We start from the raw sequence: 48,333 nt of genomic DNA, 5'->3' as shown, positions 1-48,333 counted from the left end.
ACCGTGCCCGGCGCAGGGATCAAGCCTGACCGCCCGGAGCCGGGCACGGTCGCCCCCAGCCCCGACAGCAACCAGCCAACCAGCAACCAGCGAACAGCGAACAGCGAACGGCCACCGGCGTCCTCGCAGGTGGCGGTGCGCGTACAGTCGGCCGGGTGGACCGTACCGAATCGTTGCCGGCGCAGACCCGCCCGGCCGGCGTGGCGCCCGTCGACCCGGGGAGTGTGCTGCTGCCCGGGCACGACGTGCCGCTCGGCCGCTACACGACGGTGCGCCGACTGCTGCCGCAGCGCCGGCGCCGAATGGTCGGGGCGTGGTGCTTCGTGGACCACTTCGGCCCGGACGACGTCGCCGACCGGCCCGGGATGGAGGTCCCACCGCACCCGCACACGGGGCTGCAGACCGTCACGTGGTTGCTGGACGGGGAGATCGTGCACCGGGACAGCCTGGGCAACGTCCAGCCGATCCGCCCCGGCCAGCTCAACGTGATGACTTCCGGCCACGGCATCGCCCACTCCGAGCGGTCGCCCGCGGCGCACCCGCCGGTGATGCACGGCGTGCAGCTGTGGGTGGCCCTGCCGGACCCGGCGCGGGCCGGCGCGGCCGACTTCGCGCACCACGCCGACCTGCCCGTCTGGCGCGACGGCGACCTCGACGTCACGCTGCTGGCCGGCGAGGTCGCGGGGGAGCGGTCCCCGGCCGTGGTGCACACGCCGCTGGTCGGCGCGCAGCTCGTCGCCCGCGGCGCGGCGCCGGCCCGGCTGCCGTTGCGCCGCGACTTCGAGTACGGCCTGCTGGCGATGTCCGGTTCCGCCCAGGTGGGCGACGTGCCGGTGACGCCCGGTGCGCTGCTCTACCTCGCGGCCGGGCGGGAGAGCCTCACCCTGCACGCGGCCCCCGGCAGCCACCTGCTGCTGCTCGGCGGCGCGCCGTTCGAGGAGCCGCTGGTGATGTGGTGGAACTTCGTGGGCCGCTCGCATGAGGAGGTCGCGGCGGCCCGGGCGGACTGGATGGCCGGCCGCCGGTTCGGCGTGGTGGCTGACGACCCCGCCCCGCCGCTGCCGGCGCCCGAGCTGCCGACCACGCGACTCAAGGCGCGTACCCGGCACGGCGACGTCCTGGGCTGACCGCCGGGGACCTCCTGGGCTGACCGCCGGGGACGTCCTGGGCTGACCGTCGGCAGGACTGACGGGCGGCGCCGCGGGTAGTCGCGGGTATGCCGACCAGTGCGATCTCCAGCATCGAGGACAAGAAGCGCCTGGTACGCCGGCTCGCCGGCAGCGGGCGCGGCTTCGCCGAGCAGTACGGCTTCCCGGTCACCAACAACCCGTCGAGCCTGTTCCAGTTGCTCGTCCTGTCGGTCCTGCTGGCCCGGCGGGGCGACTTCCGGCGGGCGGTGGACGCCGCGGCGGCCCTGCGCGACGCCGGCTGGGACAGCGCCGCCCGGCTGGCCCGGTCGCTGCACGCCGACCGGGTGCGGGTGCTGCGCGGGGCCGGGCAGCGCGGCGACGTGGGGGCGCTCGCCGACACCCTCGGCGATCTGGCCCGGACCGTCGTGGACCGGTACCGGGGCGACCTGCGCCGGTTGCGCGGCTCCGGGCACTACGACCCGGCGGGCGAGCGGGCGCTGCTGGCGGAGCTGCCCGGGGTGAGTGCCGAGGCGACGGAGCTGTTCCTGCGCGAGGCGCAGGCGCTGTGGCGGGAGGTCGCCCCGGTGGCGGACCGCAAGGCCCTCGCCGCCGCACGCCGGCTGGGCCTCGGGCGCTCCGCGCGTGACCTGGCCGGCCTGGCCGGCACCGGGGAGTCCGAGCGGCTGGCCTGGCTGGTCGGCGCGCTCGCCCGGGTGGAGCTGGAGAAGCGGTACGCCGAGCTGACCGGATGATCGTGATCGCGCCCACAGTTGTCTGAAATTTGACCGTACGGCTGATGCGGACGATAGGATGATCACAGCAGTCGCGCCCCGCCCGGTTCGGGTGGGGCGACGACGGTCGGCGGTGCGACCCGGTTCGGGTCGCGATCACCGCCAGGGGACAGGCTCCTGTTGGCGCCCTGGTCGCGGTTCGCAGCCCGGGCGCCCGCCTGTCCCCGGCGTCCTGTCGCTGCCTGCCTGTTCCCGGCGTCCTGTCGCTGCCTGCCTGTTCCCGGCTCGGTCTCGGGCTCACCGGGCCAGGCCGGCCAGGGCTCACCGGGCCAGGCCGGCCAGCAGGTTCACGGTCGCCGCGATGATGATCGCCCCGAACAGGTACGACAGCAGCGAGTGCCGCAGCACGGTCGTCCGCATCTCGTTGTTGGTCAGGTCCGTGTCGGAGACCTGGAACGTCATCCCCACGGTGAACGCCAGGTACGCGAAGTCCGAGTAGCGGGGCTGCTCCTCCTGGTGGAACACCGCCCCGCCGTCGGCTCCGGTGTAGTAGACGCGCGCGTACCGGGCCGTGAAGACGGTGTGCACCACCAGCCAGGAGAGCAGCACGCTGACCACGCCCAGCACACCGTAGGCGGTCTGGAACAGCCCGGACGGGACTCGGGGCGCGGCGGACAGCACGACCGCGACCGCGACGAGGCTGGCCAGGCAGGCGCCCAACAGCAGTACGTCCCGGACGGCCCGGTTCGGGTCCTCGTACACGGCCAGCCGGGCGGTGCGTTGGGCGTCCAGCGGCCACAGCGCGCGCCAGACAAGCACCAGCCAGGCCAGCGCCGCCGCGTCCCAGCCGACCAGGGGGCCGAGGACCGGCGAGACGAGGACCGCGGACAGGCCGCCGGCCAGCGCGCCGACGAGCCCCATCCCCGTGAGTTGCACCGCCGCCGGGGTGTGCCCGTCCGGCCGGCGGGCAAGGAAGGGCCGCTTCTTGTCGCCCCCGGTATTGTCGCCCCCGGTAGAGGAGGGTTCCCCTCTCACCGACACTCGTCGACGTACCGGCGGCTCAGATGCGGCGCACGTGCTGCGACACGCGCGGGTGCCGGTCCCGGGCCTGCGCCGCGCGCTGCGCCCGGCCGACCTCGGGGGCCGCCTCGATGCCGGCGGACCGCGCCACCTCGTTGCCGTTGGCGTAGTCCACCGGCGGCAGGGCCCGCAACGCCTTCAGCACGTCCGGCGGGGCGCCCTCCCGCTCGGCCTCGCGGAGCACGTCGGCCTTTCCCGCGGGATAGTCCAGGCTGGACAGATACCGCAGGACCTCGTCGTAGCTCGCCATGGTGTGCGCTCCTCGCGGCTTCTCGCTCCGGTCACGACCGGCCGCGGTTACCCGCGCAGGGGCCGCTCACGCCCGGTCGCGGGCCGCGATCTCCGCCGGCCACCGGGGGCGTTTCCGCCCTTCCGGTACGGGTACGCGGGCCGTCCGAGGCAGCGGAAGGAGCGCCGCATGAACTACGACACCTTCATCGACCTGGTGGCCCGGCGGGCGCGGGTGGACTCCGAGCGGGCCGTCGAGCTGACCCGGGCCACGCTGGAGACCCTCGCCGAGCGGCTGACCGGCGGTGAGGTGCTCGACCTCGCGGCGCAGCTGCCCAAGCCGTTGCAGCTGGTGCTGCGGCCCAGCCCGGACATGGAGGCCGCGCACCGGTTCGGTGCGGCCGAGTTCGTCGCCCGGGTGGGCCAGCGGGCGGGCCTCGACGAGCGGTCCGCGCGGGGGGCGGTGCAGGCGGTGTTCGTCACCCTGCGCGAGGCGATCACGGGCGGCGAGTTCGACGACGTGGTGGTGCAGCTGCCGCGCGACTACCGGGACATGGTCGAGCCGGCGCTCGCGCCGGGCGCCGCCACCATGCGCCGCGCCTGACGCCCAGGGCCGGCGGGACCGGGGGAGGTCCCGGGGCCGCCGGGCGACCGACCCCTGCCCACCCGCCGGGCCACCGACCCCGGCCGGCCTGTCAGGCCACCGACCCCTCGGCGCGCAGGGCGGCGATCCGGTCGGCGGTGAGGCCCGCCTCGGCCAGCACCTCGTCGGTGTGCTCGCCGGGGTGCGGCGGCGGCCGGCGCAGCGCCGTCGGGGTGCCGGAGAACCGGGGCGCGGGGGCCGGCTGGGTCGTCCCGGCGTGCTCCACGAACACCCCCCGGGCCGCCAGGTGCGGGTGCCGCGGGGCCTCCGCCCAGTCCAGCACCGGCGCGACGCAGGCGTCCGAGGAGCCGAGCAGCGCCGTCCACTCGTCGCGGGTACGGGTGCGGAACAGCCGCCCCCACGCCTCGCGCAGCGCCGCCCAGTTCGCCGGGTCGTTGCGGTCGGGCGCCTCGTCGCCGGGCAGCGGGAAGCCCGTACGCCGCACCAGTTCGTCGTAGAAGCGGGGCTCCAGCGCGCCGACGGCGAGGTGCCGGCCGTCGGCGCACTCGTACGTGTCGTAGAACGGCGCGCCGCCGTCGAGCAGGTTCACCCCGCGCGGGTCCTGCCACATGCCGGTCCGGCGCAGCGTGTGGATCATCGTGGACAGCACGGCCACACCGTCCACGATGGCCGCGTCGACGACCTGGCCCCGGGCCCCGCCGGCGACGGCGTACAGGGCGGAGACGACGCCCAGGGCGAGCATCATCCCGCCGCCGCCGAAGTCGCCGAGCAGGTTCAGGGGCGGCACCGGGCGCTCCCCGGCGCGGCCGATGCCGTGCAACGCCCCGGTCAGCGCGATGTAGTCGATGTCGTGGCCGGCGTACGGGGCGTTCGGGCCGTCCTGCCCCCAGCCGGTCATCCGCCCGTACACCAGGCGGGGGTTGACCGCCAGGCAGTCGGCCGGGCCGAGGCCGAGCCGCTCGGTGACCCCGGGGCGGAAGCCCTCGACCAGCGCGTCCGCGCCGGCGACCAGGGCCAGCACCGCCTCCCGGCCGCCGGCCGACTTCAGGTCCACCGCCACCGAGCGGCGGCCCCGGTGCAGCAGGTCGGGGTGCGGCGTGCCGAACGCCGTCGGGTCCACGTCGGTTGCCCGGTCGACCCGCACCACGTCGGCGCCCAGGTCCGCCAGCATCATCGCCGCGAACGGGCCGGGCCCGATGCCGGCCAGCTCGACCACCCGTACGCCGGCGAGGGGCCCCACGCCGACGCCCGCCTGGATCTCGCTCTCGCTCATCGGTACACCGTAGGCGGCGCGTGTTTGCCTTGTAAGGCCCCGGGAATCCGCCCGCGACAGGGCGAGGCGAGGGGGTGGCGTGGCCGACGAACGCCCGATCCGGGTGGCCCTGCTGCACGGCCCCGGCCGGCCCGACGCCGACGGGGTCAGCGACTACGTGGCGCGGCTGGCCCGGGCCCTGGCCGAGGCGGGCGTCGACGCCACCGCCGTCGGCGTGTGCCCGGACGGCGGGACGTCGCCGGCCCGGTGGTGGGCGGCCTGCGGCCGGGCGGTCAGGCAGGTCCGCCGGCTGCGGCCCGACGTGGTGCACGTGCAGTTCGCCCCGTCGGCGTACCGGTTCTCCCGCGTGCCCGGCCTGCTGCCGCTGCGGCTGCCCCGGGGCGTCCCGCTGGTCACCACCCTGCACGAGTACGGCTCGTGGGCGGCCCCCGGCTGGCTGCCCGGCCCCCTGTGGTCGATCGTGGAACGCGGCGGCCGGTGGTGCCGGGAGACCGGTCGGCTCGTGCCGGCCAGCGGCGCGGTCGTCGTCACGAACCCGGCCCACGCCGCCGTGGTGCGCGCCCGCACCGGCCGGGAGCCGGTGCACGTGCCCATCGCCCCGAACGTCACCGACCTCCCCGGGGCGGCCACCGAGGGGCTGCGGCTGCGCGCCGAGCTGGGGCTGGGCGAGGGTACGCCGCTGCTGGCGTTCTTCGGCTTCGTCCATCCCGTGAAGGGGCTGCGGCACCTGATCGAGGCGCTGCCCGAGCTGCGCCGGACGCACCCCGACCTGCGCCTGCTGGTGGTCGGCGGGTTCACCTCCCAGGCGCTGCCCGAGGCGGAGGCGGCGGCGTACCGGGTCGAGCTGACCGGGCTCGCCCGGCGGTACGGGGTGGCCGACGCGGTGACCTTCACCGGGCACCTGCCGGCCGAGCGGGTCTCCGCCGCGCTGCACGCCGCCGACGTGGTGGTGCTGCCGTTCACCGCCGGGGTGGGCACGAAGAGCGGGGCGCTGCTGGCCGCGCTGGCCCACGGCGTCCCGACCGCGGTGACCGTGCCCGACGGGGACGACGAGCTGAGCGGCAGCGGCGCGGTGGCGGTGATCCGCGCCCGGCGGGACAGCGCGGAGATCGTCGCCACGCTGCGGCGGCTGCTGTCCGATCCGGTGCTGCGCCGGCGGCTGGCCGAGCGGGGGCGCGCGTTCGTCGCCGCGTACTCCTGGCCCCGGGTGGCCGCCGCGCATCGGGACCTGTACGCGGGGCTGCTGAGGGGGTGAGGAGGTGGCGGAGACGTACGGCGAGATCCTGGTCGTGGACCTGCTCGGCGGGATCGGCGACCTGGTGATGCTGCTGCCCGCGGTGCACGGCCTGGCCCGCCGCAACCCGCGTGCCCGGCTGCGGGTGCTCACCCACGAGCCCGGGGCGGAGCTGGTCCGCGCGGACCCGGCGGTGACGCACGTGCGTACGCCCCGGCACGGCCGGCCCGGCGCGGAGCGGGAGGCGGTCCTCGACGCCCTCACCGCCGCCCCGCCGGACCTGGCCGTCACCACCACCCGGTACGACGGCATCCCTGACCTGCTGGAGGCCAGCGGCGCGCGCTGCGTCACCGACCTGTGGCGCCGGCCGCCGCCCGACCAGCCGGTGGGGGAGCGTTACCTGGCGATCCTGCACGCCGAGGGGCTGCTCGACCGGGTGGACGTGACCACCCGGCCGCGCGTGCACCTGCCGGCGGCGGCGCGGGCGGCCGGGGAACGCGCCGTGGCCCGCCTGGTCGGCGAGCCGGCCGCGCCCCCGGTGGTGCTGGTCACCGACGCGGGGATGGCGGTGAAGCGCTGGCCGGCCGGGCGGTGGCGGGACTTGGCCGCCGCGTTGACCCGGCTCGGTCATCCCGTGCTGACCGTCGGAGCCGACCCGGTCGACCCGGTGGCGGTGCCGCTGCCCCGGGGCGGCCTGCCCGGCCTCGCCGGCCAGTTCGCGGCCGTCGCCCGGCGCGGCGGGGTGGTGGTGGGGCCGGACACCGGGCCGGTCCGGCTGGCCGCCGCGGCCGGGGCGCCGACGGTGGGCCTGTTCGGCCCGACCGACTCCCGCCGGTACGGCATGGCCGAAGCCCGGGTGGTGGCCGGGGCCGGCACGATGGCCGAAGCCCGCGTGTCGGCCGGGGCCGGCACGATGGCCGAACCCGGCGTGCCGACCCGGGTCGGCGGGACGGCCGTGAGCGTGGCCTCCGCCGGCGTCGACCTCCAGGGGCTGCCCGACTGTCCCCACCGGCTGCCCACGGCGATCACCGAGCAGCCCTGCTGGTGGCAGGCCCGCTGCCCGCTGGACCCGTCCGGCCCGGCGTGCCTGGCCGACCTCGACGTCGCCGACGTCCTCGCGGCGACCCGGGCGGCGGCCGGTGGCGGCGCGAGCACCGGGTGACGGCCGGGCCGTCGACGGTGACGGCCGGGACGTCGACGGTGACGGCCGGGACGTCGACGGTGACGGCCGGGAACCGGCGGTGACGGTCGGGAAGTCGGCTTGGCGACCCGGCGGAGGGTGCCCTAGCCTTGGCGCCACGAGGGGAGTACTTCCCACGAACCATTCCGGTCAGTACGGCGCGCCCGGGGCGTGCCCCGGGTGGTTGCCCACGGCTGCGTGGGTGAAGGAGACCTCGAACATGACACGGTGTTCGAGGGGGCTCCATGACCGAATTATCGTATTTGTCTGCCGCCGAGCTGGCGTCGGTGGGCACGCCCACGCTCTGGGCGGTGACCATCGCGGGCGTGCTCGCCCTGCTGGTCCTGGACTTCCTGGTGACCCGCCGCCCGCACGAGGTCTCGCTCAGGGAGGCCCTCGGCTGGTCGGCGTTCTACATCGCCCTGCCGCTGGCCTTCGGCGGCTGGGTCTGGTCCCGGTACGGCTCCGCGCAGGGCCTGGAGTACCTGACCGGTTACCTGGTGGAGAAGTCGCTCTCCGTCGACAACCTGTTCGTGTTCATGCTGCTGCTGGCCGCGTTCGCGGTGCCGGCCGTGCTCGCCCAGCGGGTGCTGCTCTACGGCATCGCCGGCGCGCTGGTGCTGCGGGCCGTCTTCATCGCCCTCGGCGCGGCGGCGCTCAAGACGCTGGACTTCGCGTTCCTGCTGTTCGGCCTCATCCTCGTCGCCACCGCGGTCAAGCTGCTCCGCGACGCCGTCTCCGGCCACGAGCAGGAGGTCGACATCAACCGGATGCGGTCGGTGCGGCTGCTGCGCCGGTTCATGCCGGTCGTCGACGAGTACCAGGGCACGAGGATGACCGTGCGGCAGGGCGGCCGGCGGGCGCTCACCCCGTTCGCCCTGGTGGTGGTCGCCGTGCTCGCCACCGACGTGGTCTTCGCCGTGGACTCGGTGCCGGCGGTCTACGGCATCACCGAGGACCCGTACCTGGTCTTCGCCACCAACGCGTTCGCCCTGCTGGGCCTGCGCGCCCTCTACTTCGTGCTGCACGCCGCGCTGAGCCGCCTCGTGCACCTCAGCTACGGCCTGGCGATCATCCTCGCCTTCATCGGCGTGAAGCTCGGGCTGCACTGGGCGCACGGCGTCTGGCCCGGCGTGCCGCAGATCCCGACGCTCGCCTCGCTCGCCGTCATCATCGGCGTGCTGGTCGTCGTCACCCTCACCAGCCTGCGCGCCACCCGGGAAGCCGCGTCGCCGGCCACCACCGAAGGCCACTGACGCGCGGTCCGGGCGAACCGGGCCGCCGCGCCCGCCCCGGGGTGGTACGACTGACGGGTGGGAATCGTCACGCCAGGCTTCCAGGGCCGGCCCCGTTCGGCGGAGCCGGCCCTGCCGCCGGGCCAGTACCTGACCGAGGACTTCCCGGTGCTCTCCGCCGGCCCGACGCCGAAGGTGCCGCTGGACACCTGGGAGTTCGTCATCACGACCGAGGCCGGTGACGAGCGCCGTTGGTCCTGGGCGGAGTTCACCGCCCTGCCCCAGGAGACGCCGACGCTCGACATCCACTGCGTCACCCGCTGGTCGAAGCGGCGGACGAACTGGCAGGGCGTCTCGCTGGACGTGCTGCTCGACGGCGTCGACACCGAGGCGACGTACGCCCTCGCGCACTCGTACGGCGGGTACACCACCAACCTGCCGCTGGCCGACCTGCGCGGCGGGCGGGCGTGGGTGGCCCACCGGTACTCCGGCCGGGACCTGCCGCCGGAGCACGGGGGGCCGGCCCGGCTGCTGGTGCCCCACCTGTACTTCTGGAAGTCCGCGAAGTGGGTGCGCGGCATCCGGCTGAAGACCATGGACGAGCCCGGCTTCTGGGAGACGGCCGGCTACCACGACTACGGTGACCCGTGGCGCGAGCAGCGGTACGCGGGCGACTGACCGGCGGCCGGCGCCGGGCGCGCAGCGCGCGGCGTGGGGCGGCGGCGGGGCGTGGGGCGGCCGGGTGAGCGCCCCGTTGACCTGGCGGGTGGCCCGGCTCGTCGAGCGTCGGGTGGAGACCCCCACCGCGCAGACGCTGCTCCTGGACGCGCCGGGCTGGCCGGGGCACCTGCCCGGCCAGCACCTGGACGTCCGGCTCACCGCCGAAGACGGCTACCAGGCCGCCCGGTCGTACTCCCTCGCCGGGCCCGCCGAGGGCGACCGGATCGCGCTGACCGTGCAGCGGGTGCCCGACGGCGAGGTGTCGCCGTACCTGATCGACGTGTACGCCCCCGGCGACCCGGTGGAGGTGCGCGGGCCGGTCGGCGGCTGGTTCGTCTGGCGGCCCGGGCAGGACGTCCCCGTGCTGCTGGCCGCCGGCGGATCCGGCGTGGTCCCCCTGATGGCGATGATCCGGGCGCGCCGCGCCGCCGGCAGCCGGGCGCCGTTCCGGCTGCTGTACTCGGTGCGCACCCCGGCCGACGTGTTCTACGCCGAGGAGCTGCGCCGCCGCGCCCGCGACGACGAGGGCCTGGACGTGGCGTACGTGTACACCCGCGACGCGCCGCAGGGGTGGCGCGGCGAGCCGCACCGCATCGGCCCGGCGGACGTGACCGCCAACGGCTGGCCGCCCGAGGACCAGCCGCTCTGCTACGTCTGCGGGCCGACCGGGTTCGTGGAGACGGTGGCGGACCTGCTGGTCGGCCTCGGCCACCAGCCCGCGCGCATCCGCACCGAACGGTTCGGCCCGACCGGATGAGGGAGACTCGATGACCGACATGTCCTACCTGGACGGGAACGTGCTGGACGGCCCCCTGCGGGAGTTGTTCGCCGTCGACCTGAGCGCCGCCACCGGGCGGTGTGAGTCCTGCGGCACCACCGGCCCGATGGCGGGGATGCGGGTCTACCCGCACGCCCCGGGGCTGGTGGCCCGCTGCCCGGCCTGCACGAACGTGATGCTGCGGCTCGTCCGCGCGCCCGAGCGCGCCTGGCTGGACCTGCGCGGCGCGACCTTCCTCCAGGTCCCGATGCCGGCGGACCAGCCGTACCCCCGCCCGCTCTAGCCGGCGCCCACCAGGGGCTCGCCTCAGCCCTTCAGCGACCGCGTCCTGACCCGGTCGTCGGACCAGTGGAAGCACCGGATCCCGCGGTCGCCGCGGGCCCACGCCTCCGGCGAGGGCAACCGGTACGTCGTGCCGGCGCCGCGTGCCAGCCCGGCGTTCGGGGTGCCCTTCGTGTACGCGGCGACCACCTCGCGGCAGTGCCGGTGGACCGTGTCCGAGGAGCGGTCGACCTCCTCGTACGTGCCGTACGGCGCCGTCCAGACCCCGACGTACTCGAAGCGGTGCGGCCGGGTGCAGGCGACCGGCTCCAGGTCCTCGTACTCGTCCTCGTTGAAGCAGCCGTGGGCCAGCGGCGACGGCCGGGTCAGGATCCCGCGCAGGCTCCCGTCACGCTCCACCGCCCGGTCGTCGGGGTGCTCGCGGGCGGTGTTCCCGTCGAGCGCCGGCAGGGTGAACAGGTCGCAGCGATACCAGCGGCTGCCGGCGGTCCAGTCCCGCGGCTCGGGAACGACCACCTGGACGGTCATCAGCCCGCCGCGCCAGTCGGCGCCGACGAACGCGGTCGCCCGGGCGTCGCAGTCCTTGAACGCGGTGCGCAGCTCGGCCGAGCCGGTCGGGGGCGGGGTGTCCCGGTCGGCGCCGGCACCCGTCAAGGTGCCGACGTGGACGGTCTCGGTGCGGTGGGTCCTGGCGCAGTCCACCGTCCGGTAGAGGGCGCGGTACCCGACCGTCTCCACCTCCGGGTGGCAGGCGCCGACCTCGGGGACGAACGGCGTCGCCGTGGGGGCGGGCGTCTTCCCGCCGGCCGACTCGCCGGCGGCGTCGGTTGCCGTGTCGCAGCCCCCCCGTCAGGGCGACCAACAGCAGCCCTACCGTGGCAAGTCGACGTCGCATGTTTCCCCCGTTCCGTGTGCCCGACAGCCGGTGCAGGCTACGGTATCGACCGGCTTCCACCGACCCGTTTCCGACCATGGGTTGGCGGCTCCTCCGCCGGGCTCACCGCCGAGGTCGAGCACGGGCGGAACCGGGTGGCCTTCCGGCTCCGACGGCGGGCCGGTCGTCATGACCGCCTATTGTCTCCCCGTGCACCGTCCACTTGCCGCAGCCGTGCTCGGCGCCGCCCTGCTTCTCGCCGGGTGCACCGACGACAAGCCGGCCGCCAGCCGGCCCAGCCCCGACGACGCCAGCCGCCGTGGTTGTAACGCCATGGCGTACCAGTTGACGCGGGAGAAGCCTCTCTTCTGGGCCGGGAACACCGGCGGTGCGTTCGTCCGGGCCGCGGGCTCGACCGACACGGACGTCCGCGCCGCCGCCCGGGAGCTGATCGAGGCCGCGGAGGAGGCCGGCGAGTTCTACGTGACCAGCCACGGCGAGGCGGACATGACACAGGCCGAGGCCCGGATCGCCGCCGCCCAGCAGAAGATGATGACGGCGTGCCGGGAGTTGCTGGGCGAGCCACCCTGGTCGTGACCGCGGCGGGCCCGCCGGCGACGCGGTGGGCCCGCCCCGGAAACGCCACTCAGCCTGCCGCGCGCGCCCGTTCCAGGTACGCCATCAGCCCGGCCATCCTCTCGGCCGGCCAGGGCAGCCGGGCGCTCAGCTCGTCGCGGTGGTCCTGCCACATGCGCCGCGCCGCGGCCTTGGTCTGCTCCCCGCCGACCCCCTCGGCGTGGAAGGCGTTGCCCAACTCGTCCCACTGCCGTACGAGGTCCCGCACCCGCGGATCGTCGACGGGGGTGCCGGCATCCGCGTGGGCCAGCAACTGCTCGACCAGGTCGGCGAAGCGGACTCGGGCTTCCTCGACCGCGTCGGCGCCCAGCTCGCTGCGGCGGCGGGCCAGCTCGTCGCGCTGTTCCGGTGTGAAGTACGTGTCCAGCATCGAGATCATCTCCAGGGTCGTCAGGAACTGGTCCGGATCGGGCATCGAGGCACCGTCGAGTTGGCTCAGCAGCCCGGTGACCTGCGCGATCAGCTGCTGGATCCGGTCCGCCTGAACCGTCAACTGCCGAAGCTGGGCCGCCAGCAGGCCACGCATCGCCGCCGGGTCCTCCGCCGGGGAGGACGCCAGCGCCTCCCTGATCTCGTCCAACGACATGCCCAGCGCCCGCAGCGCGCGTACCCGGTACAGGCGTCGCAGGTCGTCCGCCGTGTACCGGCGGTGCCCGGACGTGGTGCGCGCGCTGGCCCGCAGCACGCCGATCTCGTCGTAGTGGTGCAGCGTGCGCACGGTCACGCCGCTGGCCCGAGCCAGTTCGCCGATGCTCCACCGGTGCGCGCCGGTGTCGTTCCCGATCACACCGGCCACGCTATGACCTCACGCGGCGAGAGGTTCAAGTCTTACGACAGGGGGCGAGCAACCCCACCGGGATCAAACCCTGGACCGAGCCGCTGATCTGCACGGTGCCGGTGCCCGAACCGCCGCCGCTGCCGGTCCGCGCTGTTTCAGGGAAAGTATGGCTGAGACGGCTATATCTCCTGATGTCAGATAGAAGCGATGTTATGGAACATGATGTTTTAAGTCATGCGACACCGGTCGAGTGGATGACAAAAATGGACTTCATCAAGATTTAACCATCTTGAGAGAAATATCTCCTGCCGTACCCTTTGCTGCTCGTCATTGTTGTGGCGGCTTGCATAATCGTCGGCACGTTTTGAGCTTCCGGGCGTCCAGATCGCCCGGGATCAACATAGGGGCGCGGGCCAGCCCGCGCGCGTTCGCGCCGGAGGTGCGTCCCGCGTCCCGCGATACCACGGAGGGTCCATTGACCATGACCGTGTCCGCCGAGTCGACAGGTACGGCGGAAAAGACCACCACGCCGGGCGACGTGCCCGCGCAGCCGGACCGGCGACCGCGTGACATCGACTGGACCGTGCTCGGGATTGCCGCCGCGGTGTCCGTGCTGTTCGTCGTCTGGGGAATCGTGGCGACCGACAGCCTGACCGCGATCACCGGCGCGGCGCTGGACTGGGTTGTCAAAGCCTTCGGCTGGGTCTTCGTGCTGGCCAGCGCCGGCTTCGTGGTGCTGTCGGTCTGGCTGGCGATGAGCCGGTACGGCCGGACCAGGCTCGGCCGCGACGACGAGAAGCCCGAGTTCTCCACCGTCTCGTGGGTGGCGATGATGTTCAGCGCCGGCATGGGCATCGGCCTGATGTTCTGGGGCGCGGCCGAGCCGCTGTCCCATCTCGCCACTCCACCGCGCGGTCTCGCCGAACCGAACTCGCAGCAGGCGGCCCGGGAGGCGATGGAGTACTCGTTCTTCCACTGGTCGCTGCACCCGTGGGCGATCTACGGCGTGGCGGGCCTGACGATCGCCTACTTCACCTTCCGCAAGGGTCGGCACGGCCTCATCAGCAGCGCCTTCTTCCCGCTGATCGGCAGGCGCGCCGAGCGCGGCCCGGGCAAGGCCATCGACGTCTTCGCGATCTTCGCGACGCTGTTCGGATCGGCGGTGTCCCTCGGTCTCGGTGCCCTCCAGATCAACAGTGGCCTGACGAACCTCTGGAACGTGCCGAAGTCCAACGCGCTGGCGATCGGCATCATCGCGGTGCTCACCGTCGCGTTCGTGATCTCCGCCGTCACCGGCGTCAAGCGGGGCATCCAGTACCTGTCCAACACGAACATGGTGCTCGCCGTGGCGCTGTTGTTCTTCGTGTTCGTGGTGGGCCCCACCCTCTTCATCCTCAACAGCTTCACGGCGTCGGCCGGCGGATACCTCTACGACCTGATCCCCATGAGCTTCCGTACCGGGGCCTTCGGGGGCCAGGAGTGGATGTCGGCCTGGACCATCTTCTACTGGGCGTGGTGGATCTCCTGGACGCCGTTCGTCGGCTCCTTCATCGCCCGCATCTCCAGGGGCCGCACCATCCGCAGTTCGTCCTCGGTGTGGTGGCCCTCCCGAGCCTGGTCAGCTTCGTGTGGTTCTCCGTGTTCGGCGGCACCGCCATCGACCTGCAACTCGGGGGCACCGACCTGTCGTCCGCCGTGGCCGAGAGCCCCGAGGCGGCACTGTTCGCGGTCCTGCGGCAGTTCCCGTTCTTCACCGTCACCGCGATCCTGGTGATGGTGCTGGTCGGGCTGTTCTTCGTCAGCGGAGCCGACGCCGCCTCGGTGGTCATGGGCTCGCTCTCCTCGCGCGGCGCCATCGAGCCGAAGAGTTGGCTCGTCGCCATGTGGGGCGTCCTGACCGGCCTGGTGGCGGCGGTGCTCCTGCTCGCGGGCGGGCTGTCCGCCCTGCAGTCGCTGACCATCCTCGCCGCATTGCCGTTCCTGTTCGTGATGGTCGGCATGGTCGCCGGGCTGCTCCGCGAGCTGCGCCGGGAACCGCTCAGCGTGACGGCGGCTCCCGAGGTCCGCGCCCTGGTGGTCGCCGCCGGACTGCGGGGAGCGCGCAAGCGCGAGGCCTCCTGACCCGCCACGTCGACGCGGGCCGGTCCGAACGTGTGGGCCGGCCCGCGTCGCCGTTCGCGGGAGGTGTTTCACGATCACCGTTCGGCTGGACAGGGGCGCACCGCCACGGTCAGAGTGGCCCCGTGAGATACCTGCGTACGGCCGGTGCGGCGGCCATCCGTCGGCCCCGGCCCGCCGACGAGGCCGAGTTCGTCGCCGCCGCCCGGCGCAGCCACGACCTGCACCACCCGTGGCTGGCCGCCCCGGACACCGTCGAGGCGTACGCCGCGTACCTGCGCAAGATCCGTCGCCGGGACCACGCCGGCTACCTGATCTGCGACCGGGCCACGGGGGCGATCGCCGGGTACGCCAACATCAGCGGCATCCTGCTCGGCGCGCTGCGCGGCGGGTACCTCGGCTATGCCGCGTTCCTGCCGTACGGCGGCACGGGACACGCCTCGGCCGGCATCGGCCTGGTGGTCGAGCACGCGTTCACCGCCCTGGGCCTGCACCGGCTGGAGGCGAACATCCAGCCGGGCAACGAGCCGTCGCGGCGGGTGGCCCGCAAGCTTGGCTTCCGGCTGGAGGGCTACTCGCCGGACTACCTGTTCATCGACGGGGCGTGGCGGGACCACGAGCGTTGGGCGATCACCGCTCCGGCGTAGCTACGTGTGTAGGTGGGCGCGGCCCCGGTGCCGCTGGTTGCCGCCGGCGGCCCCGCGGCCCCGACATACGATCGGTGAACAGCGCGTGAAACAGCAGCAGCGCGCCGATCAGTGCGGCCAACCACATCCGCCGTCTCGCCGGATCGGCAGGCGGTGTCATGATCGGCTCGTAGCGGGGATGAACTGAGCCCACGCGATGAGGATGCCCTGTCAGGCACGTGCTTCGTCATGACCCTCATCGCGGCCAGGCGCCTCGCGATCCAAACGGACGGGCACCTGGGTGCTGTTCGCCGGGTTCTGGCTGGTCGGTGTTCTTTCCCTCGGTGGCGCGTCGGGTGCTTTTCCCGGCGTGTAACGGGTTCGCATCCGTGACAGTCCGCTTAGGGCGCCACTACTGTCGGAACGCGCGCGCGTGTCCGTGCAGGTCGGAAGGGCGGACGAGCGCTCCTGGAAGTCTCGCCGGCACGATCGAGCAGGAATTGGGGAAGTGATGGGGACCGCCAGCGACTACGTACTCAACGAGCTTCGGCTGCTCCGGGCGTCGCTCGGGTCGAGTCAGGAGGAGTTCGGCCGGACCATCGGGTACTCCGGCTCCCACGTCAGCTCCGTGGAGACGGGCGGGCGCCCGCCGACGAAGGAGTACATGGAGGCCGTCGACCGGGCGCACGACCCCGCGTATCAGCCGGGTGGGGAGGGCCGGTTCATGCGGATGCTGCGCGACCTGGGCAAGCTGGACGTGACGCCGACGTGGCTGCGCGAGTGGATCGAGTTGGAGGGCGACGGCACCCTGCTGCGCTGGTACGAGCCGGCGTTCGTGCCGGGCCTGCTGCAGACCGAGGCGTACGCCCGCGCCATCCTGGCGCACAGTCTGCTCCTCCCGACCGAGGTCGAGCAGCGGGTGGCGTCGCGGCTGGAGCGGCAGCAGATCCTGACCCGGGAGTCTCCGGTGCCGCTGGTCGCCGTGCTCGACGTCATGGTGCTGCGCCGGCCGACCGGCATCTATCTTGGTCTACAGGGAGCCTTCATCCTGGCCACGCTGGGCGACGGGGCGGTGGTAGCCCACCTCGACCACCAGGTCAAAGCGCAGGTGGTGGACGGGGTGGACGACCTTGCTACCCTCCAGCGGACGTGGGAAGTGGTCAGAGGTGAAGCCCTCTCGCGCAGGCAGTCACTTGAACTGATCAGGGAGGCGGCGCAGACATGGACGTGACCGGAGCCAGGTGGCACAAGTCGACCCGCTCAGGGACCAACGGCGGCTCGTGCGTGGAGGTGGCCGACAACCTGCCCGGCGTCGTGCTCGTACGCGACACGAAGGACCGGGACGGCGGCACGCTCCAGTTCGACCCGAAGACGTGGCAGGCGTTCGTCGACCTGACCAAGCAGCTCGGCCCCATCGCCTGATCCCCCCGCCCCGAACATCACGCAACTTCAGGGAAGATGCTGCCTCGCGGCGCCCGGCAGGCAGCATCTTCCCCGAAGTTGTCGACGCGCCGGCGTCACCAGTTCCAGACGGTCGGCTCGCCGAGCTGGCCGAGACTCGGCGTGGGTTCGGTACGCAGGGTTCGGCCGTCCCTGTCGAAGATTCGCAGCTTGGTGACCTGGCGGGGGTCCACGCGCACCGCGCCCACCCCGGCCTCCAGGCTCCCGCTGGCGATCGTCCGTCCTTTACCTTCGAGCAACTCGACGCGGGCCGCTGACTCCGGCCCGACGACCAGCACGCCGCCCGTCTCTCCCGGCACAGCGACGGCTACCAGGTCGGGACGCCCGATGGCGGTCTGGTAGTTGACCGGTGCCAAGGCCTGCCGCGGGATAGGCGTCGGCCACGAGCAGGGCGGCGCAGCCGCCGTCGGGCGAGCAGGAGTTCACCAGCACGGCCGCCGGCTCGCCGGGAACCCAGTCGGGTAACCGTCCACCCCAGACCACCTGGGCCGGCGATCCGGTGAGCCCGTGCGTCTCGAGCGCGCTGTTCAGGCCGCGTACCGCGGTGGCGGCGAGCGTGGTGTCCACTGTGCCGCGTGCACCGTCGGTGGAGACCGGCTCCTTCTCCGTCGGGCTGGTCATGTCCGCGCCGTTACCGCCGGGTCCGACGTGTTGCACGGCGCGATCATCCCCGGGACCGACGTACCGCACCACGCCGCCGCCTGGCGCGCCGTCGTACCGCACGACGCCGTCGCAGGTGAACCGCCACCGTTCGGTGGCCTGGCCCACCCCCCGGACGATGAAGCCGTCGGTGCTCACCGCCTGCCAACTCCGGACAACCGATCCGTCCGGCTGGATGCGGCCGTCGGCGGAGGTCTCGACCTGACACCCGGCCGGCGCCAGCCCGACCGTGACGCTGACGACCTGCTCCACCGGAGACTGCCGGGCGAGTAGGGCGAACGGCTCCAGGGGTTCCGGTTGGTCCGGGGTGCCGGTCGTGTTCAGCAGCTTCGGCACGGACGCTCCGGCGTCACCGAGTGCGGAACGAAGCAACGCGTGCGAGTCGTTCAGGAACGCCACCACCACCGCCCGGACCCCCGGCGCGTCGTGCGCGAGCAGCACCTTCACCTCGTCCAGCGCCGGGTCGACGAGCAGTTGGGCGCGGGGCCGCCCGGTACTGCCGCTCGATGTCGGCGATCAGCGCCGTGTCGCCGGCGAGGTTGCCCCGGGTGGGCGAGTCCAACAACCGCCGCACCATGGGCTTGTCGACCCGACTCGCCGGCTGGTACGTCCCCGCCGCGGGTGGCGGCGACGACGCCGGGTCGGTCAGCGCCCGTAAACCCCCCGTACCGATCACCGGCATCGCCACCGCCACCGCCGCCAGACCGGCCACGGCCGCCACCGCCGTACGCCGCTGCCGGCGCCGCCGGACGCGGACCAGCAACCGGTGGTACGGGTCGGGGCGCGGCACCACCGGCTCGGCGAGCCTGGTCAACGCCTCCCTGATGTCATCGGCCATCGTTCGCACCTTTCGAGCTAGTCACGGCGGGCAGTGCGACCATCGGTGCCGGAGCCTCCGGCAGAGGCGGCGGCTCGTCCGGCCGGGACGCCGCCGCCCGGGGCGCCGGCAGCGCCGCGCGCAGCCGGGCGATCCCGCGGGACGCGAGGCTCTTCACCGTGCCGGCCGAGCACCCCAACGTCCGGGCGATCTGCGCCTCCGTGAGGTCCTCCCAGTAGCGCAGCACCAACACGGCCCGCATCCGGGGTGGCAGGCCCTGCAGGGCGGCGCGCACCTCCTCGCGTACGACGACCTCGTCCGCCACGTCCCGGCCCCGGCCCCGGTCGGCGTGCAGCCGCCACGGGCCGGTCACGCCGGCCAGGAACTCCCGGGAACCGAGCCGGTGCCACACGCTGACCCGCTCGTTGACCATGATCCGGCGGACGTACGCCATCGGTTCGTCCACCTGCCGCCACCGTCGCATCGCCCGCATCAGCGCGTGCTGCACCAGATCTTCGGCCGCGTGCCGTGACCCGGTCAGCAGGTACGCGGTCCGCAGCAGATCCCCGTACCGGATCTCGACGAACTCGCGGAAGCCGTCATCCGTCCCCATGTCGCCGACATGGCGGCATCCGGAGGGCTCGGACACCCCTGTGTCGCCGACATTGAGTCGACGATTCGGGATCCGCCATTCTGGCGATTCCGGATGCGAGGGTTGATGACGATCTGCCGGACACGCCGCCGGACCCGGGAAGGCGAGGGCCCGCCAGGTGTGCTCCTGGCGGGCCCTCGCTGCCTGTTCGGCCGGGTCGAGGGGCGGAGGCGCGGCCAGCAACTGATCCGCGCCCCGGAGCGCGGAAGGCCCGGTGCGACGGACCGGCGGTGTGAGCACCAACCGTACCGGCGTCCCGAGGAATCGGAATCCCACGATCTGTCCGGGCGCCTCGGGTAAGATCAGGGGCCGAGTCGAGAGGCGCTGCAACGGGCGTCCCCGCCCGCCACGCTCGGCTCGCACCTTCACGACAAGGGCGCCTCCGGTGGATACGGAGGCGGTTGGCATGGATGGTTCACGCAGCCGGAGCGACGTGGTCGCGGCACTGCGACGCGCGATGGCCGAGCGGGTCATGGTCCTCGACGGCGCGTGGGGCACGATGTTGCAGCGCGCCGGGCTGGCTCCGGCCGACTATCGCGGTGCGGTGGTCGACGAGGGGCATCCGTGTGACGTGACGGGTGACCCGGACCTGCTGAACCTGACCCGGCCGGACCTGATCCTGGACCTGCACCGGCGGTACGTGTCGGCCGGCGCCGACGTGATCACCACCAACACGTTCACCGCGACCAGCATCGGGCAGGCCGACTACGGCCTGGAGCACCTGGTCCGCGAGATGAACCTGCGCGGCGCGCAGCTCGCGCGGCAGGTGGCGGACGAGGCCGGCGGCCGGTTCGTGGCGGGCTCGGTCGGCCCGTTGAACGTCACCCTGTCGCTGTCGCCCCGGGTCGACGACCCGGCGTACCGGGCGGTCACCTTCGACCAGGTCAAGGACGCCTACGGCGAGCAGATCGCGGCGCTGGCCGAGGGGGGCGTCGACCTGCTCATGATTGAGACCGCCTTCGACACGCTCAACGTGAAGGCGGCGATCGCCGCGGCCCGCGAGGTGGCCCCCGACCTGCCGCTGTGGATCTCGGTCACCATCGTCGACCTCAGCGGCCGGACCCTGTCGGGCCAGACCGTCGAAGCCTTCTGGACCTCGGTCGAGCGGGCCGAGCCGCTGCTCGTCGGCCTCAACTGCTCGCTCGGCGCGGCCGAGATCCGCCCGTACGTCGCCGACCTGGCCCGGCTCGCCGGCACCTACGTGGCCTGCCACCCGAACGCCGGCCTGCCGAACGCGTTCGGCGGGTACGACCAGACACCCGAGGAGACGGCCCGGCTGATCGGCGAGTTCGCCACCGCCGGCCTGGTCAACGTCGTCGGTGGCTGCTGCGGCACCACGCCGGAGCACATCGCGCAGATCGCCACCGCCGTGCGGGGCGTCGCCCCGCGGGCCGTGGCCGTCCCGCCGGCCACGACCCGGTTCAGCGGCCTGGAGCCGTTCGAGATCGGCCCGGACACCGGCTTCGTGATGATCGGTGAGCGGACCAACGTCACCGGCTCGGCGAGGTTCCGGCGGCTGATCGAGGCGGACGACTTCCAGGGCGCGGTCGACGTCGCCCTCGACCAGGTCCGCGGCGGCGCCAACATCCTCGACGTCAACATGGACGCCGACCTGCTCGACAGCGAGCGGGCGATGACCACGTTCCTCAACCTGATCGCGACCGAGCCGGAGATCGCCAAGGTCCCGATCATGATCGACAGCTCGAACTGGCGCGTGCTCGAGGCCGGGCTGAAGTGCGTGCAGGGCAAGGGCGTGGTCAACTCGATCAGCCTCAAGGAGGGCGAGGAGGAGTTTCTCGCCCAGGCCCGGCGGATCCGCGGCTTCGGCGCCGGCGTCGTCGTGATGGCCTTCGACGAGCAGGGGCAGGCCGACAGCACGCAGCGCAAGGTGGAGATCTGCGCCCGCGCGTACGACCTTCTGGTCGGCCGGGCCGGCTTCGCGCCCGAGGACATCGTGTTCGACCCGAACGTGCTCGCCGTCGCCACCGGCATCCCCGAGCACAACGGGTACGCGAAGGCGTTCATCGACGCCCTGCCGCTCATCAAGCAGCGCTGCCCGGGCGCCCGGACCAGCGGCGGCATCTCGAACCTGTCGTTCTCCTTCCGGGGCAACGACGTGGTACGCGAGGCGATGCACTCGGCGTTCCTGCTGCACGCGGTGCGCGCCGGGCTGGACATGGGGATCGTGAACGCCGGCCAGCTCGCGGTCTACGAGGACATCCCCGCCGACCTGCTGGAGCTCGTCGAGGACGTGCTGTTCGACCGGCGCCCGGACGCGACCGAGCGGCTGGTGTCCTTCGCGTCCACCGTCACGGGAACCGGCACCAGGCGGACCGCCGACCTGTCCTGGCGCGGGGGTTCGGTCCACGAGCGCCTCTCGTACGCGCTGGTCCACGGCGTCGTCGACTTCGTCGAGGAGGACACGGAGCAGGCGCGGCAGCTGCTCGGGCGCCCGCTCGACGTGATCGAGGGTCCGCTCATGGACGGCATGAAGGTCGTCGGGGAGCTGTTCGGCGCCGGCAAGATGTTCCTGCCGCAGGTGGTCAAGAGCGCCCGCGTGATGAAACGCGCCGTCGCCTACCTCGAGCCGTTCATGGACAAGGAGAAGAGCACCGGACACAGCCGGGGCAAGGTCGTGCTCGCCACCGTCAAGGGCGACGTCCACGACATCGGCAAGAACATCGTCGGCGTGGTGCTGGGCTGCAACGCCTACGAGGTCATCGACCTCGGCGTGATGGTGCCGGCGGCGAAGATCCTGGACACCGCGGTCGCCGAGGGCGCCGACATCGTCGGCCTGTCCGGGCTGATCACGCCGTCGCTGGACGAGATGGTGACGGTCGCCGCCGACATGCGCCGGCGCGGTCTGCGCCTCCCGCTGCTGATCGGCGGGGCGACGACCTCGAAGCAGCACACCGCGGTGCGGATCGCGCCCGCCTACGACGGCCCGACCGTGCACGTCCTGGACGCGTCCCTGGTCGTCGGGGTGGTGTCCGACCTGCTCGACGCCGAGCGGGCCAGCAAGCTGGACGCCGCCAACCGGGCGGAGCAGGAGCGCCTGCGCGAGCAGCACCTGACCCGCCGGGGCCTGGGGCTGCTGAGCCTCGAGCAGGCCCGCGCCAACCGCGAGCGGGTCGACTTCGCCGACCTGCCGACCCCCGCGTTCACGGGCGTACGCGCCGTGGAGCTGCCGGTCGGGGAGCTGCGCCCGCTGATCGACTGGCAGTTCCTGTTCCTGGCCTGGGGGTTGAAGGGCAAGTTCCCGCGGATCCTCGACCAGCCGGCGGCCCGGGAGCTGTACGACGACGCCAACGCCCTGCTCGACACCATCGAGGCCGAGGGTGCGTTCGAGGCCCGCGGCGGGTACGGCTTCTGGCCCGCGTACGCCGAGGGCGACGACATCGTGGTCGACGGGGTCCGGTTCCCGATGCTGCGGCAGCAGACCGGCAAGCCGGAGGGGCGGGCCAACCGCTGCCTGGCCGACTACGTGGCCGGGGCCGGGGACCACCTCGGGGGCTTCGCGGTCGCCGTCCACGGCGCCGACGCCCTGGCCGCCCGCTACGAGGCCGAGCACGACGACTACCGGTCGATCATGGTCAAGGCGCTGGCCGACCGGCTCGCCGAGGCGTTCGCCGAGTACGTCCACCTGCGGGCGCGCCGGGAGTGGTTCGAGCCCGACGCCGACCCGAGGATCGAGGACCTGCACGCCGAGCGCTTCCGGGGCATCCGGCCCGCGTTCGGCTACCCGGCCTGCCCCGACCACACGCTGAAGCGCGAGCTGTTCGACCTGCTCGACGCCGGGTCGCGGGGGATCGGCCTGACCGCGTCGTACGCCATGACCCCGGCCGCCAGCGTCAGCGGCATGATCTTCGCCCATCCCGCGTCCCGGTACTTCACCGTCGGCCGCATCGGCAGGGATCAACTCGAGGAGTACGCCGTCCGGCGCGGCTGCGCGGTGGCCGAGGCGGAACGGTGGCTGCGGCCCAACCTCACCTGACTGCACCCGCGCCCGAGCCGCCCCGGGTTCCCCGGTGGAATCGCCGGCGCTGTGGTGTGCTCCCATCCGGGCATCGTCGCCCCGGAACACCCCCGCTGTCCATATTGCCGTTCTTGAATGCCCGGCTTGTGTGTTTGCCCGTCCGGCCGGCGGGAACCGCAGCGGACATGACGAAACCTCGTGTGGTGATCGTGGGAGCCGGGTTCGCCGGTTACCACGCCGCGAAGACGTTGAGCCGGATCGCCCGGGACCGGGCCGAGATCGTGCTGCTGAACTCGACCGACTACTTCCTCTACCTGCCGCTGCTGCCCGAGGTGGCCGCCGGGGTGGTCGAGCCCGGCCGGATCTCCGTGCCGCTCAGCGGCACCCTGAACGGCGTCCGGGTCGTCGTCGGCGAGGCCGACCGGGTGGACCTGCAGAACCGCTGGGTGGGCTACACCAATCCCGAGGGCGACACCGGCCAGCTCGCGTACGACCGGCTCGTGCTCTCCGTCGGCAGCGTCAACAAGCTGCTGCCCATCCCCGGCGTCACCGAGTACGCCCACGGGTTCCGCGGCCTGCCGGAGGCGCTCTACGTGCACGACCACGTGGTCCGCCAGATCGAGCTGGCCGAGCTGGCCGAGGACCCGGCGGAGCGGCGGGCACGCGCCACGTTCGTGGTGGTCGGCGCCGGCTACACGGGCACCGAGGTGGCCGCGCACGGTCAACTCTTCACCGACCGGCTGGTCGCCCAGCGCCCGCACCTCGACGTCCGGCCCCGCTGGATGCTGCTCGACGTGGCCCCGAGGGTGCTGCCCGAGATGGACCGGCGGATGTCGGACACGGCAGACCGGGTGCTGCGCCGGCGCGGCGTCGACGTCCGGATGGGCACGTCGGTGGCCGAGGCCACCCCGGACGGGGTCAAGCTGACCGACGGGGAGTACGTGCCGACGTGCACGCTGGTCTGGTGCGTCGGCGTGCGTCCCGACCCGTTCGTCGCCGAGCTGGGCCTGCGCACCGAGAAGGGCCGCCTGACGGTCGACGAGTACCTGACCGTCCCCGGCTATCCCGAGGTGTACGCCTGCGGCGACGCCGCAGCGGTGCCCGACCCCAACAACCCCGGCAGGATCTGCGCGATGTCCGCCCAGCACGCCCAGCGCCAGGGCAAGCTGGCCGCCCACAACATCGCCGCCTCGTACGGGCAGGGCCGGCGCCGGCCGTACCGGCACCGCGAGCTGGGCTGGGTGGTCGACCTCGGTGGCAAGGACGCGGCCGCGAACCCGCTGAAGGTGTCGCTGTCCGGGCTGCCCGCCAAGGCCGTCACCCGCGGCTACCACCTGCTGGCCATGCCGTCGAACCGGGCCCGGGTGGGCGCGGACTGGCTGCTCGACGCCACCCTGTCCCGTCCGGCCGTGCAGCTCGGCCTGATACCCGCGAACGCCGTGCCGCTGGAGAGCACGTCGCCGGAGGTGGCCAGCCGGCGCTGACGAGGCCCCTCGTCGGACGGGCGCGTGGTCGTCAGCGTGACTCCGGCCGGCGCCGCCTTCTCCTGAGCCGCAGACGGTCACGAAAGGGGGTGCGCCCGCCGGGGTCCTCCGGCACCGCCGGGGGCGTGGGCCGGCGCTCGGGCGGCAGGAACTCGCGGAGCAGCAGTTGGGAGATGCCCGCGGCGGGGACGGCCAGCAGCGCCCCGAGCAGGCCGGCCAGTTTGGCGGCCACCAGGATGCTCAGCACGACGCTCAACGGGCTGAGCCGGACCGCGCGGGCGATGACCACCGGTTGCAGCAGGTGGTTCTCCACCTGCTGGTAGACCACGAAGAAGACCAGCACGACGATCCCGGCGGTGGGGGAGTGCAGGAAGGCCGCCACCACCGCGATGACCGCGCCGAGGGTCGCCCCGACCAGCGGGATCAGGTCGGTGAGGGCTACCAGCAGCGCGATCACCCCGGCGAACGGCACCCCGGTCAGGGTCAGCACGACGAAGGCCAGCACGCCGACGATCAGGCTGATGAGCAGGTTCCCGCCGAGGTAGCCGGTCACCACCCGGGATACGCCCCGGCCGATCCGCCGCATCCGCTCGTCGTGCTCGTCGCCGACCATGCGCAGCAGGCCGGAGGTGATCCGCGGAGCCTGCAACACCATCAGGTACGACACCACGATCACGGTGGCGACGCCGGCCCCCGTCTCCACCGCGCTGCGCAGGAACCCGTACGCGGGTCCCCCGAGTCGCCCGCCGAGCTGGCTCAGATGGTCGGAGTGGCTGACCACGAACTGGCGCAGCCGCAGCCGGTTCAGCAGCTCGCCGACCGGCCCTCGGCCGGCCCGGGCCTCCCGCAGCAACTCCGGCGCCCGGTCCGCGAACCGGGTCACCTCGCCCACCAGCGGCAGGACGATCCCCGTGAGCAACGCCCCCAGCAGGGCGAACACGACGACGAACACCAGCAGGGTGGCCAGCGCGCGCCGCCGCACCAGACGGCGCTGGACCGCGTCGACCAGCGGCTTCAGCGCGACCGCGAAGAACGCCGCGACGACGACCCAGGTCAGTACGCGCCGCGTGGCCCAGATCAGCGCGAGCACCACCACGGTCGCCAGCACCACCCCGATGACGACCGCGGTCCGGCGGGCGGTTGTCCGGTCGTCGCCGTTTCTCATCCGGCGCGGCTACCCGGCGGACGCCACCGGAAACCCCGTCTGCCGCCCACGCGCCGCTTCCCGCCCCTGACGTACCACGGGTGTCAGGGAAGGGTGCCTCCTGGCGCCCCTACGCCGAGGGAGGCGTCGGGGGCCGGCCGGGCACCGGCGACGAACTCGTCGAGGGCCGGCCCGTGCAGCACCCGGCCGGGGACCGGGTCGCGGGCCACCCGCGCGGCCAGCCGGCCGACCGGCAGCCGGCCCGCCCGCCGGGCGGCGACGAGCACCACGTTGCCGTAGCGGCGCCCGCGCAGCATCCGCCGGTCGGCGACCACGCAGACGTCGGCGAAGACGGCGCGCAGGGTGGCCACCCGGGCGCGGGTGAACACCAGCGGCGGCAGGTCCGTGACGTTGACCAGGAGGATGCCGTCCGGGCGCAGCACCCGGGCCGCCTCTGCGGCGAACTCGACGCTGGCCACGTGCCCCGGCATCCGGGCCGCCCGGTAGACGTCGGCGAGCACCAGGTCGTAGCGGGCGGGCGGGGCGTCGGCGACCGCGTCCCGCGCGTCGGCGACCTCGACGCGTACCCCCGGTGGCGGCGGGGGCAGGTCGCGGCGGACCAGGTCGACCACGCCCGCGTCCCGCTCCACTACGAGCTGCGCCGAGCCGGGCCGGGTCGCCCCGACGTAGCGGGGCAGGGTCAGCGCGCCCCCGCCGAGGTGCAGCGCGTCCATCGGCGCGCCGGGCGGCGCGGCGAGGTCCACCACGTCGGCCATCCGGCGGACGTACTCGAAGTGCAGGTGTCGGGGGTCGGCCACGTCGACGTACGACTGGGCGACCCCGTCGGCGAGCAGCGTGCGCCCGCTCGGCCGGCCCGGGTCGACCACGATCTCCACCCCGCCGCTGCTGTCCACCCCGGCACGGTACCCCGCCCTGGCCCCCGCCCCACGTCCCCCGCGATCTTGCAGTTTCTGCCCCGGCTTTCCGGGCCTTCCGCGCATCTCGCGGGCGCAAAGTGCAAGATCGCGGGGAAGGGGGCCCGGCGCGCGTGCCGCGCCGGGCCGGGCCGCTCAGCCGCCGGGCCGGGCCGCTCAGCCGCCGGGCTGGGCCGCTCAGCCGCCGGGCTGGGCCGCTCAGCCGCCGGGCCGGGCCGCTCAGCCGCCGGGCGGGGTGGCGAGCAGGTCGCGCAACCCGTCGGGTACGCGCAGCGAGGCGATCAGCTCGCCGTCGCGGTCGGCCAGCGCGGCGAGGGTGGCCGCCGCCTGGTACCGGGCCTGCTCCGGGGTACGGCCGCAGAGCCGGGCCACCTCGGCGAGGAAGCCGGGCAGATCCTGGTGGCGTTGGACGCCGTCGGCCGGCACCACGTCGTGCAGACTGAACGGTACGGCCGCCAGCAGCCGCTGCCGTTCGGCCTGGTCCAGCGCCCAGGCCAGGGTGAGCACCGTGGCCTCGGCCGCCACCTTCGCGGTCGGGAAGTCGACCCCGGCGCGCCGGCCGACGTCGTCGACCAGCCCCCGGTAGCCCATGTCCGCCGTGCCCGGCGCGCCGCCGACCGAGCGGCCCGGGCGCGGCTGGGCCGGGCCGGACCGCAGCACCGACGGCGTGGGAGGCGGCGGCGGCTTCGGCCCGCCCTCGACGGTGGCCGGCTTGTGTCGCCCGGCCGGCGGCGGGCCCGCCCGCTTGCCCCGGTCCAGGTGGGCGAGCTGTTTGGTGGCGCTCAGCGAGGCGCCGGTCTCGCTGGCCCGCAGGCCGCGTTCGCGCGCCTGTCGAGCCAGGGTCCGACGGCGCTGGTTGTCGCCCTCCATCTGCTTGCGCATGGCACACCTCTTCTTCCCTCTTCGATCCGCTGTCTCGCCCGTCGCCTTCCCGCCGCCGCCCGGGCCGAAACGGGCGCCGGCGCGGCCGGCGCGGGTCCGGCGGACCGGACCGGAGAGTCATCCGGCCGGGGTGAGGGGCGCTCACCCGACCCCGCCCCACGATCGAGCTGGACCGGAAGACTTCCGACGCACGCGGAAGGGAAGGTCGTCATGAAGAGGATCGTCGAGATCGTTCCCGCCCGACCCGGCTGGTACGCCCGCTGGCGGCTCGCGCCCGACGCGACCCGGTGCTACCCGGTGAGCCTGTGGGCCCTGATGGAGGAAGCCGACGGCACCGGCCGCGAGGTGGTCGGGATGGACTGCATCGGGCAATGGCCGGGGGCGGACGACAACGAGGCGGGTGGGGAGTTCGTCCGTTACCTGTTCCAGACGCCCGACTCCGGACCGCCGGACGACGCGGAACCCCCGCCGGGCGCGGGCGAGCTGCGCGGCGCCGGACCGCGCCTGCAGCCGGTGACCGCCACCTAGGCCATCCTCGCCGGCCCCCGGTCCCTGGTCCCAGGGTCGGGGGCCATCCTCTGCCTGCGGCGCGTCACGCCCCCGCGGCGGGCGGGGAACCCGGGGCCTCAGGCGGACGCCGAGGTGCGGCCCAACAGGGAGTCGTCCGAGGGCCCGGTGCCGAGCAGGGGGCGGGCGAGCAGCCCGCGTACGCCGGTCATGTCGAGGATGGTGTCCAGGAACCGCGGGGTCGAGCGCAGGCGGATGCTGGTGCCGCTCTGCTGCCCCTCGCGCCACGCGTGGACGATCACCGACAGCCCGGTGCTGTCGATGAACTGAAGCTCGGCGAAGTCGAGCACGAGCGTCGGCGGTTGCTCGGCGAGCCGCCGGTCCACCTCGTGGCGCAGCGGCGCGGCGGTGGTGAAGGCCAGGTCGCCACCGATCCGGATCACGGGCGCGCCCGGCTCGGTCAGGTCGACGGCCATGGTCAGCGGCGTCGCCTCGGGCTTCCTCCCATGAGGTACCACTGTCACGCCTTTCCGCGGGCTGCCGATCGGGCAGGGTTGTCCGGATCGTAGCAACGCCGGCCCCGCTGCGTCGGGTACGGCGGGCCCGGGCAGGTCAGGATGTGTGAGGGCTGGCGCGCAGGCGTACGGGCGTAGGGTGGGCGCAGGGAATTGGACCACATTCGCCCTTTCGGGCGACCCGCGAGCGTCGATGAGGGGTGGGGCTCAGCTGGTGACTGCTGCCGACGTCGGGGGCTGTGACCCGGGCGACGGACGGATCTCCACGCCGAGTGCGATACAGGTTCCGGCGTGTTCCGTCGACGCGCCCGGGCGACCCGCGTCGCGTCCGGCGTCGCAGCCCGGCGGCGGCACGCCGGAGCCGGACTGGTCCGAGGTGGTCGAACACGTCCGCGAGGGCCTGATCGTCTGTGACGCCGCCGGAGTGGTGCGCCAGGTGAACCCGGTCGCCGGACGGTTGCTGCCCGAGGTGGCCGCGAGCGAGCCGCTCGCCGCCGCCGGGATCGGGGTCTTCGGATCCTCGGCGGAGGACGGGGCCGAACTGGGCCACCGGGGCCGCCGGTTGCGCCTGCGCCGGGTGCCGCTGTCCGCCGGCCGGTCCTGCTGGTACGTCGAGGACGTCACCGACAGCGCCACCCGGACCGACGCGCTGCTGGCCGAGCGGGCCCGCTCGGCGTTCCTGGCGATCGTGGGCGAGAAGCTGGGCAACCCGCTGCACCCGGACCGGGCCGCCGCCGCGGTGGTCCGGCTCGCCGTGCCCACCCTGGCCGAGGTGGCCGTGCTGGTGCTCGCCCCCCGCTCGGGCCGGGCCCGCTGGTGGCGGGCCGGCCGGGCCGACGACGACACGCCGACCGTGGAGGCGGGGGTGCGCAACGCGGCGGACCTGCCCGCCGCCGTGGACGAGGCGCTGTCCGGCCTCGAGCCGCACGCGCTGGACTGGCTGGTCGAGCAGGCGGTCGAGGCGGGCTGGCTGCCCGGCCCGCCCGCCGCGTGGCCGGGCGTCCGGGTGGTGCCGCTGCCGGGGCGGGACCTGCCGGCCGGGGTGTTGATCGTGGCCCGTCCCGCCGACCGCCGCCACGGCGAGGCCGAACTCGACCTGCTCCGGGCGTTCGCGGCCCGGGCCGGCGCCGCGCTGACCACCGCCGTGCTCTACCGCGACCAGGCCGAGGTCGCCGACACCCTCCAGGCCAGCCTCGCGCCGGTCGAGCCGGAGGAGGCGGCCGGCGTGGAATGGGGTACGGCGTACCGGCCGGCGCAGGCCGGGCTGCGCATCGGCGGGGACTTCTACGGCGCGCACCGGCTGTCCGACGGCGGCAGCGTCTTCTTCCTCGGCGACGTCTCCGGCAAGGGCGTCGAGGCGGCCGTCTTCACCGGCCAGTTGCGACAGTGCCTCCAGGCGCTGCACCGGGTGGAGTCGCACCCCGTCCGGCTGCTGCGGCTGCTCAACGACGCGTTGCTGGAGACCACCCAGGCGCACGGGCAGGGCCGCTTCGCCACCATGGTGCTCGGCGTGGTGCGCCCCCGGCACGACGGCGGGCTGACCCTGACCATGTCCGGGGGCGGGCACCTGCCGCCGTTGGTGCTGCGCGCCACCGGTGAGGTGGAGCCGGTTTCGCTGCGCGGGATGCTGATCGGGGTGGTGCCCGACCCGCGCATCGGCGAGACGACGGTCCAGCTCGCGCCGGGCGAGACGTGCCTGCTCTACAGCGACGGGGTGACCGAGGCCCGCGGCGGCCGGCGGGGCGACGAGCAGTTCGGCGCGGACCGGCTGGTCCACGCGCTCGCCGGGTGCCACCGGATGCCCGCGCCGGCGCTCGCCGAACGGGTCGAGCAGGTGACCTGCGACTGGCTCGCCCACGGCGACCACGACGACATCGCCGTGCTCGCGCTGCGGGCGAGCACGGCGCACGGCCGGCCGCCCCGGCACCTGCACGCGGTGCCGGCGCCCGCCGACACCCGCCGACCGAAGGAGATAGCACTACGGACGTGAGCTGCGGGACTTCCCGCGCGCGGCCGGGTTCCTGGCCGAGGGACGCGCGGCGCTCGGTGGGCCGCACGGGCACCCCGACCCGGTGACCGTGCGTCCTGTCTATACTTGCTCCACTGCAAGCGTCCACCTGCGGTGGAGCGGGAGGGACCACGGTGACGTTCACCGTCACGTACGCGCAACGAAACGGCGTCGGGGCATGCCTACACCTGGCCGGCGAGCTCGACATGAGCAGCGCCCCCGAGTTGAACGCCGCGATCGACCGGCTCGCCGCCGAGGGGGAGCGCCACCTGCTGGTGGACCTGAGCGGGTTGACCTTCTGCGACTCGACCGGGATCGCCGCGTTCGTCCGGGGCGACAACCGGGCGGCGTCGAGGGGCGGCTGGCTGCGGGTCACCGGCGCCACCGGGCGGGTGGAGCGGGTGCTGCGGATCACCGGTCTCGCCGAGGTGCTGGGCTACGAGCCCGACGCCGGCCACCCGCCGCCGCAGACCGCCCCCTGATCGGTTAGATTCCCGCCAGCGGGTGACCGGCAGGTCCCCGTCCGCCCCGATCCGAGGCAGGTAGCTCCCATGGGTGAAGGCACCCCCGGACCCGTTCGCATCCTCGTGGTGGACGACGATTCCGGCGACGTCCTCATGATCGAGGAGGCCCTCGCGGACTCCGACATCGACAAGGTCATCGACGTGGTCGGCGACGGGCAGGAGGCGATGGAGTTCCTGCACCGCCGGGGCCGGCACACCGACGCCCAGCGCCCGGACGTGATCCTGCTCGACCTGAACATGCCCCGGATGGACGGCCGGCAGGTGCTCGGCGAGGTCAAGCAGGACGAGGACCTGCGCACCATCCCGATCGTGGTGCTCACCACCTCGAACGCCGACACCGACATCGTGGGCAGCTACACGCTCCAGGCCAACGCGTACGTGACCAAGCCGATCGACCTGGACGACTTCAACGACGTGGTGCGCCGGATCGACGAGTTCTTCGGCCGCGTCGTGGTGTTGCCCAAGCGGGCCTGACCCGCCCCGTGGGCCGCGGCGCCCCCGCCGCGCGGATGCTGAACATTTTTCCCGAACCCCCTCGGGGGTCGCCGGCACGGTCGAGGATCGGCGTGGGGAAGGAAACATCGGCTGCCTGGGGGGCGACAGTATGAGGTTCTCCGTCGTTGAGTTCGGCTACGACCGGGGGCAGGTCGACTCCTGCCTCGACGAGCTGGGAGTCCGGTTGACGAGACTCGCGGCGCGGGCGGAGAGCCTCGCGGGGGCCGGTCGGGAGTGGGACCAGATCCGGCACGAGGCGACCCGCCTCTGCGACGTCGTCGAGCGCCGCCGCGGCGCGGGTGAGCGGGCCGAACTGGGCGAGATCGAGCGGGAGGCCGCCGAGATCCTGGCCCAGGCCCGGTTCGAGCTCGACGCGGCCCGTGAGGAGGCTCGGCAGGTCCGCGAGCGGGTGTACGCCGAGGCGGTGCAGGCCCGCCGGGAGTTCGAGGCAGCCCTTGCGGCCCGCCGCCGGCGGGAGGACCGGGCGGACGAGATCCTGACCGGGCTGGCCGGGGCGCCGGTGCCGGTCGACACCCCGACCGCCGCGGCGGCCGTGCCGCCCGCCGGGGTGCCGACGACCCGGGCCGCGGCGAGTAGCGCCGGGGTCGTCGAGCCGCCGAGCGAGCGCGGCACCCGGGTCGCCTGAGCCGGTGGGACGGGATCAGCCCGTTGGCGCCGGAGGCTGAGCCGGTGCGATGATCAGGTCAGCGCCTCGACCACCGTGGTGGCCCGGTCCTCGTGCTGGGCGTAGGCGTCCGGGAACGCCGAGATCTGCACGGCCTGGGCCGCCGCGGTGACGCTCATGTCCTGCCAGCCGGGAACCTCCAGCAGCGCCTCGTAGAACGCCCGCGCGGCGTACGCCGGGCGCATCAGGTCCCGGACGGTGCCCCAGCCGCTGCTCGGCCGTTGCTGGAACAGCCCGACGGAGTCGTGGTCCCAGCCGATGGCCTGGTACGGGTAGTTCTGCGACTCCGGCAGCACCCCGCTGGCGTAGTTGAGCAGGTTGCTCTCCTGCATCGCCGTGGCGACCGCCACCACGAGGCCGCGGCGGGGCACCTTCATGCTCACGCCGACGTCCACGATGACCTTGGCGTTGTCCATCTGTCGCTGGTTCAGCCCCGCCACCGGCTTCGGCCGGCTCGGCTTGGGCCTGGGCTTCGGCTTCGGGGTGGCGCTGGGCGTCGCCGTCGGGCTGGGCGAGACGGTGACCGGGACGGCGGGGGAGCGGTCGAGGGAACGGGAGGCGCGCTGCTCGGCCTCGGCGGCGACCGCGGCCCGGTCGGCCAGGGCCTCACGCATCGGCTCCCGGTGCTGGTCGGCCTGCCGGGTGCCGGCGAACACGGCGACGCCGAGGCAGCAGGTCACGCCGGTGGCCAGGGCCGCTCGTACTGGGGTGGACGCCAGCACTCCGCCGCGACGGGGCGGGTCGGCGCGGTGCCGCCCGACCCGACGTACGGCGGGGGTGGCATCGGCCGAACGGTCATCCGATGTCGTTCCGGTCTGCTTCTGCTTGGCGGAGTCGTCGGGGCGCACCCGGCGAGGCTAGACAACCCGCGGCGGCCTGCGGCCTGGGCGCTTGGTGGCATGCGCCACAATTTGCGGGATTCTGCCCGGCCATTCCCGGTCCCGGGGCATCATTGGCGTCTTTTATTCATGTCGTGTATTACGGATTTATCATGGTTTGTCGCCTCCTGCCGGTCTAAACCGCCGCCATCCCTGGCTCGACGCTCAGCCATGATCAATTGGGCCGTACGGGTGATGATCAAGTAACTGATCGGTGGATGTGTCGTGGGCCGCCTTCTGGTGGTGGCACCACCCGCTCGGCTCGGACTCGATCCGCGCGCCGCGAGGCGGTCCGCGCCCCACCCCGAGGCGCTCCTCGGCGGGCCGCGAGGCGGTCCTCGGCGGGCCGCCAGGCGATCTTGGTATGAAATGGCCCCCCGAGGGGCCGATTCGCACCAAGATCTCCAGGTGATCCCGCCATGTCGGCGACACGGAGTGGATCATCCAAGCGTCAGCGCCGGCAGCGCCCGCGCGACACACCTGGGCCGCACCCGCCCGCCGGCCATGTCCGCCGGTTGCGTTTGCCGGTCGCGTCCGCCCACCGCGATCGCCTGCCGGACGTGGTCTGCCGGACGCCGCCCAGTGCCGCCCAGTGTCCAGTGCCGCCCAGCACCGGCCGGCCCGCCTGGTCAGCGGCGGCCGTTCTCCGCGGGGGTGACCGTGAGCCGGTGCCGGGTGTTGTCGCCGCTGGAGAACGGCCAGAGGCGGTCCGCGTGTTCGACCAGCTCGGCGAGCTGCTGCCGGGTCAGCCCCGCCGAGGAGATGGAGGCGTGCACGTCGGCCCGGTAGCGGCCGTCGTCGTCACGGCCCAGCCGGGCCTCGGCCCGGACCTGCACGGTGTGCGCCTCGTCCGTGATCTCCCCTGCCGCCTCCACTGCCGCGTGGTGCAGGCAGGACGCGAACGCGGCGGCCAGCAGTTGCTCGGGCGTCAGGCCCGTGCAGTGCGGCGCCAGCGGTGACGCCAGGGCGGTCGACAGCCCTCCGTCGTCGGTACGGACGTGGCCGCCCTCGGCGGTCGCGGTGGCCTCGTGCAGCCAGGAACTCGGATCCGGCATCGCGTTCCCCCCTCAGTCACCCGCCCGGCTACCCGACCCGGAGCCGGCGAAACCGCTGGTGCTGCCCACCCGAGGGACGCCTGGGTGACCGACGCGGCCGGTCGGTCGGGCGCCGTCAGGACGCCCGGTGCCGGCCCGGGCCGGCCGCGCGCTCGCCGAGTGCCGCGCCTTCGCCGAGTGCCGCGCCTTCGCCGGGTGCCGTGCGCTCGCCGGGTGCCGTGCGCTCGCCGGGTGCCGTGCGCTCGCCGGGTGCCGTGCGCTCGCCGGGTGCCGTGCGCTCGCCGGGTGCCGTGCGCTCGCCGGGTGCCGTGCGCTCGCCGGGTGCCGCGCGCTCGCCGGGTGCCGCGCGCTCGCCGGGTGCCGCGCGCTCGCCGGGTGCCGCGCGCTCGCCGAGTGCCGCGGCCTGCGTCGCCTCGGCCGCCGCCTGCGCGGTCCACGGGGACACCCGCTCGCCGCGCTGCCGGGGCGGGGCCGCGGCCAGCATCGGCACGTACACCCGGGCGTCCACCGCCTCGGCCAGCAGCAGCGCGGCCACCAGGCTGGTCGGCCGGCGCGCCGGTTCGTCGGCCATCAGCTGCCCGCACAGCTGCGCGACCTCGGACGGTAGGCCGTCGACCGCCGGCAGTGGTTGTGGCGGCTGCCGGCGGCGCGCCCCGAGCAACTGGGTGGTGCTGTCGGCCGGGTACGGCAGCCGACCGGCCAGGCAGTAGTAGAGCAGCACGCCGAGGGCGTACATGTCGGCGGCCGGCGTCGCCGGCTGCCGCTCGAACTGCTCCGGCGCCAGGTACGCCGGCGTGCCCACCACCATGCCGTCCGGCAGCTCGTCGGCCGCGCCGGCCGGGGTGGCGATGCCGAAGTCCAGCACCTTCACCCCGGTCGGGGTGAGCATCACGTTGGCCGGCTTCACGTCGCGGTGCACGATGCCGTGCGCGTGCGCCGCCGCCAGGGCCGCCGCGACCTCGGCGCACACCCGCACCGCGATGCGCCAGTCCAACGGCCCGGAGCGCAGGTGCACGGCCAGCGTCTCGCCCTCGGCCAGCTCCATCACGATGAACGGCACCGCCAGCCCGGGCAGCGCCTCGGCGGTGCCGAAGTCGTGCACGCTGGCCACGTTCGGGTGGACCAGCCGGGCCGCCGAGCGGGCCTCGGTCCGGATCCGCTCCACCGACCCGTCCCCGTCCCGGCCGGGGGAGATGAGCTTCACGGCGACGGCGCGGTCCAGCACCCGGTCGTGGGCCCGCCAGACCTCCGACATCCCGCCGACCCCGATACGCTGTTCGAGCTCGTACCGCCCGTCCAGCGTCCTCATCGACCGCTCCTCGCCTCGTCCGCCGCCACGTGCCCCTTCCGCCCGTACCCGGCCCCCCAACTGGGCAAACCGAGCTCCCGCCGGCCCGGCCCGTGCGGTAGCTTCCGTCGGAAGGGGCGATCCGCCCGGCGCCCCGGCCGGCGGCGGGACGGAGGGGCGATGGCCGAGGTGACCGTACGCTTCGTCGGTGGGCCGGCCCACGACCTGGTGCGGGAGGTGCCGGCCGGGCCGGACGGGACGCCGCCGTCGCGGTGGGTGCTGCGCCACCCGGACGGCTCCGCGGCACCGGCCGGCACCCAGGCCGACCACCTCTACGAGCGCGACCGGCGGGACGCCACCGGCGTCTGGACGATGCGCTTCGTCCGCACCGACGCGCTCGGCATGACCGAGTGACCCACGCGGCCGGGCCCGGCCCTGACCACACAGCTGGTACACAGGATCCGCCGGGGTGGCGTACAGGCCGCCGTCCCACGATGGGGGCATGGTCATGGAGGGACAGGCCGCGCAGGGCCGGATCGAGCTGCGCCGGCCGGACGGGGAACCGGTGCGGGTGCTGGTGGTCGACGACGAGTCGACGCTGGCCGACCTGCTCTCGATGGCGCTGCGCTACGAGGGCTGGCAGGTCCGCACGGCGGGCACCGGGACGGCGGCGCTCAACACGGCCCGGCAGTTCCAGCCGGACGCGGTGGTGCTCGACGTGATGCTGCCCGACCTGGACGGCTTCCAGGTGCTGCGCCGGCTGCGCGAGCACAGCCCCACCGTGCCCGTGCTCTTCCTCACCGCCCGCGACGCGGTGGAGGAGCGGATCGCCGGGCTCACCGTCGGCGGCGACGACTACGTCACCAAGCCGTTCAGCCTGGAGGAGGTCATCGCCCGGCTGCGGGCGCTGCTGCGCCGCTCCGGCTTCGCGATCGCCGCCCGCGAGGAGGCGGTGCTCACCGTCGGCGACCTCAGCCTGGACGAGGACAGCCACGAGGTGCGCCGGGGCGGGCAGTTGATCACCCTCACCGCGACCGAGTTCGAGTTGCTGCGCTACCTGATGCGCAACCCCCGGCGGGTGCTCAGCAAGGCCCAGATCCTCGACCACGTCTGGAACTACGACTTCGGCGGGCAGGCCAACGTCGTCGAGCTCTACATCTCGTACCTGCGCAAGAAGATCGACGCCGGGCGGGAGCCGATGATCCACACGCTGCGGGGCGCGGGGTATGTCCTCAAGCCGGCCGACTGACCGGCTGCGCCGCTGGCTGGCCGGGCGCTCGCTGCGTACCCGGCTGGTGGCCGCCGTGGTGGCGCTGTTCGCGCTGGTCAGCGTCGCGATCGGCGGGCTGACCACGGTGGCCCTGCGGCACTACCTGGTGGGTCAGGTCGACGACCAGCTCACGGCCGGGGACCGGCGGCGTGACGCCCGGCCGCCGTGGTTCGCCGGCGCGGTCGAGTCGCGCCGCGAGATCGAGCCGCCGCCCGGGTACCCGACCGGGTCGATCGCCGTCCGGCTGGCGGACGGCCGGATCGACGCGGCGCGCATCCGTACCGCCACCAGCTCCACCGAGACCCTCGCGACCGACACCGCCGCCCCGCTGGCCCGGCTGCCCGCCGACGGCCGGCCGCGCACGGTGGAGCTCGGCGCGCAGGGCGACTACCGCGCCGTCGCCCGGCGGTCGCCTGACGGCGACGTGCTGGTCTTCGCGCTGCCGCTGACCGAGGTGGAGCAGACCGTCTGGGCGATGGTGCTCGCCCAGGCCGGGGTCGCCGCCGCCGGCCTGCTCGTCGCCGGCTCCCTGGGCGCGCTGATCATCCAGGCCACGCTGCGCCCGCTGCGCCGCGTCGCCGCCACCGCCACCCGGGTCACCGAGCTGCCCCTGGACCGGGGCGAGGTGGCCCTGTCCGTGCGGGTGCCGGCCGCCGACACCGACCCGCGCACCGAGGTCGGCCAGGTCGGCGGCGCGCTCAACCGGATGCTCGGCCACGTCGCCGCCGCGCTCGCCGCCCGCCAGGCCAGCGAGACCCGGGTACGCCAGTTCGTCGCCGACGCCAGCCACGAGCTGCGTACGCCGCTGGCGGCAATCCGCGGGTACGCCGAGGTGGCCCGGCGTGGCCGGGACCGGGTCCCGCCCGACGTGGCCCACGCGCTGCGCCGGGTCGAGTCGGAGAGCACCCGGATGACCAGCCTCGTCGACGACCTGCTGCTGCTGGCCCGGCTGGACTCCGGCCGGCCCCTCGCCGTCGAGCCGGTGGACCTGACCGCCCTCGTCGTCGACGCGGTCAGCGACGCGCACGTCGCCGGCCCGGAGCACCGGTGGCAGCTCGACCTGCCCGAGGCGGAGCTGGTCGTGCCGGGCGACGCCGCCCGGCTGCACCAGGTGGTGGCCAACCTGCTGGCCAACGCGCGGGTGCACACCCCACCCGGGACGACCGTCACCACCCGGCTCGCGGCCGTGCCCGGCGGCGTCGCCCTCGACGTCGCCGACGACGGACCCGGCATCCCCGCCGGGCTGCAGGGCGAGGTCTTCGAGCGGTTCGCCCGCGGCGACAGCTCCCGCTCCCGGGCGCACGGCAGCACCGGCCTCGGCCTGGCCATCGTGGCCGCCGTGGTGGAAGCCCACCACGGCCGGGTCGAGGTGGCGAGCCGGCCGGGCCGCACCGTGTTCACGGTGCGCCTGCCGGCGGCCGCGGAATCCACAGCCCCGGCGGCCGCGGAATCCACAGCCCCGGCGGCCGCGGAATCCACAGCCCCGGCGGCCGCGGAATCCACAGCCCCGGCGGCCGCGGAATCCACAGCCCCGGCGGCCGCGGACTCCACAGCCCCGGCGGCCGCGGAATCCACAGCCCCGGCGGCCGCGGACTCCACAGCCCCGGCGGCCGCGGACTCCACAGCGGACGCATAGGTCGCTCATGGGACGCGGCAAGCAGGGCCGCCCAGGCTTGCCGGCATGCAGACGACGGACACTCTCCCGACCACGCCGACGCCGGCCCGCACCGCGGGTGCCCCGGCGCCGGCCCGTACCGCCACGGCCGCCCCGCCGGGGCGTGCCCAGCCGTCCTGGGCGAGACCGGCGCTGGTGACCCTGCTCGTCGCCACCGCCGTGCTCTACCTCTGGGGTCTGGGCGCGTCCGGCTGGGCGAACTCGTTCTACTCGGCGGCGGTGCAGGCCGGCTCGGTGAGCTGGAAGGCGTTCTTCTACGGCTCCTCGGACGCCGGGAACTCCATCACCGTCGACAAGACTCCCGCCTCGCTGTGGCTGATGGCCCTGTCCGTGCGGCTCTTCGGCCTGAACAGCTGGGCCGTCCTCGTCCCGCAGGCGCTGCTCGGCGTCGCCTCGGTCGGCGTCCTGTTCGCTGCCGTCCGCCGCTGGTACGGCCCGGCCGCCGGGCTGCTCGCCGGCGCGGTGCTCGCGGTCACCCCGGTGGCGACGCTGATGTTCCGGTTCAACAATCCCGACGCGCTGCTGGTGCTGCTGTTGCTCCTCGCCGCGTACGCCACCGTCCGGGCCCTGGAGGCCGCGAGCACCCGGTGGATCGTGGCGGTCGGCGTGCTGGTCGGGTTCGGCTTCCTCACCAAGATGCTCCAGGCGTTCCTGGTGGTCCCGGTCTTCGCCGGGGTGTACCTGCTGGCCGCGCCCACGGGCCTGTGGCGGAGGGTCCGACAGTTGCTGGCCGCCGGGCTCGGCCTGGTGGTTGCCGCCGGCTGGTGGGTGGCGGTCGTCGAGCTGGTCCCCGCCGGCGCCCGCCCGTACGTCGGCGGATCGCAGGGCAACAGCATCCTGGAGCTGACCCTCGGCTACAACGGCCTCGGCCGGATCACCGGCGAGGAGGAGGGCAGCGTCGGCGGGGGCGGGCCGTTCTCGGGGCAGACCGGGCTGGGCCGGATGTTCGACACCGACGTCGGCGGCCAGGTCTCCTGGCTGCTGCCGGCCGCGCTGATCCTGCTCGCCGCGGGGCTGGTGCTCGCCGGCCGGGCGTCCCGCACCGACCGTACCCGCGCCGGGCTGCTGCTGTGGGGCGGGTGGCTGCTGGTCACCGGCGGCGTCTTCAGCTTCATGTCAGGGATCTTCCACGCGTACTACACGGTGGCGTTGGCCCCGGCGGTCGGCGCGCTGGTCGGCATCGGCACCACCCTGCTCTGGCGCCGCGCCACGAGTGCGGACGGTGCCGCCCCCGCCTCGGGTGCGGACGGTGCCGCCCCCGCCTCGGGTGCGGACGGTGCCGCCCCCGCCTCGGGTGCGGACGGTGCCGCCCCCGCCTCGGGTGCGGACGGTGCCGCCCCCGCCTCGGGTGCGGACGGTGCCCCCCACGCCGCCGACGCGGACCGCCTGCCCCCGGCCGCCGGCGCGGACGGCAGCACCGGGGCAGGCGGGACGGCCGGTGCGCCGGCCCGCCGGCGGCCGCTGGTGGCCACCCTCACCCTCGCCGTGGCCCTCGCCGTCACCGCCTGGTGGTCGTGGCGGCTGCTCGGTCGCAGCCCGGACTGGTACCCCTGGCTGCGCGCGACCGTCCTGGTGACCGGCCTCGCCGCCGTGGCGCTGCTCGTCCTCGTCGTCTGGCTGCCCCGCCGGGTCGCCCCGGTGGTGCTGGCGCTGGGCGCGGCGGCGGCGCTCGCCGGGCCGGTGGCGTACTCGATCCAGACCGCCGGGACGCCGCACACCGGCTCGATCCCCAGCGCCGGGCCGGCGGTGACGAACGGGTTCGGCCCGGGGCGGGGCGGCTTCCCGGGCGGACGGATGCCGAACGGTGAGTTCCCGGGCCTGTGGGCCCGCGACGGCGGCCAGCCGCCGGCCGCGGCGGGCGGAAACCCGGCCCCGGCGCAGGCTGCTGGCGCCCCCGGCGGCGGCCCGTTCCCCGGCGCCCCCGGCGGCGGCCAGTCCCCCGGCGCTCCCGGCGTGCCGGGCGGGGACGGGCGCGCCGAGCGGGGCGGCGGCATGGGCGGCCTGCTCGACTCCCGGGAGCCCAGCGCCGCGCTGCGCGCCCTGTTGGAGCAGGACAGCGACCGCTACACCTGGGCCGCCGCCACCGTCGGCTCGAACAACGCCTCCGGCTACCAACTCGCCACCGGTGACCCGGTGATGCCGGTCGGCGGGTTCAACGGAAGTGACCCGGCCCCGACGCTGGCCCAGTTCCAGCGCTACGTCGCCGACGGGCGGATCCACTGGTTCATCGGCGGCGCCGGGTTCCGCGCCAACGGGGGCAGCTCGGCCTCGCAGGAGATCGCCGCCTGGGTCGCGCAGCACTTCACCGCCCGGACCGTCGACGGCGTGACCGTGTACGACCTGACCAGCCCCACCGCGGAGGGATGAGAACATGACCAGCTCCACTGATCCCCGCTCCGCAGTGGACACCCGGGTGGCCGCGCCGCCGGCCGTGCTCGACGTGGTGATCCCCGTACACAACGAGGAGACCGACCTGGGACCCTGCGTGCGTCGGCTGCACGCCCACCTCGCGGAGCACTTCCCGTACCCGTTCCGGATCACCGTCGCCGACAACGCCAGCGTCGACGGCACCCTCGCAGTGGCCGAGGAGCTGGCCGCGCGGCTGCCGGAGGTCGAGGTGCTGCACCTGGACGCCAAGGGGCGGGGCCGGGCGCTGGGCGCGGCGTGGTCGGCGTCCCCGGCGCCGGTGCTCGCGTACATGGACGTGGACCTGTCCACCGACCTGGCCGCGCTGCTGCCGCTGGTCGCGCCGCTCATCTCCGGGCACTCCGACCTGGCCATCGGCACCCGGCTCGCCCGCACCTCCCGCGTCGTGCGGGGCGCCAGGCGGGAGGTCATCTCCCGGGGCTACAACCTGCTGCTGCGCGGCACCCTCGCGGTCAGCTTCTCCGACGCGCAGTGCGGCTTCAAGGCGATCCGTGCCGAGGTGGCGGCCGGGCTGCTGCCGCTGGTCCGGGACACCGGCTGGTTCTTCGACACCGAGCTGCTGGTGCTGGCCCAGCGGGCCGGGCTGCGCATCCACGAGGTGCCCGTGGACTGGGTCGACGACCCGGACAGCCGCGTCGACATCGCAGCGACCGCCCTGGCTGACCTGCGCGGCATCGGCCGGCTCGGTCGGGCCCTGTTGACCGGAGCGCTGCCGCTGGCCGAGCTGCGCGAGCAGTTGGGACGGGCCCCGCTGGCACCGCCGCCGGCCCGGGTCCCCGTCGGGCTGCCCCGGCAGGTGGTCCGGTTCGCGGCGGTCGGGGCGGCCAGCACGCTGGCGTACCTGGCGTTGTTCGTCGGCACCCGCGGGCTGCTCGGGGCGCAGTGGGCGAACCTGGTGGCGCTGCTGCTGACCGCCGTGGCGAACACGGCGGCGAACCGGCGGCTGACCTTCGGCATCAGCGGGGGCCGGGACGCCGGCAGGCACCATGTCCAGGGACTGCTGGCCTTCGGCCTCGGCCTGGCCCTGACCAGCGGCTCCCTGGCGGTCCTGCACTCCGCGGCACCGGCCCCGCCCCGCCTGCTGGAGCTGGCGGTGCTGGTGGCGAGCAACCTGGCCGCCACGGCCCTGCGCTTCGTCCTGCTGCGCGCCGCCATGCACCACCGCCGCCCCTGACGCCCGGCCGGCGCCCGGTGATCATGGAGTTGGCGGCGGTTCCGCGCTCCGTAACGACCGTCAACCCCATGATCAACCTTCGAGGCGCGGCGGTGGCGTGGCAGGGTGGGGGGCGTGTACCGGGAGCGGGCCAGCCGGGTCGTCGGCGGGGCGGTCGTGTGGGAGAGCGTCAGCGACGGCGTCGCGCCCGTCCGGGTGCTGCCCGACGGGTGCGTCGACCTGCTCTGGTCGAGCCGGCGCGGACTGCTCGTCGCGGGTCCGGACCGCACCGCGCACCTGTCGGTGAGCGGGCCCGGGGAGCGCTGGGTGGGCCTGCGACTGCCGCCCGGCGCCGCGCCGGCCGTGCTCGGGGTGCCCGCCGACGAACTGCGGGACCGGCGGGCGCCGCTGGCCGACCTGTGGGGGCCCTCGGCCGCCGCGCCGGCCGAGCGGGCCGCCGCCGGCCGGCCGGCCGCCGTTCTCGAGTCGCTGGCCAGGGACCGGCTGCGCGCCGCCGGCGGGGCCGATCCGCTCGGTGCGCGCCTGACCGCCCGGCTGGCCACCGGGGTGCCGGTCGCGGCGGCCGCCGCCGAGGTCGGGCTCGGGGCGCGGGCGCTGCACCGCCGCTGCCGGCACCTGTTCGGGTACGGCCCGAAGACCCTCGCCCGCATCCTGCGGATGCGCCGTGCCCTCGACCTGGCCCGCGCCGGGGTGCCGCTGGCCGAGGCCGCCGCCCGGGCCGGGTACGCCGACCAGGCCCACCTGACCCGGGACGTCCGCGACCTGGCCGGCCTCCCGCCCGCCACCCTGCTGCTCGGCTGACCCGCCCACCCTGCTGCGCGGCTGACCCGCCCACCCTGCTGCGCGGCTGACCCGCCCACCCTGCTGCGCGGCTGACCCGCCCACCCTGCTGCGCGGCTGCCCCGCCCACCCTGCTGCGCGGCTGCCCCGCCCACCCTGCTGCGCGGCTGACCCGCCACCCGTGGCGAGGTCGCCGGGGCAGCGGTCGCCGGGGCAGCGGTTGCCGGGGCAGCGGTCGCCGGGGCGGTGATCAAGAGAATTGCGTCATCGGCGGCGCGAAGGGTGACGCAAAGCTCTTGATCACCGGGCCGAGCCGGGCCGGGGCGGCGGAGGCTGGGCGGAGCCGGGGCGGGCGGAGGCTGGGCGGCGCCGGAGCGGGCGGGGCCGGGCGGCTGCGGGCTGCGGCTGTGGTCAGGAGGCGGGCAGCGGGGCGAACAGGTCCACGCCGTTGCCGTCCGGGTCGTGCAGGACCGCGTACCGCTGGCCCCAGAACGCGTCCCACGGCGCGAGGTGGCCGTGGAACCCGGCACCGGTCAGCTCGGCCCAGCGGCGGTCGACCTCCGCCGGGTCGGCGCAGCGGAAGGCCAGGTTGATCCGGGGGCTGCCGGTGGGCGGGGCCCAGTCGGGGTCGAAGGTGCGGACCATCTCGACCGCGTCCCAGGCCAGCCGTACGCCGCCGGGGAGGGCGACCTCCACGTGCGGTTCCGTCTCCGCGCGGGCCGGGATCTCCACGCCGAGGCGCCGGTAGAGGTCGAGGGTGCGGGCCATGTCGGTGACGGCCATGCCGATCAGGTCGAAACGAGGTGTCATGCCGCGAACCGTACGGCCGGGCCCGGCCCGGCGTCTTGAACGAATCGGACGCGGGCCGGGTGGTCGGTGTGGGCTACGCGGGACGGTCGGGCAGCGTACGGTGGCAAAGGAACAAGTCCGGCTTTCCGGGTCGAAACACCCCAGCGTGGTGCGCCCGGGTCCGCCGGTCCCACACGACGGCGAGGGGAAGGAACGGCCGTGATGCACCTGGCCTACCTGGACGCGGGATCCGGCAGCCTCATCGTGCAGGCGGTGGTCGGCGGGGCGGCCGGCGCGGCGGTGGCCGCCAAGCTCTACTGGCGTCGGCTGAGGGCCCGGTTCCGCCGGCAGCCCACCGACCGCCCCTGACCGGGCGCGGCGCATGATCGTCTCCGACACCGACGTCCGGGTCGAGCCGGGCTCGTTCCGCGACCCCGACAACCAGGTCTTCTACTCCGGTGGCGAGGTGCTGCGTGGCCTGCGCGCCCGGGCGGCCGAGCAGTGGCAGGCCCTGGCCGCCAGCGACTTCTTCCCGGCCCTGCTCGCCGCGGGCAAGGTGTGCGGCACCGAGCCGGTCGAGCCGGCGCGGTTCCCGACGCCGGACGGGACGCCGTGGGCGGCGGTGCTGCGCCACGAGCGCATCCCGTTCGTCTCCCACCCGTACGAGTGGTCGTTCGGGATGCTGCGCGACGCGGCGCTGCTGCACCTGGAGATCCTGCGTGCGGCGCTGCCGGCCGGCTTCACCACGAAGGACGGGTCGGCCTACAACCTGCAGTGGCGGGGCGCCCGGCCGGTCTTCATCGACGTCGGCTCGTTCGAGTCCGCCCGCGACGGCGAGCCGTGGGCCGGGTACCGGCAGTTCTGCCAGACCATGCTCTACCCGCTGCTGCTCACCGCCCACCTCGGCGTGGACTTCCAGCCCTGGCTGCGCGCGCAGGTGGACGGCATCCCCCCGGAGCAGATGCGGCGGCTCTTCGGCGGGGCACGCCGGCTGCGGTCCGGCGTGCCCACCCACGTGCACCTGCACGGCGCCATGCAGCGGCGGCACGCCACCGCGAGCACCAGCGAGGTCCGGGCCCAGCTGCGCACGGCCGGGTACTCCCGGGAGTTGGCCCTGGCCGCCGTGCGCCGCATCGAGCGGCTGGTCCGCCGGCTGCGGCCCGCTGTCTCCGCCACCCACTGGGTCGACTACCAGCGCACCTGCACCTACTCGGGGCAGGACCGGGCGGCCAAGGAGCGGTTCGTCGAGGTGGCGCTGGCCGACGGCCCGCGTCCCGGCCTGGTGCTCGATCTCGGCGCCAACGACGGCCGGTACGCCCGGATCGCCGCCCGGCACGCCGGCTACGTCGTCGCGGTCGAGCAGGACCCGGTCGTGGTCGACCAGCTGTACGCGACGCTGCGCGCCGGGTACGAGCGGCGGATCCTGCCGCTGGTGATGGACCTGGCCGACCCGTCGCCCGGCGGCGGTTGGCGCGGCGTCGAGCGGGCCGGCTTCACCGACCGGGCGCGCGCGGACCTGGTCCTGGCCCTGGCGGTGGTCCACCACCTGGCGATCGGGCGCAACGTGCCGCTGGCCGAGGTGGTCGACCAGCTCGCCGCCGCCTGCGCCCCGGGCGGCCGGCTGGTGGTCGAGTTCGTCCACCCCGACGACCCGATGGCCCGGCGCCTGCTGGCCAACAAGCCGGCCGGCCTCTTCGCCGACTACCACCCGGAGGAGTTCGCGCGGCTGCTCGCCGCCCGGTGCCGTGTGCAGCGGCGGGTCGAGCTGCCCTGTGGCACCCGCACGCTGTACCAGGCGGTGGTGGGTGGCTGACGCGACCCCGGCACCCCCGGCCCCCGCCCCGGCGCCCGATCAGCCGGCCCCCGCCCCGGCACCCGCCCCGGCGCCCGACCCGGCGGCCTCCGCCCCGGCACCCGACCAGCCGACGCCCGACCCGGCGGCCTCCGCCCCGGCCCCTGGCCGCACCGGCGGCCCCGGCTGGTGGCGGCCCGAGTTGGGTCGGCTGCTGGAGGTCGTCGCGCTGGTCGGGCTGGTGGTCACCCAGCCGGTGCTCGACGTGCTCGGGCGCAGCCCCGACTTCTTCCTGTTCCACCGGGCCACGCAGGGCGAGATCCTGGCCCTGGTGGCGCTGGTCGCCCTGGCACCCACCCTGCCGGTCGCCCTGCTCGGGGTGGCGAGCCGGCTGGCCGGGCGGGTCGTGCGGGCGGCGGTGCACACCGGGCTCGTCGGCCTGCTGCTCGCGGCTCTCGCCGTCCAGGTGGGGCGGCAGGCCACGCCGCTGCGGGGCGTACCGCTGCTGCTGGTGGCGGCGGTGGCCGGCGCGGCCGGGGCGGCCGCCCACCGGCGGTGGCGCGGGCCGGGCCGGGTGCTGCGGGTGGCCGCGGCCGGGCCGCTGGTCTTCGTGGCGCTGTTCCTGTTCGCCTCCCCGGCCTCGGCGGTGGTGCTGCCGCGCGGCCACTCCGGCGCCGCCGCCGTGGCGGGGCCGGGTGAGCACCCGCCGGTGGTCATGCTGGTCCTCGACGAGCTGCCGCTGGTCTCCCTGCTGGGCCCGGACGGCCGGATCGACGCCGCCCGCTACCCGCACTTCGCGGAGCTGGCCGCCGCCTCCACCTGGTACCGCAACGCCACCGGGGTCAGCGGCTGGACGCCGTACGCGCTGCCGGCCATGCTCACCGGCCGGTATCCCGCGCAGCCGCTCGCCCCGCACTACTCGCAGTATCCCGACAACCTGTTCACCGCCCTCGGCGGCCTGTACGACATCCGCGCCGAGGAGAGCATCACCCGGCTCTGCCCGCCCAGCCGCTGCGACCAGCCGGTCAGCCCGGCGCAGGGGCTGGGCACCCTGGTCCGGGAGAGCGGCAGACTGCTGGGCCAGCTCGCCGCCCCCGTGGACAGCCGGATCGACCCGGAGGAGTCCTACCGCGAGCTGACCGCCGCCGAGGCCGGCCTGGACGCCGCCGAGCCGGCGCCGGCCGACCCGCGCTTCCGCTGGGCCAACCTGAACGACAACCAGCCGGCCCGGTTCACCACCTTCCTCGCGGGGCTGCGCCCGAGCGACCGGCCCACCCTGCACTTCCTGCACCTGCTGATGCCGCACCCGCCGTGGACGTACCTGCCGTCCGGCGCCCGGTACGACGCGCCGCAGGACCTGCCGAACGACGGCGACGGCTGGGTGGAGCTGGCCCGGCAGCGGCACCTGGCGCAGCTGGCGTACACCGACCGGCTGATCGGCGAGACGCTGCGCACCCTGCGCGCCACCGGCCTGTACGACAGGGCCCTGCTGGTGGTCACCGCCGACCACGGGGTCAGCTTCACCAGGGGCTTCCAGGGGCGGGGGATGGACGCCATCCGGGCGGCGCCCGGGGAGGTGACCTGGGTACCGACGTTCGTCAAGGAACCCGGCCAGCGGGCCGGCCGGATCGACGACCGCAACTGGGAGCACGTCGACCTGCTGCCCACCGTCGCCGACGCCGCCGGGGTGCGGATCCCCTGGCCCGTCGACGGGCGCTCCGCCCGACACCCGGCGCGCGAGCGCGCCGACAAGCGGTTCTACGACCGCCCCGGCGAGCCCGTCACCTTCCCCGGCGGGGTGCCCGCCCCGCCGCCCGCGCCGCGGCCGCACCCGCTGGTCGGCACGACCGTGGGGGAGCGGCCGGGCGGCGGCACGGTCCGGGTCGCCAACCTCGCGGCGTTCGCCGCCGTCGACCCGGCGAGCGGCCAACTGCCGGCCCTGGTCTGGGGCACCGTCCCGCCGGCCGTCCCGGACGGCACGCTGCTCGCGGTGGCGGTCAACGGCCGGGTCGGGGCCGTCGTGCCGGTGGTGCCGGCGGACCCCGGCGGCCGTCGCTTCGCCGCGCTGCTGGCCGACGACTCCTTGTTCCGGGCCGGCGCCAACCGCCTGGACGTCTACCGGGTCGCGGCCGACGACGATCTGCGCCGGCTGAGTCTTTCCTGAGAGTTTCGGAAGGAGGGGCCCCTGTCAGCGCCTCCGCGCCTGGCAGGGGACCCGTTGACGCTTTGCCCCGGTTCGGGGTGCCGCCCGAGCGATTCCCGGGCTCCGGGAGCGTTCTCCGGGTCGTGCGAGACGTCCCGCTGACCGCCCGCGGCGCCTCCCGGCGGCGCCCGGACCGACGGGGTTTCCCCGTGGGCTGGTCGGGAATCGGGTGACGCATGCCTCACCGCCGAACCACGGCGGGCGGTGTTCCCGCAACCGTGTTTACGGTAAAAGCGAAGGCAATTTCGACGTAGATCTGCCGGCGAAGCGAGGAACCACATGACGGAAGTCAAGCTCGATCACCCCGGTGGGCAGCTTTCGATGCCGGTGCGGTCGGCGGTCGAAGGCCCCGACGGGCTCGTGGTGAGCAAGCTGCTCAAGGACACCGGGATGACGACGTACGACCCCGGCTTCGTCAACACCGCGGCCTGCTCGTCCGCGATCACGTACATCGACGGCGACGCGGGCATCCTGCGGTACCGGGGCTACCCGATCGAGCAGCTCGCCGAGAAGTCCTCCTTCCTGGAGGTCTCCTACCTGCTGATCTACGGGGAGCTGCCGAGCCAGCAGCAGCTGACCGAGTTCAGCGAGCGGATCCGGCGGCACTCGCTGCTGCACGAGGAGATGCGGCGGTTCTTCGACGGCTTCCCCCGCGACGCCCACCCGATGGCCGTGCTGTCCTCTGCCGTCAGCGCCATCTCCACCTTCTACCAGGACAGCCTGGACCCGTTCGACGCCGAGCACGTCGAG

At 74.6% G+C, this 48,333-nt stretch carries 44 protein-coding genes, 5 pseudogenes and 1 riboswitch (1 of these 50 only partly in view); of the genes and pseudogenes, 32 read left to right on the top strand and 17 right to left on the bottom strand.

Going from position 1 to position 48,333, the window contains the following annotated elements; genetic code table 11:
* Window positions 1-155: 155 nt before the first annotated feature.
* On the top strand, window positions 156-1,127 hold the full coding sequence (locus ABGB16_RS13180) for a pirin family protein (RefSeq protein ID WP_347668297.1): 972 nt from the start codon (window positions 156-158) through the stop codon (window positions 1,125-1,127).
* An 89-nt stretch (window positions 1,128-1,216) separates the two neighbouring features.
* The gene (locus ABGB16_RS13175; protein WP_347668296.1) at window positions 1,217-1,882 is read left to right on the top strand and encodes a hypothetical protein; all 666 of its coding nucleotides are present in this window, start codon (window positions 1,217-1,219) and stop codon (window positions 1,880-1,882) included.
* Between the two features lie 300 nt (window positions 1,883-2,182).
* Here ABGB16_RS13175 and ABGB16_RS13170 read toward each other — a convergent pair whose 3' ends face one another.
* Together ABGB16_RS13170 and ABGB16_RS13165 are read right to left on the bottom strand one after the other, a co-directional pair.
* Window positions 2,183-2,896, bottom strand: a complete 714-nt coding sequence (locus ABGB16_RS13170) for a DUF1345 domain-containing protein (RefSeq protein ID WP_347668295.1) — start codon at window positions 2,894-2,896, stop codon at window positions 2,183-2,185.
* A 25-nt stretch (window positions 2,897-2,921) separates the two neighbouring features.
* Window positions 2,922-3,191 (bottom strand): DUF2795 domain-containing protein, encoded by a 270-nt coding sequence (locus ABGB16_RS13165; RefSeq protein WP_347668294.1) that lies wholly within the window; start codon window positions 3,189-3,191, stop codon window positions 2,922-2,924.
* 168 nt (window positions 3,192-3,359) lie between these two features.
* Between ABGB16_RS13165 and ABGB16_RS13160 the strand changes: the two genes are divergently transcribed.
* Window positions 3,360-3,773 carry a DUF2267 domain-containing protein gene (locus ABGB16_RS13160; RefSeq protein WP_347668293.1) on the top strand — a complete coding sequence of 138 codons (414 nt, stop codon included), beginning with the start codon at window positions 3,360-3,362 and terminating at the stop codon, window positions 3,771-3,773.
* A gap of 91 nt (window positions 3,774-3,864) precedes the next feature.
* On the opposite strand, the gene ABGB16_RS13155 is transcribed toward ABGB16_RS13160, so the two are convergent.
* Window positions 3,865-5,046, bottom strand: coding sequence for a CaiB/BaiF CoA-transferase family protein (locus ABGB16_RS13155; protein ID WP_347668292.1), 1,182 nt, complete (start codon window positions 5,044-5,046; stop codon window positions 3,865-3,867).
* A 79-nt stretch (window positions 5,047-5,125) separates the two neighbouring features.
* Between ABGB16_RS13155 and ABGB16_RS13150 the strand changes: the two genes are divergently transcribed.
* The 6 genes from ABGB16_RS13150 (at window position 5,126) to ABGB16_RS13125 (ending at window position 10,476) form a co-directional block, all read left to right on the top strand.
* Window positions 5,126-6,301, top strand: a complete 1,176-nt coding sequence (locus ABGB16_RS13150; RefSeq protein ID WP_347668291.1) for a glycosyltransferase family 4 protein — start codon at window positions 5,126-5,128, stop codon at window positions 6,299-6,301.
* A 4-nt stretch (window positions 6,302-6,305) separates the two neighbouring features.
* Window positions 6,306-7,442: a glycosyltransferase family 9 protein gene (locus ABGB16_RS13145; protein ID WP_347668290.1), complete on the top strand. Its 1,137-nt coding sequence runs from the start codon at window positions 6,306-6,308 to the stop codon at window positions 7,440-7,442.
* Window positions 7,443-7,705: 263 nt separating this feature from the next.
* Window positions 7,706-8,716: a TerC family protein gene (locus ABGB16_RS13140; RefSeq protein ID WP_347668289.1), complete on the top strand. Its 1,011-nt coding sequence runs from the start codon at window positions 7,706-7,708 to the stop codon at window positions 8,714-8,716.
* Between the two features lie 57 nt (window positions 8,717-8,773).
* The gene (locus tag ABGB16_RS13135; protein ID WP_347668288.1) at window positions 8,774-9,373 is read left to right on the top strand and encodes a sulfite oxidase-like oxidoreductase; all 600 of its coding nucleotides are present in this window, start codon (window positions 8,774-8,776) and stop codon (window positions 9,371-9,373) included.
* A 64-nt stretch (window positions 9,374-9,437) separates the two neighbouring features.
* Complete coding sequence (locus ABGB16_RS13130) at window positions 9,438-10,172, top strand: ferredoxin reductase (protein ID WP_347668287.1); 735 nt, start codon at window positions 9,438-9,440, stop codon at window positions 10,170-10,172.
* Between the two features lie 10 nt (window positions 10,173-10,182).
* Window positions 10,183-10,476, top strand: coding sequence for a DUF6510 family protein (locus ABGB16_RS13125; protein ID WP_347668286.1), 294 nt, complete (start codon window positions 10,183-10,185; stop codon window positions 10,474-10,476).
* A 23-nt stretch (window positions 10,477-10,499) separates the two neighbouring features.
* On the opposite strand, the pseudogene ABGB16_RS13120 reads toward ABGB16_RS13125, so the two are convergent.
* Window positions 10,500-11,219, bottom strand: a pseudogene (locus ABGB16_RS13120) (septum formation family protein); the annotation flags it as partial.
* 340 nt (window positions 11,220-11,559) lie between these two features.
* Here ABGB16_RS13120 and ABGB16_RS13115 point away from each other — a divergent pair.
* Window positions 11,560-11,946, top strand: a complete 387-nt coding sequence (locus ABGB16_RS13115) for a hypothetical protein (RefSeq protein WP_347668285.1) — start codon at window positions 11,560-11,562, stop codon at window positions 11,944-11,946.
* A gap of 49 nt (window positions 11,947-11,995) precedes the next feature.
* Here the strand turns inward: ABGB16_RS13115 and ABGB16_RS13110 are convergent, their stop codons facing one another.
* Window positions 11,996-12,772: a MerR family transcriptional regulator gene (locus ABGB16_RS13110; RefSeq protein ID WP_347668284.1), complete on the bottom strand. Its 777-nt coding sequence runs from the start codon at window positions 12,770-12,772 to the stop codon at window positions 11,996-11,998.
* 472 nt (window positions 12,773-13,244) lie between these two features.
* Between ABGB16_RS13110 and ABGB16_RS13105 the strand changes: the two are divergent.
* The 5 genes and pseudogenes from ABGB16_RS13105 to ABGB16_RS13085 all read left to right on the top strand — a co-directional run.
* Window positions 13,245-14,336, top strand: a pseudogene (locus ABGB16_RS13105) (BCCT family transporter); the annotation flags it as partial.
* Entirely contained in the window at window positions 14,243-14,884 is a 642-nt protein-coding gene (locus tag ABGB16_RS13100; protein WP_347668283.1) for a BCCT family transporter, read from the top strand. The pseudogene ABGB16_RS13105 and the gene ABGB16_RS13100, both read left to right, overlap by 94 nt.
* A 122-nt stretch (window positions 14,885-15,006) precedes the next feature.
* Window positions 15,007-15,528: a GNAT family protein gene (locus ABGB16_RS13095; protein WP_347668282.1), complete on the top strand. Its 522-nt coding sequence runs from the start codon at window positions 15,007-15,009 to the stop codon at window positions 15,526-15,528.
* 490 nt (window positions 15,529-16,018) lie between these two features.
* Entirely contained in the window at window positions 16,019-16,738 is a 720-nt protein-coding gene (locus ABGB16_RS13090) for a helix-turn-helix transcriptional regulator (RefSeq protein WP_347668281.1), read from the top strand.
* Entirely contained in the window at window positions 16,735-16,929 is a 195-nt protein-coding gene (locus tag ABGB16_RS13085) for a DUF397 domain-containing protein (protein ID WP_347668303.1), read from the top strand. Before ABGB16_RS13090 ends, ABGB16_RS13085 begins: the two co-directional genes overlap by 4 nt.
* Before the next feature lie 95 nt (window positions 16,930-17,024).
* Here ABGB16_RS13085 and ABGB16_RS13080 read toward each other — a convergent pair whose 3' ends face one another.
* From ABGB16_RS13080 to ABGB16_RS13065, 4 genes are read right to left on the bottom strand one after another with little or no spacing between them, the layout of a single operon-like run.
* Entirely contained in the window at window positions 17,025-17,147 is a 123-nt protein-coding gene (locus ABGB16_RS13080; protein ID WP_347668280.1) for a hypothetical protein, read from the bottom strand.
* Window positions 17,148-17,193: 46 nt separating this feature from the next.
* The gene (locus ABGB16_RS13075; protein WP_347668279.1) at window positions 17,194-18,069 is read right to left on the bottom strand and encodes a hypothetical protein; all 876 of its coding nucleotides are present in this window, start codon (window positions 18,067-18,069) and stop codon (window positions 17,194-17,196) included.
* Window positions 17,978-18,466 carry a hypothetical protein gene (locus tag ABGB16_RS13070; protein ID WP_347668278.1) on the bottom strand — a complete coding sequence of 163 codons (489 nt, stop codon included), beginning with the start codon at window positions 18,464-18,466 and terminating at the stop codon, window positions 17,978-17,980. Before ABGB16_RS13070 ends, ABGB16_RS13075 begins: the two co-directional genes overlap by 92 nt.
* Window positions 18,456-19,058: a SigE family RNA polymerase sigma factor gene (locus tag ABGB16_RS13065; protein ID WP_347668277.1), complete on the bottom strand. Its 603-nt coding sequence runs from the start codon at window positions 19,056-19,058 to the stop codon at window positions 18,456-18,458. Before ABGB16_RS13065 ends, ABGB16_RS13070 begins: the two co-directional genes overlap by 11 nt.
* Window positions 19,059-19,407: 349 nt before the next feature.
* Window positions 19,408-19,486: riboswitch (S-adenosyl-L-homocysteine riboswitch) on the top strand.
* A 17-nt stretch (window positions 19,487-19,503) separates the two neighbouring features.
* Here ABGB16_RS13065 and metH point away from each other — a divergent pair.
* Complete coding sequence (gene metH / locus ABGB16_RS13060) at window positions 19,504-23,091, top strand: methionine synthase (protein ID WP_347668276.1); 3,588 nt, start codon at window positions 19,504-19,506, stop codon at window positions 23,089-23,091.
* 167 nt (window positions 23,092-23,258) lie between these two features.
* Entirely contained in the window at window positions 23,259-24,557 is a 1,299-nt protein-coding gene (locus tag ABGB16_RS13055; RefSeq protein WP_347668275.1) for an NAD(P)/FAD-dependent oxidoreductase, read from the top strand.
* A gap of 31 nt (window positions 24,558-24,588) precedes the next feature.
* Here the strand turns inward: ABGB16_RS13055 and ABGB16_RS13050 are convergent, their stop codons facing one another.
* From ABGB16_RS13050 to ABGB16_RS13040, 3 genes and pseudogenes are all read right to left on the bottom strand, one after another.
* Window positions 24,589-25,722: an AI-2E family transporter gene (locus ABGB16_RS13050; protein ID WP_347668274.1), complete on the bottom strand. Its 1,134-nt coding sequence runs from the start codon at window positions 25,720-25,722 to the stop codon at window positions 24,589-24,591.
* Between the two features lie 83 nt (window positions 25,723-25,805).
* On the bottom strand, window positions 25,806-26,615 hold the full coding sequence (locus ABGB16_RS13045; RefSeq protein ID WP_347668273.1) for a fused MFS/spermidine synthase: 810 nt from the start codon (window positions 26,613-26,615) through the stop codon (window positions 25,806-25,808).
* A 252-nt stretch (window positions 26,616-26,867) separates the two neighbouring features.
* Window positions 26,868-27,518, bottom strand: a pseudogene (locus tag ABGB16_RS13040) (DUF2267 domain-containing protein); the annotation flags it as partial.
* Window positions 27,519-27,728: 210 nt separating this feature from the next.
* On the opposite strand from ABGB16_RS13040, the gene ABGB16_RS13035 reads away from it, so the two are divergent.
* On the top strand, window positions 27,729-28,046 hold the full coding sequence (locus ABGB16_RS13035; RefSeq protein ID WP_347668272.1) for a hypothetical protein: 318 nt from the start codon (window positions 27,729-27,731) through the stop codon (window positions 28,044-28,046).
* A gap of 98 nt (window positions 28,047-28,144) precedes the next feature.
* Here the strand turns inward: ABGB16_RS13035 and ABGB16_RS13030 are convergent, their stop codons facing one another.
* Window positions 28,145-28,549: an STAS domain-containing protein gene (locus ABGB16_RS13030; protein WP_347668271.1), complete on the bottom strand. Its 405-nt coding sequence runs from the start codon at window positions 28,547-28,549 to the stop codon at window positions 28,145-28,147.
* 205 nt (window positions 28,550-28,754) lie between these two features.
* Between ABGB16_RS13030 and ABGB16_RS13025 the strand changes: the two genes are divergently transcribed.
* The 4 genes from ABGB16_RS13025 (at window position 28,755) to ABGB16_RS13010 (ending at window position 32,213) form a co-directional block, all read left to right on the top strand.
* A complete protein-coding gene (locus ABGB16_RS13025; protein ID WP_347668270.1) occupies window positions 28,755-30,530 on the top strand; it encodes a PP2C family protein-serine/threonine phosphatase in 1,776 nt (591 codons plus the stop codon).
* A 152-nt stretch (window positions 30,531-30,682) separates the two neighbouring features.
* A complete protein-coding gene (locus ABGB16_RS13020) occupies window positions 30,683-31,030 on the top strand; it encodes an STAS domain-containing protein (protein ID WP_347668269.1) in 348 nt (115 codons plus the stop codon).
* A gap of 69 nt (window positions 31,031-31,099) precedes the next feature.
* Window positions 31,100-31,546, top strand: coding sequence for a response regulator (locus ABGB16_RS13015; RefSeq protein WP_347668268.1), 447 nt, complete (start codon window positions 31,100-31,102; stop codon window positions 31,544-31,546).
* Between the two features lie 130 nt (window positions 31,547-31,676).
* Window positions 31,677-32,213, top strand: a complete 537-nt coding sequence (locus ABGB16_RS13010; RefSeq protein ID WP_347668267.1) for an ATPase — start codon at window positions 31,677-31,679, stop codon at window positions 32,211-32,213.
* 53 nt (window positions 32,214-32,266) lie between these two features.
* Here the strand turns inward: ABGB16_RS13010 and ABGB16_RS13005 are convergent, their stop codons facing one another.
* The 3 genes and pseudogenes from ABGB16_RS13005 to ABGB16_RS12995 form a co-directional block, all read right to left on the bottom strand.
* Window positions 32,267-33,100 carry a hypothetical protein gene (locus ABGB16_RS13005; protein ID WP_347668266.1) on the bottom strand — a complete coding sequence of 278 codons (834 nt, stop codon included), beginning with the start codon at window positions 33,098-33,100 and terminating at the stop codon, window positions 32,267-32,269.
* 659 nt (window positions 33,101-33,759) lie between these two features.
* Entirely contained in the window at window positions 33,760-34,185 is a 426-nt protein-coding gene (locus ABGB16_RS13000; protein ID WP_347668265.1) for an OsmC family protein, read from the bottom strand.
* 391 nt (window positions 34,186-34,576) lie between these two features.
* Window positions 34,577-35,494: pseudogene (locus ABGB16_RS12995) on the bottom strand (serine/threonine-protein kinase); the annotation flags it as partial.
* 159 nt (window positions 35,495-35,653) lie between these two features.
* On the opposite strand from ABGB16_RS12995, the gene ABGB16_RS12990 reads away from it, so the two are divergent.
* The 6 genes and pseudogenes from ABGB16_RS12990 (at window position 35,654) to ABGB16_RS12965 (ending at window position 42,820) form a co-directional block, all read left to right on the top strand.
* On the top strand, window positions 35,654-35,887 hold the full coding sequence (locus ABGB16_RS12990) for a hypothetical protein (RefSeq protein WP_347668264.1): 234 nt from the start codon (window positions 35,654-35,656) through the stop codon (window positions 35,885-35,887).
* Between the two features lie 94 nt (window positions 35,888-35,981).
* A complete protein-coding gene (locus ABGB16_RS12985) occupies window positions 35,982-36,722 on the top strand; it encodes a response regulator transcription factor (RefSeq protein ID WP_347668302.1) in 741 nt (246 codons plus the stop codon).
* Window positions 36,700-38,157: pseudogene (locus ABGB16_RS12980) on the top strand (ATP-binding protein); the annotation flags it as partial. The gene ABGB16_RS12985 and the pseudogene ABGB16_RS12980, both read left to right, overlap by 23 nt.
* Window positions 38,158-38,424: 267 nt before the next feature.
* On the top strand, window positions 38,425-40,785 hold the full coding sequence (locus ABGB16_RS12975; protein WP_347668263.1) for a glycosyltransferase family 39 protein: 2,361 nt from the start codon (window positions 38,425-38,427) through the stop codon (window positions 40,783-40,785).
* A gap of 4 nt (window positions 40,786-40,789) precedes the next feature.
* Window positions 40,790-42,019: a glycosyltransferase gene (locus ABGB16_RS12970; protein WP_347668262.1), complete on the top strand. Its 1,230-nt coding sequence runs from the start codon at window positions 40,790-40,792 to the stop codon at window positions 42,017-42,019.
* Window positions 42,020-42,133: 114 nt separating this feature from the next.
* On the top strand, window positions 42,134-42,820 hold the full coding sequence (locus ABGB16_RS12965; RefSeq protein ID WP_347668261.1) for a helix-turn-helix domain-containing protein: 687 nt from the start codon (window positions 42,134-42,136) through the stop codon (window positions 42,818-42,820).
* Between the two features lie 390 nt (window positions 42,821-43,210).
* Here ABGB16_RS12965 and ABGB16_RS12960 read toward each other — a convergent pair whose 3' ends face one another.
* The gene (locus ABGB16_RS12960) at window positions 43,211-43,609 is read right to left on the bottom strand and encodes a VOC family protein (protein WP_347668260.1); all 399 of its coding nucleotides are present in this window, start codon (window positions 43,607-43,609) and stop codon (window positions 43,211-43,213) included.
* Between the two features lie 198 nt (window positions 43,610-43,807).
* Here ABGB16_RS12960 and ABGB16_RS12955 point away from each other — a divergent pair, with 198 nt between their 5' ends.
* The 4 genes from ABGB16_RS12955 to ABGB16_RS12940 form a co-directional block, all read left to right on the top strand.
* Window positions 43,808-43,957: a hypothetical protein gene (locus ABGB16_RS12955; protein WP_347668259.1), complete on the top strand. Its 150-nt coding sequence runs from the start codon at window positions 43,808-43,810 to the stop codon at window positions 43,955-43,957.
* Between the two features lie 13 nt (window positions 43,958-43,970).
* Window positions 43,971-45,401: a class I SAM-dependent methyltransferase gene (locus tag ABGB16_RS12950; protein WP_347668258.1), complete on the top strand. Its 1,431-nt coding sequence runs from the start codon at window positions 43,971-43,973 to the stop codon at window positions 45,399-45,401.
* Window positions 45,394-47,544 (top strand): sulfatase-like hydrolase/transferase, encoded by a 2,151-nt coding sequence (locus ABGB16_RS12945; RefSeq protein ID WP_347668257.1) that lies wholly within the window; start codon window positions 45,394-45,396, stop codon window positions 47,542-47,544. The genes ABGB16_RS12950 and ABGB16_RS12945 overlap by 8 nt, the downstream gene beginning before the upstream one ends.
* A 318-nt stretch (window positions 47,545-47,862) precedes the next feature.
* On the top strand, window positions 47,863-48,333 hold the beginning of the coding sequence (locus ABGB16_RS12940; RefSeq protein ID WP_347668256.1) for a citrate synthase. Its footprint extends 813 nt past the window's final position; only the first 471 of its 1,284 coding nucleotides appear in the window; its start codon is at window positions 47,863-47,865; its stop codon lies beyond the right edge, outside the window.

It is taken from the genome of Micromonospora sp. B11E3 (genome assembly GCF_039871625.1).
Classification (GTDB): Bacteria; Actinomycetota; Actinomycetes; order Mycobacteriales; family Micromonosporaceae; genus Micromonospora.
Note: the sequence above shows the minus strand (reverse complement) of the source record. Positions and strands in the feature narration are given on the sequence as shown.

Excerpts from the sequence above, each read along its gene's own strand:
- ABGB16_RS13175 (WP_347668296.1), top strand. The coding sequence starts at position 1,217 with ATGCCGACCAGTGCGATCTCCAGCATCGAGGACAAGAAGCGCCTGGTA.
- ABGB16_RS13165 (WP_347668294.1), bottom strand. The coding sequence starts at position 3,191 with ATGGCGAGCTACGACGAGGTCCTGCGGTATCTGTCCAGCCTGGACTAT.
- ABGB16_RS13160 (WP_347668293.1), top strand. The coding sequence starts at position 3,360 with ATGAACTACGACACCTTCATCGACCTGGTGGCCCGGCGGGCGCGGGTG.
- ABGB16_RS13155 (WP_347668292.1), bottom strand. The coding sequence starts at position 5,046 with ATGAGCGAGAGCGAGATCCAGGCGGGCGTCGGCGTGGGGCCCCTCGCC.
- ABGB16_RS13140 (WP_347668289.1), top strand. The coding sequence starts at position 7,706 with ATGACCGAATTATCGTATTTGTCTGCCGCCGAGCTGGCGTCGGTGGGC.
- ABGB16_RS13125 (WP_347668286.1), top strand. The coding sequence starts at position 10,183 with ATGACCGACATGTCCTACCTGGACGGGAACGTGCTGGACGGCCCCCTG.
- ABGB16_RS13090 (WP_347668281.1), top strand. The coding sequence starts at position 16,019 with ATGGGGACCGCCAGCGACTACGTACTCAACGAGCTTCGGCTGCTCCGG.
- ABGB16_RS13070 (WP_347668278.1), bottom strand. The coding sequence starts at position 18,466 with ATGGCCGATGACATCAGGGAGGCGTTGACCAGGCTCGCCGAGCCGGTG.
- ABGB16_RS13065 (WP_347668277.1), bottom strand. The coding sequence starts at position 19,058 with ATGGGGACGGATGACGGCTTCCGCGAGTTCGTCGAGATCCGGTACGGG.
- metH (WP_347668276.1), top strand. The coding sequence starts at position 19,504 with ATGGATGGTTCACGCAGCCGGAGCGACGTGGTCGCGGCACTGCGACGC.
- ABGB16_RS13055 (WP_347668275.1), top strand. The coding sequence starts at position 23,259 with ATGACGAAACCTCGTGTGGTGATCGTGGGAGCCGGGTTCGCCGGTTAC.
- ABGB16_RS13050 (WP_347668274.1), bottom strand. The coding sequence starts at position 25,722 with ATGAGAAACGGCGACGACCGGACAACCGCCCGCCGGACCGCGGTCGTC.
- ABGB16_RS13035 (WP_347668272.1), top strand. The coding sequence starts at position 27,729 with ATGAAGAGGATCGTCGAGATCGTTCCCGCCCGACCCGGCTGGTACGCC.
- ABGB16_RS13015 (WP_347668268.1), top strand. The coding sequence starts at position 31,100 with ATGGGTGAAGGCACCCCCGGACCCGTTCGCATCCTCGTGGTGGACGAC.
- ABGB16_RS13010 (WP_347668267.1), top strand. The coding sequence starts at position 31,677 with ATGAGGTTCTCCGTCGTTGAGTTCGGCTACGACCGGGGGCAGGTCGAC.
- ABGB16_RS13000 (WP_347668265.1), bottom strand. The coding sequence starts at position 34,185 with ATGCCGGATCCGAGTTCCTGGCTGCACGAGGCCACCGCGACCGCCGAG.
- ABGB16_RS12990 (WP_347668264.1), top strand. The coding sequence starts at position 35,654 with ATGGCCGAGGTGACCGTACGCTTCGTCGGTGGGCCGGCCCACGACCTG.
- ABGB16_RS12985 (WP_347668302.1), top strand. The coding sequence starts at position 35,982 with ATGGAGGGACAGGCCGCGCAGGGCCGGATCGAGCTGCGCCGGCCGGAC.
- ABGB16_RS12975 (WP_347668263.1), top strand. The coding sequence starts at position 38,425 with ATGCAGACGACGGACACTCTCCCGACCACGCCGACGCCGGCCCGCACC.
- ABGB16_RS12970 (WP_347668262.1), top strand. The coding sequence starts at position 40,790 with ATGACCAGCTCCACTGATCCCCGCTCCGCAGTGGACACCCGGGTGGCC.
- ABGB16_RS12960 (WP_347668260.1), bottom strand. The coding sequence starts at position 43,609 with ATGACACCTCGTTTCGACCTGATCGGCATGGCCGTCACCGACATGGCC.
- ABGB16_RS12950 (WP_347668258.1), top strand. The coding sequence starts at position 43,971 with ATGATCGTCTCCGACACCGACGTCCGGGTCGAGCCGGGCTCGTTCCGC.